The organism is Terrabacter lapilli (genome assembly GCF_039531305.1).
GTDB classification, from domain to species: domain Bacteria; phylum Actinomycetota; class Actinomycetes; order Actinomycetales; family Dermatophilaceae; genus Terrabacter; species Terrabacter lapilli.
This window is the reverse complement of record NZ_BAAAPU010000003.1, coordinates 756,110-810,736: the sequence shown is the minus strand read 5'-3', so window position 1 is coordinate 810,736 and position 54,627 is coordinate 756,110. Positions and strand designations below refer to the sequence as shown.

The following is a 54,627-nucleotide window of genomic DNA, read 5'->3' as shown; positions in this document are numbered from 1 at the left end:
CCGATGGTGGCGAGCCTCTGGCTGTCGTTCACCGACTACTCGCTCGTCGAGCCGGGCCACCCGGTGGGCATGACGAACTACCAGCAGCTGCTCGACGACCCGCGCGTCGGCAAGTCGCTGGCCAACACGTTCACGTATGCCGCCATGTTCGTGCCGCTCGGCACGGTCGTCGCCCTGGGGCTGGCGATGCTGCTCCACCGCGTCGGCCGGGCCGCCGGCTTCTTCCGCACCGTCTTCTACCTGCCCGTCATGACACCGGCCGTCGCGGCCGGCGCCATGTTCCTGCTCCTGCTCAACGGCCAGCGCGGACTGCTCAACCAGGTGCTGGGCTGGTTCGGGGTCACCGGGCCCAACTGGACCACCGACCCGGCGTGGCTCAAGCCCTCGCTGGCCGTCGTGAGCCTCTGGACCGTCGGCGGCAGCATCATCATCTACCTCGCTGCGCTCAACAACGTCCCGCGCCAGCTCTACGAGGCGGCCCTCCTCGACGGCGCCGGTCCCATCCGGCGGTTCTGGAGCATCACCCTGCCGATGATCTCGGGGGCGCTGTTCTTCACGATCATCACGCACACCATCGCGGCCATGCAGATGTTCGACCAGGCGTACACCATGTTCTACGGGCCCCAGCAGAAGGCGACGGCCTCCGACGAGTCCCTCGTCTACATGGTCTACCTGTTCCAGAACGCCTTCGAGTTCTTCAAGATGGGCTTCGCCTCCGCCATGGCGTGGGTGCTCTTCGTGATCATCCTCGTCATCACCGTGGTCCAGGTGCGCCTCGGCAACCGCTTCGTCTACTACGAGGGAGACTCGCCCCGATGAGCGTCGACACCAAGCCGCTGCCTCCCTCGACCGAACCGCCGGCCGAGCCGGACCTGGCCGCACGGCCGCTGCCGACGAGTGGCCCGGCCAGGGACCGGCGGCGCCTCGGGCCCGGCGCGGTGCTGCGCTGGCTGCTCCTGCTGGTCGCGACGATCGCCTTCACCTATCCCCTCATCTGGCTGGTGAGTGCCTCCCTGAAGCCCAAGTCGCAGGTCTTCGACAACCGGCTGGTGCCCGAGACGTTCCAGTGGTCGAACTTCGTCCAGGTGTGGGACGCCGGCCCGGTGCTGCGGTGGCTCTTCAACTCCGGCGTCGTCTCGCTCATGGCGGCGGTGGCGGTGACGTTCTCCAGCGCCTTCGTGGCCTTCGGCTTCGCCTACTTCCGCTTCCGCCTGCGCGGTCCGCTCTTCGGACTCGTGCTCGCGACCATGATGCTGCCGGGGGCCGTGACGATGATCCCGGTCTACCTGATCTGGCACCAGCTCGGCCTCATCGACACCCAGGTGCCGCTGTGGGCGGGCAACCTCTTCGGGTCGGCCTTCTACATCTTCCTGATGCGCCAGTTCTTCCTCGGCATCCCCCGCGAGCTCTTCGAGGCGGCGCGCATCGACGGGTGCAGCCACCTGGGTCTCTTCCGGCGGATCGCGCTGCCGCTGTGCCGTCCCGCCCTGATCATCGTGTTCATCTTCGAGCTCCAGGCGAGCTGGTCCGACCTGCTCAAGCCGCTCATCTACCTCCAGACGGAGGAGTACTTCACGATGCCTCGCGGTCTCAAGCAGATCGTCGACGGCTTCGCGCTCTCGGGCGAGTACCACTGGGAGATCGCGATGGCGGCCACGCTGGTCGCGACGCTGCCGATGATCGTGGTCTTCGCCTTCTGCCAGCGCTACTTCCTCGAGGGGCTCGCCACGACGGCGAGGCAGGGCTGACCCGCCCTCCTCGCGGCCGGCCGACCACCCGCCTCTCGGTGACCGAGCCGAGGCCGACACCACCACGACACAAGAAGGGGACGCACCCAATGGCCGTGTGCGACATGTGTGGGAACGACTACGCCCGCAGCTTCACCATCACCCGCGACGACCGGTCGCGCACCTACGACAGCCTCGAGTGCGCCATCACCGACTGGGCCCCGGCCTGCGGCAACTGCGGGTGCCGGGTCCTGGGCCACGGGGTGGAGGTCGAGGACGCGGTGTTCTGCTGCCAGCACTGCGCGGACGCGGCGGGGCGCGGGCGCTCGCCACACGGCATACGCCCTCGGTCCTGAAGCCGGCCACGGCGCCGACGCGACGAGGCCCCGACCACATGGTCGGGGCCTCGCGCTGTCCTGCCGGGCTGTCGCCGGCAGCACCTGTCGGGATCAGCGCGCGCCGGTGCTCCGGCCGCTGTGCGAGATCGTGGCGTCGTGACCGGTCACCACGTCGTGGCGGCGACGGCCCAGCAGCGCACCGAGGGCGATCATGCCGACGCCCAGGAGGAAGTGCAGCCAGTCGTCGGCCGAGTTGACCGGGACGAAGTTCGCCGCCGACTCCTTGTCGATGAGCAGGCCGTAGAGCCACAGCACGAGGTAGATGGCGCCGCCGCCGATGAGGTAGCCGCGAGCGGCGCTCCACGTGCGGGCCGCCGCGATGCCGGCGATGCCGAAGAGGAGGTGCACGATGTTGTGCAGGACCGAGACCTCGAAGATGCCGAGGAGCTTTGCGTCCGAGTGGTGCCCGGCGAAGGTGAGGTCGCTGTAGTTCGACGTGATGCCGGGGATGAAGCCGGCGACGCCGACGACGAGGAACACGATGCCGACGGCCAGCGCGGCCTTCTGCACAGCCGTGCGCGCCGTCGTCCCGGCGTGGCCTGTCGAGGTGGAACCGTCCATGATGAGCTGCCTTCCCTGTGTGTTGTCGCACCGGCTGGGCCGGCGCGGCGGAGGGCCGGGCACGCTGCCCGCCCCTCCGCTGGTGCTGCCTCCCCGTGTTTGCGGGTCAGCTCTGTGCCTGGTCCTTCACCGTCTGGGCCGAGTCGGTCGCGCTGTCACGCACGTCGCTGACCGCCTGCTGGCCCTCCTGCTTGACGTCCTGGGCGGCCGACTGGGCCGTCTCCTTGACGCTCTGGACCGCCTCCTGCGCGGGCTGCTTCAGGTGGTCGGCCGACTCGCTGGCGACGTCCTTGACGACGCCCTGCGCCTGCTCGACGACCGGCTGCGCCTTCTCCTTGGCGGTCTGCGCGAGCTGGCGCTCCTTCTCCGACGCGGGCAGGAGCGAGCCGATGATCCAGCCGGCACCCAGTGCGATCACGCCCGCCGCGAGGGGGTTGCCCTTCGCCTTGGCCTGCACCGTCTGGCCGGCCTGCGACGCGGCGCCGCCCACCGAGTGGGCGACGTCGGACGTCTTGTCGCCGACGCTGTGCGCCATGTCGGTCGCACTCCCACCGGCGGTGTGCGCGAGGTCGCTCGTCCTGCCACCGGCATCGGACGCGGAGCCCATGACGCGGTCACGTACCGCGGAGACGCGGCCCTTGACCTTCTCGGCCTGCCGGTGCGCCACCTGGCTCGGGCTGACCGACTCGCCGAGGGCGTTGACGTCCCGGCTGAGCTCCTCGCGCGTCCGCTCGATGTCGGCGCGGATCGCGTCGGGGTCGTTCGAGCTGGTCGTCGTGGGGTAGTTCGTGGTCATCGGATCTCCTCGTTTCCCTTGAGCGCATCAGGGACCTTCTTGACGGTCTCCGTGGTGCGCGGCAGTCCTGAAATCTCCTTGGTGAGGCGTCGTCCGCGGGCGGCGAGGACGGCCGCGATGATCGCCCACACCACCATGACGATGACGGCGGCCCAGCCCCTGCTGTCGAGCGCGCTGGAGAGGAACTCCCACACCGCGACCGACAGGAAGAGCAGCGTGAACCAGCCCGCCAGGGCTGCACCGCCGAACATCCCGCCGGCCTTGCTGGCGCGGGTCGCGGACTGCTTCGCCTCGGCCTTCGCCAGCTCCACCTCCTGGCGGATCAGCGTGCTGAAGTCGCGGCTGATGTCGCCGACGAGGTCGCCGATGGAGGCGTTCTGGGCCTTCTCGTGCGAGCTCTCGTAGCCGCCCTCGTAGCCCGTCTCGTAGCCGCTGCTCGAGGCGCCGTATGCCGTGTCACCCACGGTGTGGGCGCCGGCCTGGCTCGTCTGGGCTGCCGGCGATGCCACCATCGGATCGGCGTAGTGGTCGGCGTACGGGTCGGTGGCCGGCGCGACGCCTGACGTGGCCGGGTCGGCCAGGCCGCCCACCGGCTCTGGGCCTGTGCCGGTTCCGCCCTGGGGCCAGGTACTCATCAGCGCACCCCGCCCCGGCCTTCGGGGAAGGCCTCGTCGATCGGGTCGATCTCGTCGATCTCGTCGATCGGGTCGGCGGTCACGCCTCCGGTCATGGAGGTGACCGAGTGCGACTCGCTGTCGCGGACTCCCACGGTGTAGGGCTCGCTGCGCACAGGGGACTCCGACGGCGGGATGGCGCCCGTGGCAGAGGTCTCGGTGGCCACGGTCCCGACCGTGCCGCCGGCCCCACCCGTGCTCGAGTAGCCGGCCGTGCCCGTGTAGGACGCGCCGGTGTGAGCTGCGCCGGACTGGGCGCTGCCGTTGCTGCTCGAGCCGCTGTCCGCCGTGAGGCCGCGCGTCAGCCGGCCGCCCACGACGCCGAGCACGGCGGCGCCGAGAAGGAAGGCTCCCGGGCGACGGCGTGCGAGCGAGCGCAGCTCGTCGAGCATCTCGCCGGGCTGCCGGTTCTCGATCCAGTCCGCCACGGAGTGCGCGCGGTCGGCCACCTGGCCGACCGCCTGGCCGGCGAGGCCCTGCTGCTCCGAGCTCGACGCCATCTGGCGCAGCTCGTCTGCCAGCGAGCGCACCCCCTGGGCGGCGCGCTGGCCCTGCGTGGATGCCTGCTGGTCGAACTCGCCGCGCAGCTGCGCGAAGAGCTGGCGGGCCTGGTCGGACGCCTCGGCTGCGACGTCCTTGGCGCCGGAGGCAGCCGTCTGGGCCACCTGCTGCCCGCTGTCCTTGGCGTCGGAGGCCACGGACTTCGCCTCGGAGGTGGCCTGGTCGGCCACGCCGGAGACCCCACCGCCGGCCGCCCCCTGGGACTGGGACGTCGAACCCGCGGTGTAGCCGCCGTTGGCGACTGTGGGCGAGGTCGTGCCGACGTTGTAGTCGTCGGACACGGTCGTCTCGTACGGTCGTTCGGTCATGGGTCTTGGTTTCCTTCCATGGTCGCTAGTCCGGGCGCGCCCTTTGCTCGAGCGGCCCGTTCGAGCTCGTCTTGCTGCCCTCCGGGTACCCACCGGGGCTCCAGCGCATGCACGATTCCGTCACTGGGAAAAAGTCGGCCACAACGGGTATGTGGTGACCCTTTCCCGCAGGTGGGAGCGCTGTTTCCCGTGGATTGCGCGGTCGAGAGTCGGCGTCTGAGCTCCTCGGCGGAGTGCGCGGCGACGCGCAGGCGACGCCCGTGGTAGTCCACTCCCCCGCGCACCCGGAGGCCCAGGGCCAGCCAGACGCACACCCCCCGTTCGAGGACCCACACTGGGGCCCACAGCGGCACCGACGGCGGGACGTACTCCCTTCCGATGCGACGGCGACCGTGCGCCGCGACGATCATCGCCATCCCCGCCAAGGCGGCGACAAGGCGTGGGCCGCGCCGTGCGGCGAGGAGCACGGACGGGACGATCGCGAGCTCGGCGGCCAGCCGTCCCGGCTGCGCCAGGTCGTCGTACGCCTGGCGCATCCGCTGCGACCAGAAGTGACCGACCGAGGGCGGCTTGCGCCACACCATGACGTCGGTCCTGGCCACGGCTCTCGCGCCCCCAGCCTCGACGGTCCGCCACAGCTCGAGGTTCTCGAAGAGCACGTCAGCGCTCCAGCCCCCGAGCCCCAGCACCGTCGACCGTCGCAGGGCGAAGGTCCCCGGCCAGTCCGAGGCGAGCGCGACGTTGAGCAGCGTTCGTGCCCCGTCCCAGCGGGCCTGCCAGGGCCACGAGTCGAAGACGTTGACCGGCCGGACGAGGTCCGCGTCCCGCAGGGTCTCCACCAGCCGCTGGACGGAGCCGGGCGTGTGCCGGACGTCGTCGTCGGCGAGCACGACGTATTCGGTTCGGGCTGAGTGGATCCCGATGAGGGCGCCGACGACCTTGCCGTTCAGCCCGGCCTTCTCGCCCCGTTCACTCCTCGCGCCGACCACCGGGTCGTCGGGCTCCAGGATCCGCGCGAATGCCTTCCACGCGCGCTCGTGCTCGCTCCGCACGGACGGAGCGCTGCCGTCGACGACGACGACCTCTGCGACCGCGTGACGCAGCCCGTCGAGGTAGCGCGCCATCTCCTCGACGCGGTACACCTCCCCGGTGCCCGTCCACTTGAGCGGGATCACCACCGTCACGTCGATGCGCCCGGGGCGCAGCTCGGCTGTCGTCACGCCGCCCACTTTCGCGGGGCCGGTTCGAGCGAAACAGTCACGCGGTCAGGGGGATCCGCTTCCGTTGCTGCCCAGTTCACGTCAGGCGACGACGCGACACGCTCCCCCCGAGGAGCGACCGCAGCACCCCGTCCCGGACCAGCCGCGGCGGAAGTGCGCTGCTGCCGCCACCGGCTCCGTGCGCCATCCCCTGCACCACCTCGGAGAGCACGTCGTGCGCGTCGTGCCGAGGGGTCCGGCCGAGCAGGTCACGATCCCGGCTGCTGTCGACCCACGGCGCCTGAAGGGCCATGTCGACCCATCCCGGGTCCAGAGGGGCTCAGGTGGGCGCGCCACACCGCTCCCGCCGCGGCCCGCGCGGCCTGCTGCCTCAGGCGAACTGGTCTGGCGTCCAGGGCAGCTGCGATGTCCCACGCCGACAGCACCGGCTCCGAGACGACGTTGGTGGCTCCGGCTGCCCGCCTCTCGAGGATCCGGACGACCACGTCGGCGACGTCGTCGGCGTGGACCATCTGGATGCCGAAGCGCCCGCAGCAGGGCGCTGCCGATGTTGCCCGTCGCTCCCGTCACGACGATCCTCATGCGCACCTCCTGTCCGGTCGTGCCCCGCGATCACCCGATCCGGAGCCGTCGGCCTCTCCCCCTCCTGGACCACTTCGGCCTCCCGCGCGGCCACACGGCATACGGCATCGAATGGCGTCGGGGGCAGGGGAACGGGTAGGGGCGGGGCACATCCCGACGACACACCGACGAAGGAGACCGACCATGAGCGGAACGCTCCCCCGCATCGCCGTCGTGACCGGAGCCGACTCGGGCATCGGCCGCGCGACCGCCCTCCTGCTGGCCGCCGAGGGCTTCGACATCGGCCTGACCGTGCACGAGGACGAGGAGGGCGCCCGCCGCACGGCGGCGGACGTGGAGGAGCGCGGGCAGCGTTGTGCCGTCGAGCGGTTCGAGGCGTCGTCGGCGTCGGCCGGCGAGACCGTCGACCGCCTGGCCGACACGCTGGGCGGCATCGGCGTGCTCGTCAACGTCGCCGGGACCGGCCACTCGACGCCTGCGCTCGAGCTCGAGCTCGCGGACTGGAACGAGGTGCTCGCCACCGACCTGACCGGCCCGTTCCTGTGCGCCCGCCACGCGGCACGGCGGATGGTCGAGCAGGGGCAGGGCGGGCGCATCATCAACGTGACGAGCGTGCACGAGCACGTGCCGAGGCTCGGCTCGGCCGCCTACTGCGCGGCCAAGGCCGGGCTCGGCATGCTCACCAAGGTGCTGGCCCTCGAGCTCGGTGAGCACGGCATCACGGTCAACGCGGTGGCGCCCGGCGAGATCGCGACGGAGATGACCGGGCAGGACGAGGAGGCCGCCTGGCACACCTCACGCCCCGGCAACCCGCTCGGCCGGCCGGGCCACGTCAACGAGGTCGCCTCGGTCGTCGGCTTCCTCGCCTCGCCGCGCGCCACGTACGTGACCGGCTCGTCGTATGCCGTCGACGGTGGCCTCATGCTCATGAGCGCCCACGGGCACGACGACGCCGACCCCAGCTGGCGCGAGCTCTGAGGACTCCCCGGCCACGCCCGGGGGCCAGCCCCCCGAACTCCTAGGAGACCAGCCGCAGCAGGTCGTTGTCCTCGACCGCCTGGACCGACAGGGTCCGGTAACCGACCTCCTCGAACAGGACGGTGAGCCGGTCGTCCTCGACGGCCATGACGACCCCCGGGCCCCACTCCTCGTGGTTCACGGCGGCCTGCAGGGTGAACTGCCCGCGTCGGCGCGGCCGGGCCTGCGCCGTCCCCTCCGCGCACGTGTCGCAGTTCCCGCAGGGCTGCGCCAGGTGCTCGCCGAAGTAGCCGAGGAGGAACTGGCGCCGGCACCCGGTGGTGTCGGCGTAGCCGCCCATCATGGCCACCCGCGACCGGATGAGCTCCTGGTGTGCCTCGGAGAGCCGGATGGCCTCGTCCACCGCCTGGCCGGTGCCCACGTCCGGGTCGTGGACGATGCGCCCGCGGCCGGCCGTGGTGACGGCACCCACCTGCTCGAGCAGGTTGACGGCTCGGGTGCAGCTGGCCCGGGAGGCGTGGAGCGACCGCGTGAGCTCGGTGAGGCGCACGGGTCCGGCCGCCGCGCGCAGGGCCTGGGACACCGCGCGCACGACGTCCTCGGGTGCCCGGACCGCGGTGAGGAAGGTCTGCAGGTGCAGGTCCTCGCCGCGGTGGAAGAGCTCGGTGACGCCCGGTTCCCCGTCGCGGCCGGCGCGTCCGATCTGCTGGTAGTAGGAGTCGAGCGACTCGGGCACGGCGGCATGCAGGACGAAGCGGATGTCCGGCTTGTCGATGCCCATGCCGAAGGCCGAGGTGGCCACGACCACCTCCACGTCGCCCTCACGGAAGGCCTCGTGGACCTGCTCGCGCCGGTCGGCACGCAGGCCGGCGTGGTACGCCATGGCTCGCAGTCCGTGGTCCGCGAGCTCGGTGGCCAGCCGCTCGGTCTCGGCCCGGCTCGCGGTGTAGACGAGCCCGCCTCCCGCGAAGCCCGGCGCACCCACGAGCTCCGCCGCCCGCGCCACGACGGCCTCGCGACGCTCGTCGGCGTCCGTGCACCGCACCACGGCGAGCCGCAGGTTCGGCCGGTCGAAGCTCGTCACCGTCTCCCTGACGTCGCGCAGCCCGAGCCGGGCGACGACGTCGTCGCGGACGGGCGGCGCCGCGGTGGCGGTCAGGGCCACGACCGGAGGGTGTCCGAGGCGTTCGAGCACCGGCCGCATACGCAGGTAGTCCGGCCTGAAGTCGTGGCCCCAGGACGAGACGCAGTGCGCCTCGTCGATGACGAAGAGCGCGACGCCGGCGGCCCTCAGCCGCTCGACGACCTCCTCGTGCGCCAGCTGCTCCGGGGCCAGGAACACGAAGCGTGCCTTGCCGGACTCGACCGCGTCCCAGGCCTCTCGGCGCTCGGCGGCCGACTGCGCGGAGTTGACGACGACGGCCGGCGGAGCCCCGGCCTGCGTGAGCGCCTCGACCTGGTCGTGCTGCAGCGCCAGCAGCGGGGACACGACGAGCGCCGGCCCGTCGACCAGCAGCGCCGGCACCTGGTAGATGGCGGACTTCCCTGCGCCCGTGGGGAGCACGGCGAGGACGTCGTGTCCCTCGAGCACGTGCTCCATGGCCTCGAGCTGGTACGCGTGCAGCTCGTCCCAGCCGAAGGTCTCCGTGGCGGCGCGCTGCAGCCGGGCTCTGTTCGTCGTGGACACGCGCCCCTCCTACCCGTTCGGGCCGCAGCAGCGTCTGGGTACGAGCAAGCCGGTGGCCGCCCGCCGGCCGCCACGATCGCCGCGCACCGACGGAAGGAAAGTCATGTCGAAGGACGCCATCGTCCTGCTCAAGGAGGACCACCAGGAGGTGCGCAAGCAGTTCCGCGCCTTCCGCAAGCAGGACCAGACCCCGGTCCAGAAGCAGGGCATCGTCGACACGATCCTCGAGCTGCTCACCGTGCACACGTACATCGAGAACGAGGTGATGTACCCGCGGGTCCGCCAGCTGCTGCCCGACCTCGAGGACGACGTCCTGGAGTCCTACGAGGAGCACCACGTGGCCGACGTCCTCTGCATGGAGCTGGCCGTCATGGACGCCACGGACGAGCGTTTCGACGCCAAGACGACCGTCCTGATGGAGAACGTCGAGCACCACATGGAGGAGGAGGAGCAGGAGTGGTTCCCGAAGGTCCGCGAGGGCCTGGGCCGCAAGCAGCTCCAGGAGCTCGGTGAGGAGCTGCTCGAGGCGAAGAAGCGCGCCCCGCGCCGCCCCGAGAAGCCCAGTGCAATGAAGAAGGCCATCGACGCCGTCGTGAAATGACGGCCCCTGGCTGAAGCCGGACCGGCGGTGACGGCACGGCTGGGCGGCGTCAGGCGGGCGTGAGCGGGTACCTGTGACCCATGGAAACGAACCCCACCACGTCCGTGGCGCCGCCCAGCGCTGCATCCCGACTCCTCGAGCGCCTCGTCGAGGGCCGTGAGAGCCTCGACGGCGCGGCCGCGACCCTGCAGCCGGCCGCCGAGGTGGCGCGCGGCCGCGGCCTGTGGCGCCGCATCGTCACGGGCGAGGTCCTCGGCCACGCCGCGCACCCCCTGATGACGGACCTGCCGATCGGCTTCTTCTCCTCGGCGGCGCTGCTCGACCTCGCCGGCGGTCCCGCCGCCCGCGGCGCAGCCCGCCGCCTCGTCGGCGCCGGCCTGCTCTCGGCACCGGGCGCCGCCCTGACCGGCCTCGCCGAGTACGCCCCGCTCGGCGCACGGCCCAAGCGCGTGGCAGCCACGCACGCGGTCCTCAACACCGCCTCCCTGGGGCTGTATGCCGTGTCCTGGGCGCTCCGACCGCAGCGCCACCGCGCCGGAGTCGTTTTCGGGATGGCCGGCTTGGCGGTGTCCGGGGTGTCGGCATACCTCGGTGGTCATCTCGCCATCGGCGAGAAGGTCGGCACCACGGCTCCCGCCCCGGAGTCGGGCATCCCCCAGGTCATCGACGCGCTCTGACGTGGACGCCCTCGTGGTGCTGGGCGCGGCGCCCGGCGCAGACGCCGTGCCGGGGCTCGACGCCCGCGCCGGCCGGCCGACGGAGGACGGCTCCCCGGTGGATCCGCGCATCGCGGTGATGGCCGCTGAGATGTGGCGCCACTGCAAGGTGCTCGGCGCCTTCGGGGAGGGGGCCGACGGGCGCGACGCGGCTGGGGCCAGCCTCCCGCTCCACCTGAAGCTGCCTGCGTATGCCGGCCTGGTGCACGAGCGACGCCAGCTCGGCCTCGCCGACCCAGCCGGCCGCGGTGAGCCAGCCGGTGGAGCCGGTCAGCGTCAGCACTCCGATGGCCACGACGTGCCCCTGGTCGGGGCGCGGGCGCGGGTGTCCTCCTCGTCGTCGGGCCAGGCCGTCGGCGAGCGGCTTCGCACTGGGTTCGCAGTGGGACCGACAACGGTCACTGCCGCTCCTTCCCGCGGGCCCGACCTACGACGGGGCTCCCCGGGTGGTGCGAACCCACCCGAGGAGCCGGTTACGAGAACTGGTCGGAAAATCGGATCGGAAGACTGATCGAGAACGCAGAGCTGTCCGGGCACCTCCTCTCAGCTCGTCGGACGGCGTCGGCGCCATCGTGGCGGGGGCGACCGCTCCCGACCGGCGGTCGGCGGCCTGCCCTGCGGCAGCGTGCGATTGGCTCGGGAGCGCTGGGCCACGGGCGTCGCTCGACGACCCCAGTCGTGCGCCCCGGGTGGGACCGGTGGCGTGCGCGGCGGCGGCTCCATGCCGGCGACGATCGCCTCGAACTCGGCGTCGAGCAGCTCGCCGTCCGCGCAGACGAGCTCGAGGAACTCGGCATCGAGGTCGGACGCGAGGAGCCTGTCGGCGTCGTGCACTGCCGTGACCACGGATCGTCCCCCGCTCAGGCAGTGATGGCCTGCCGGTCCTGCCGGTGCTCGACCTGGATCTTGCGGGACTTCGCCTTCTCGGCCACGGGGATCGACAGGGACAGCACGCCGGCGTCGTAGCTCGCCTCGATCCGCTCGGTGTCCAGGCTGTCGCCGAGCACGAGCTGCCGGCTGAAGACTCCTCTCGGACGCTCCGCGGCGATCAGCTCGGCGTCACTGGCGCGGGTGGGCCGTTCGGCCTTGACCGTCACCACGTTGCGCTCGACGTCGAGGTCGATGGACCCGGGGTCGACACCCGGCAGGTCCATCTCGACGTGGAACACGTCGCCGTCGCGCCAGGCGTCCAACGGCATGGCCGAGGGCCGTGCGAGGGTGCCGGTGGCCCCGAGCGCCAGCTGCGCCATCCGGTCCAGCTCACGGAAGGGGTCGGTGCGCATCAGCATCGTCGTCACCTCCATGTCAGTCCACTGATGCTCCTGGTGGCCACGACCGCATCTCACGATCTGTGGCATGCGCTATAGATTTCTTGTAGCACCGATGACATGCTTGTGCAAGAGGCCGGGCAATCCCGGCCGCTGGCCTCTCTCGAGACGAGGAACAGCCCGATGACCAGTCCCGCGCCGTCGTCCGACCAGGGTGTCTACGGCATCACGGTCGCAGCGCAGCTCGTCGGTATGGAGGTCCAGAGCCTGCGCCTCTACGAGTCGCGGGGGCTGCTGAAGCCCGACCGCACCGAGGGCGGCACCCGGCGGTACAGCGAGGACGACCTCACGCGGCTGCGCCGCATCGCAGGCCTGATCGCCGAGGGCGTCAACCTCACCGGGATCCGGATGCTGCTCGAGCTGCAGGACGAGAACCACCGGCTCCGGGGCCAGATCAGGCAGCAGCCGGGCCCTCGTCGACGGCGATGACCACCCCGGACCGGGGCAAGGCGGGTAGGCGGCCCCACGACCAGCCGAGGTCCTGACCCGTACGAGGTGGTCACCGAGCTGCGCCAAGCGGGCGTGGGTGAGGGCCAGGAGTCCGTTGGCCACGAGCTCAGGCACTGGTGGCCCGTCTCCGGCATGGCGCCGTCTCTGCGCATCACCGTCGTGGCCTGCCGCAGCGGGGGCACCGTCTCGGTCATCGGCGTCTACGGCGGCTTCATCGACAAGTTCCCGGTCGGCTCGTGGATGAACCGGTCGATCACCCTGCGCACCGGGCAGGCCCACGTGCACCGCTACCTCGAGCCGCTGCTGCGGCGCATCGAGGCGGGTGAGATTGACCCGACGCGGATCATCACCCACCGGATGTCCCTGGAGGACGCGCCGCGTGGCTACGAGCTGTTCAAGGAGAAGCAGGACCGCTGCGAGAAGGTCGTCCTCACCCCCTGAGGTCGGTACGCAGCACGGAGCCCCCGGTCCTGGTGGACCGGGGGCTCCCCACTGCTCGGACCGCGACGCCGTGTCGCTGACCCGGCCGGCATACCGGGGGTCACTACGCCGGTTACTGGGCCAGTCGGTCGAGCAGCCCTGCAGCGATCGCCTGTCCGAGGTCGGCCGGCCCGTCGAAGACGTCGGCCGCGCCGGCTTCCTGCAGCTCAGCCGCGCTGAACCCACCGGTCCGCAGGCCGATCGACGGCATGTCGGCCGCCTTGGCGGCGCGCGCGTCCCAGATGGAGTCGCCGACCATCACGGCCCTCGTCCCCCCGACGCGCTCGAGAGCGACCTCGAGCAGGTCGGCTGCCGGCTTGCTCTCCTCGACGTCCTCGGAGGTCGTCCAGGCGTCGGCGAGCGACGTGCCGTCGAAGAGGCCGAGGAAGGTCTCGATGTGCTTGGGCTGCCCCGAGCTGGCGAGGACGAGGCGGTGGCCGCGCTGCTTGACCGTCTCGAGCAGCGCACGGGTCCCCTCGAACGCCGTGACCTCGCCGATGATCCGGTCGAACTGCTTGGTCCAGAGCTCGCGCAGCTCGTCGCCGGACTCCTCCTCCGCCCGGTCACCGGCGACGTGGCCGACCAGCTTGTCGCCGCCCATGCCGATGGCCCGGTGCACCCGCCACAGCGGTGGGTGCAGGTCCTTCTCCGCGAAGGCCCGGGCCCAGGCCAGGGTGTGGTGGTAGTTGCTGTCGACGAGGGTGCCGTCCACGTCGAGGATGACGGTATCGATCATGGGGACGACGTACCCACCGGGGTTCAGACGCGGCGCGCGGACCGCAGCTCGGCTCGCTCCCCCGGCGTGACCACCCGGATGTCCGAGTGCCCGGCCTGGCGCGCCCTGACGACGAAGTCGGCCAGCGGAGAACGGAACACGCCGTAGTCGTTGAAGTGCACGGGGACGGTCTGAGCCGGCCTGACCCGACCGAGGAAGTCCACGCCCTGGTCGGCATCCATGGTCACCGTGTGGAACAGCACCCGGGTGCCGCCGAGGTGCACGACCGCGGTGTCGATGTCAGGGAAGCGACGGCGTACGGCATCGAGGTGGTCACCCGTCAGGGTGTCCCCGCTGACGTAGACGCGGTGCTGGACCTCGTCACCGAGGCGGTGCTCGATGACCGAGCCCATGACGGGCGGCAGCAAGGCACCCATGATCCCGCGCGCGTGGATCCCGGGCACGGCCGTCACGACGAGAGACTCGTCGGCGTCGCCCAGGACGAGCTGCTGCCAGTCCGTGAGGGGCTGGGTGTCGAACCCCCACGAGTCGAGCCGTCGCGCTGCCGCCGGCGTCGTCAGGACAGGCGGCCGCCGGTCCAGGTCGCGACGCGCGACGCGGTCGAAGTGGTCGCCGTGCAGGTGGGACAGGATCACCGCGTCGAGCGCGGGCAGCTGCGCTATCTCGAGCGCCGGCTCGGTCAGCCGCCGCGACCAGAGACCCTTGCCGAGGTAGGCGCGCTGGCCCCGGTGGAGGAAGTTCGGGTCGGTGAGGACCGTGAACGAGCCGAGCTCGAGCACGGTGGTGGCCGTCCCGACGAACGTCAACGCGGCCGTCGGCTCCGCGCCGACGCCGTCCTGCCCATGCACGTGACCCACGTCTGCGCCCTTCGGTCCGAGTTGCTCGGATCGTTCCCCCTGCGGGCCGTCGCGAAACGGCCGCGAGCCGCCTAGGTCGACGACGTGGGCAGACGCACGTCCAGGGTGCCGGTCTCGACCACGTCGGAGGCGACGTCGGCCAGCTTGCGGTTGGTGTTCTGGCTGGCGATCCGCAGCAGGTCGAAGGCCTGCTCGTCCGTGACCTTGTGCGTCGTCATGAGCACCCCGACGGCGACCCCGATGCGGCGGTTGGTGTGCAGCGCCTTCTCGAGGTGCTCGACGTGCCGCCCGTAGTGCACCACCGCAGCCGCCTGCGCGCCGTGCGTCGCGAGAAGCAGGCCGACCAGGGCGTCGCGGTCGTTGAACGCGTCGGTGACGTCGGCGTAGAGGTTGAGTCCGGCGACCGCGTCGTCGACCGGCATGACCATCCGGTACGAGAGCATGCTGCGGAAGCCGAGCTCCTCCTCGACGCGGCGGCCGTACGCCGGCCAGCGGTCGTCGTGCCGCAGGTCGCTGGGCCGGTACATCGTGTCCTCGACGATCGCGTCGAGGCACGGTCCTGAGCCCAGCTCGTACTGGATGTGGTCTGCGCGACGGGTCCGGTCGTCGGTGGACGCCACGGTGACGAACCGCTCCTCGCGCAACCTCGTGATGCTGGCGCCCGCGGTGGCAGGGATCTGGTCGCGGGCCACGGTGGTGATGGCCTGGAAGGGGTCGTTGCCGGCGTGCTCCAGCCGGGCGCCCAGCTCCGCGAACGCCTCGGCAACCGTGCGGAGGTCATCGAGCTCGACCGGGACCTGTGCCGTGGAGTCCCCGGTCCGCTTGGTCGTCCGCTTCACCTCGTCGGCCTCCTTCTCGGTCTGGCCCCCTCCGGTGCGGTGCCTTCCCCGCGCACCGCCTGCAAACGATACGCGACTCCCAGCAGACACGCCGGACCCGTCCAGCGTCGCCCGTCGAGCGTCAGTGCTCCCCCGTGAACGCGGCGAGCAGCGCACGAGCGACCACGGGAACAGCCACGCCTGCCCGCGCCGCCGCGTTGTGCAGCCGCTGCTCCGCCGCGTCGGGCTCCAGTCCCCGCGCGCTGACCAGCAGCCCGATGGCCTGGTCGACACAGGCCTGCTCCCGCAGGTGCTCCGGACCCCTGACCGCCTCCAGGCGCGACGCGAAGGAGAGATCCGCGTTGGCCACGGCCCCGGGGGCCCACGCGCCGAACAGCCGGGCGAGCGCCTCGGCCCGGCCACGGAAGGTGTCCGCGCGGGCACCGTACAGGTTGACCCCGCCCGTCACCACGCCCTCGCGGCGGATGGGCATCGAGAGCGTGCTGCGGATGCCGGCGGCCGCAGTCGCCTGGGCGAAGAGCTGCCAGCGGGACTCGTCGAGCACGGCCTCGACATCGGTCGTGAAGAAGCGGTCCCGCTCGACCGCGTCGACACACGGCCCGCCGTCGACGTACTGCACCGCGTCCAGCGCCGCGGTCCGGTGGTCGCTGGCCACGTAGGTGAGGACCAACCCCTCGGTGAGAAGCGCCAGGCTGACGCCCACCAGGCCCGGAACCTGCTCCTCGGCCGACGAGACGAGGCTCTCGAGGTCCTGGCGCAGCTCCAGGTCGCCGTAGCGTTCGAGCTCCGCCAAGGCAGCGTCGGTCTCGGGTATCGGCTCCATCGGCTTCGCTCCTCGCCCACGTCGACATCCGGTCGCCTCGGCAGGCGCCCACGACCACAACATCCCCGACACCACCGTCCTGAAACAGGCGGCCGGCACGGGGCACCATCCGGGACGTCGGCGACACCGAACCGGCTGCGCTGGGACGTCGGTGGATGACGGGCGGCTGGGTATGGCCCAGATGAGTCGGCTCCAGCCGGCTGAAGCAATGGTCAGGCGCCTCGACCCGGAGGCGCCGTCCCTGCCCACCTTCCCCGCCTGCTCTCCGGGGGGGGCTGAGACCGACGGGAGCCCGCGGCGATGAACGACAAGACCACGGACGGCGACGTGCCGGACCACCTGCGGCAGGTGGCTGAGGACTACGAGCGCCTGGGCGAGCAGATCGCCGGGTCCACCGAACGCAACGCCTTCGAGGCCGTCACGCAGCTGGCCGTCGAGCGGGTGCCCAGCGCGCGGGCGGCCAGCATCACGACGATCAGCCACGACCGCTTCACGACGGCCGCCGCCACCGACGAGGTGGCGCGGCGGGCCGACGCCATCCAGTACGAGGTGGGATCCGGTCCCTGCATCGACGCGATCGTCGACCAGACCGTCTACCAGCCCAAGGACCTGGCCGAGGACGACCGGTGGCCGGAGTACGGCAGGCGCGTCGTCCAGGAGCTCGGACTGCACAGCATGCTCTCCTTCCGCATGAAGCTCGAGGCGGCAGGAGTCATCGCCGGCCTCAACTTCTACGGCCAGGAGCCCGACGCCTTCGACGACCACGACCTCGCCGAAGGGCTCCTGCTGACCACCCATGCCGCGCAGGCGGTCAGCGCTGCGCACCTGCGGGACCGGGTCGAGAACCTCGAACGCGCCCTGTCCTCCAACCGCGACATCGGGACCGCGGTCGGGGTCCTGATCGCCCAGCACAAGCTCACGCGCGAGCAGGCCTTCGACCTGCTGCGCATCGCCAGCCAGAACACGAACCGCAAGCTGCACGAGGTCGCGCTGGACGTCATCGACACCGGCGCCGTGGACGTGACCCCGCAGAGCCGGCCGTAGCCCGCTCGTCGCGCACCGAACCCATCGACACCCATCGACCCCGCCGAGATCGAGGAGGATCCACCATGTCCGACCAGAAGAGGTCCGACCAGCACACGCCGCAGGACCCCAGCAGCCAGTACGACCAGCCCGAGACCGACGGGGAGACCATCCCGCACCCGGGGCTCACCGAGGACATGCCCGAGAAGCCGGACCACGGCGAGCAGTCGTACCAGGGGTCCGGTCGCCTGACGGGCAAGAAGGCTGTCATCACCGGGGGCGACTCCGGCATCGGGCGTGCCGTCGCCATCGCCTTCGCCCGGGAGGGCGCCGACGTCCTCGTCGCCTGCCTGGCCGAGGAGGAGGCGGACGCCAAGGAGACCTGTCGCCTCGTCGAGGATGCCGGTCGGCGCGGCGTCGTGTGCCTCACCGACCTCACCCAGGAGTCGGAGTGCAACCGGGTCATTGACGAGGCCGTCGAGCACCTCGGCGGCATCGACATCCTCGTCAACAACGCGGCATACCAGATGGCACAGCCCGGCGGCCTCGAGGACATCACGACCGAGCAGCTGGACCGGGTCATGAAGACCAACCTCTACGCGATGTTCTGGCTCAGCCGCCGCGCCCTGCCGCACCTCGGCACGGGCGCCACGATCATCAACACCTCGTCCATCCAGTCGCGACAGCCCTCCCCGGAGCTGCTCGACTACGCCACCACCAAGGCGGGCATCGTCGCCTTCACCCAGGGCCTCGCCCAGTCCCTCGCCGAGCGGGGCATCCGGGTCAACGCGGTGGCCCCCGGCCCGATCTGGACCCCGCTGATCCCGGCGACCATGCCCAGCGGCAACGTGGAGGGCTTCGGCGAGCAGACCCCGCTGGGCCGCGCCGGGCAGCCGGCCGAGCTTGCGCCGGCCTACGTGTTCCTGGCCTCGCAGGAGTCGAGCTACGTGACCGGTGAGGTCATCGGCGTCACCGGGGGCCAGCCGCTCACCTGACCGACGACCTCGCTCCCCTGTCGACAGCAGACTGCGCCCCCGAGCGGTCCGAGGACCACCCGGGGGCGCAGTCGTGTCGTGACGTATGCGGCTCAGGCGCGGTCGTCGGTGACGCCAGGACCCTCGGCCTCGATGCGCTCCTGGCGCACCTGCTCCGAGACGGTCTCCTGCTCCGTGACCTGCTCCTTGCCCAGACGTACCCGCTCGACCGGCACCGCCTGCTTGTCCACCACCGGCTGCTCCTCGTGCAGCACGACCTCGTGCTCCTCCTCCGAGATCGCCGGACCGTCCATCGCCTCCCCGACGTTCGCGTCGGTGATCGGCTCCCGCTCGATCCTCACCTCTTCCCGGGTGACCGGAACCTGCACGGTCTGCTGCTCGGTCACCACGTACTTGCGCAGCCGGGCCCGACCCGACTCACGCGACTCGGTGCCCACCTGCAGCTGCTCCTCCGAGCGGGTCATCGCCTCATCGGTCGTCGGACCCGACGTGTCATGCCCCACCGTGGCGGCCTCGTCCTCGCTCGAGAACCCCGCACCGTCCGTGGCGTGGCCGACGCCGCCGCCGCCGCCGCTGACCGTGCCCGTCTGCCCGTCGCCGCCGGAGCCCGCGCCGCCCAGCTCGTAGTGCGCGAAGAGCCGCTGCTCCTCCGACTCGTCCAGATGCCCGTTCTCCGGGTCGACGTTCGGCGCGTCCTTGACGTGGTCCTTCGTGAACGGGACCGTCAGCCCGTCACCGGAGAGCTGCGCGCCCTGCAGCGGCACGAACGTCTCCTTCGTCCCGAACAGGCCCGTGTTCACCGTCACCCACTCCGGCTGCCCGCTCTGGTCATCGACGTAGGCCTGACCGGCCCGGCCGATCTTCTCCCCGTCACTGCCGTAGACGGTCGTGCCGGGCAGGGTGCTGAGCTCGTTGGTGCTGATCATCTGCTTCTCCTTCACGGTGCAGGCCCCCACCGACACAAGGCGTCGGCGCAGGACCCACGTGGGGTTGGATCTGCTGGTCTCTTCGGTGCCTGTGCGCGGGCGTGGCCGGCTCAGGCGTGTCCGTCGTAGCCGCCGTCGACCACACGGGTGGCGCCGGCTGCGGGGCGGTCGTGGTAGAAGTCGTCGGCCGCCTGGGCCTCGAGGTCCTCCTGGCCCGACTGGTCGTAGCGCGCCTTGGCCGCACGGGCCTGCTCGCCGACGCTCGGGGCCTGCTGGACCTGCTCGCGGATGCGGCCGCTCTCGTGCGACATCGTCTGCAGGTAGCCCTCCCACCGCGACTGCATGGGCCGGACGAGCCCACCGCCGACGCCGACGATGAGGATGCCGGCGACGGTCGCGAGGACGGCGATCAGCACCGGCATGGTGACGGTGGTGGCGATGCCGACCTGGTTGAGGGCCGCGATGATGCCCAGGCCGAGGATGAAGACGCTGGCGATGTTGGCGAGGACCTTGCCGTACGACAGGCCGCCGAGCGTGTTGGCGATCAGCTCACGGACGGCAGCCGCGATGGCGGAGGCCACCACGACGATGATGATGGCCACGATCGCCTTGGGCAGGAAGGCGATGACGCCGGTGATGAGGTCGCTGATCGGGTTCGGGCCGAACACGCCGAAGGCGAGCTGCAGCACGAAGAGGAGCAGCGCGTAGTAGACGAGCTTGCCCACGATGCCCGAGGCGTCGTACTGGCTCTTGGCGAGCGCCTTCTTGACGCCGCCTCGCTCGACGGCACGGTCGAACCCGACCCTCTCGAGGATCTTGTCGACGGCCTTGCCGATCGCCTTCGCGATGAACCAGCCGATCAGCAGGATCAGCAGGAAGGCCACGAGCTTCGGGACGAAGACCGCGACCGTCCTCCAGAGGTCAGTCGCTGCCGCGCTGAGGTTGTCTGTCATGGTGCCTGGCTCCCTTACGTTGTAAACCGGTCATTTCCCCCTTACCCGGCCCACCCCGCGGACCAACACGACTGCGGGAACCGCATGGACCTGCCGTGGCAGCGATCTCGTGTCCATGGTCTGTCCATACCTGTCGAGTGTTTGTCGAGACCCGAGTACCCGCGCGGCAGCACCCCAAACGCCGCCGGCCGGCGGCCCCTGCAGCCGGTGCTCGACCCATGCGGTAGACAGGTGGTCGAGCGAAAGGAGAACCCATGACTCCGCTGGGCCCGACCGACCCCGCCTCCGACGCTCAGGGCGGCGCCACAGGCACACCGCAGGAGCCCGAGGGTGAACGCCTGGCCCACCGGCCACCAGCCGGCCGCCCGGGGCCCGGGCTCAGCCGCGAGCGCATCGTCACCGCCGCCGTCCAGCTCATCGACGCCGAAGGGGTCTCCGCGCTGACCATGCGCCGGCTCGGCTCGACCCTCGACGTCGAGGCCATGTCGCTCTACCGCTACGTCAACGGCCGGGAGGACCTCCTGGAGGCCGTCGTCGACGCGCTCGTCGAGACGATCGAGGTCCCGGCTCCCGGTCACCTGAAGCCCGTCGACGGCTGGCAGGGCTTCCTGCAGGTGCTCGCCCACGACGTGCGCCGGCTCGCCCTCGAGCACCCCGCGGCGTTCCCCCTGATCGCCACCCGGCACCCGGCGGCGCCCTGGCTGCGCCCGCTGCTGCGCAGCCTGCGCATCGTCGAGGCATTCCTCGACGGCCTGCGAGCCCGCGGCTTCACCGACGAGCACGCCGTGACGACATACCGGACGTTCACGAGCTTCCTGCTCGGGCACCTGCTGCTCGAGTCCGCGATGCAGGGGGCCGAGATGTCCCCGGCCGAGGAGCCGCTCGACGAGGGCGACGCTGAGCTGCCCAATCGCGACGAGGGCCTCGACCTCGCCGACTTCCCGACCTTGGCGCGACTGCGGTCCCAGCTCACCGAGGACCACGCCGAGGAGGAGTTCGAGGCTGCACTCGAGCACCTTCTCGTCCGGCTCGACCTCGAGCTCGCGCAGTAGCGACCGGGCCACGTGGGGGTCCGTACCGAGCCGGACCAGTCCGCGGCCATGGCCCGAAACGGGTCGAAGGGTACGTTCCGGTCGTGAGCGTGACTGAGCGCGCCGGGGAGAACCCCGAGCAGAGCGCCGACGGAGTCGCGGACCTGGTGCCCATGGTCCGGCGCATCGTCCACGCCCGGGTCGGCTCGCACCCGGCTGCCGAGGACCTCGTCCAGGAGACGCTCACCCGCGTCCTCGCGGCCATGCCGACCATCGAGGACGGCATGCTGGAGCCGTACGCCATCGTGACGGCCCGCAACGTCGTGGCCTCCATGTGGCGCGACGACGACCGCAAGCGCCGCAACCAGCACCGTGCCCTGGACCTCAGCGCACCGGAGCCTCCGGACGCGCGCGTCGTGATCGACGAGGAGCAGTCCGCCATGGCGACGGCCCTGGCCCGCTTGGGCGAGCGCGAGCGGCGCACGCTGCTCGCGCACGAGGTGACCGGCACCGACACGCGGACCCTGGCCGAACGTGAGGGAAGCACCGCCGGAGCCGTCGCCGCCTCGCTCAACCGGACGCGGGCGCGGCTGAGGGTTGAGTACCTCCTGGCCCTCGAACAGGCCGAGCCGCCGACCGACCGCTGTCGTCCGGTCATGGTCGCCCTCAGCAGCGGGGACCAGCGACGCCAGCGGGAGGTGCAGGCGGCCCAGCACCTGCTCGAGTGCGACCTCTGCGCGCGCCTGAGCGAGCCGCTGCTCGAACGGGGCCAGCAGCGCGACGGCAGCCTGCGCGTGGCGATCGCCGCCGACCCCGACATCGTCGCCGCCCGTGGAGCCGCCCGCGAGCTCGCCGCGCGCCTCGCCTTCGGTCCGACCGAGCTGACGGTGATCGCGACCGCGGTGTCGGAGGTGTGCCGCAACATCGTCCGTTTCGCCGGTTCCGGTGAGGTCGTCGTCGAGCTGCTCGACGGCCCTCGGCGGGGCATCCAGATCGTCGCCCGGGACGGCGGACCCGGCATCCCGGACGTCGGCCGGGCGCTGACGGACGGTTTCAGCTCGTACGGCGGCCTCGGCCTGGGACTCCCAGGCGTGCGCCGGCTCATGGACGAGTTCGCCATCGCCAGCGAACCCGGCCACGGGACGACAGTGACCATCACGAAATGGGAGAGCGACCATGGATGATCGGCCCCAGCAGACCGACGAGGAGCGCGAGCTCGCGCAGGAGAGCGCCCTGCACCCGCTCGCGAGCGGCGGCGAGCACCTGCTGTCCCAGCTCGTGGCGCACCTGCGGGAGCACCGCACCCGTCTGCGCCAGGAGTGGTCCGAGCGCATCCAGCAGGCGCATCTGCTGACCGCCATGACGCCGCAGGAGATGGCTGCCGAGACGACCTCGGTCTACGACAACTACGTCGAGGTCCTCGAGACCGGCAGCGTCGAGGCGCTCCAGCACTACGCGCGCGACCTCTCCGAGCGGATCATCCCGCGAGGGGTCGAGACCCACGAGGTCGTGGGGATCGTACTGCTGCTCCGCGACGTGCTGGCGCGGTCGCTCTTCGAGAAGTACCAGCGGGACTTCTCCCTGCTCAACGAGGTGCTCGACGCCTACGAGCCGGCCGCCAACCGGATCGCCAACACGGTCGCCGTCAGCTTCGTCGACGAACGCGAGAGGGTCATCCGCCAGCAGCAGGACGCGATCCGCGAGCTCTCGACGCCGGTCCTGCCCGTGCGCGAGCGGCTGCTCATCCTGCCGATCATCGGCGTGCTCGACAGTGAGCGCGCCCGGCAGCTCACCGAGCAGCTGCTGGCGGGCATCCGCACGCACCGGGCCAAGGTCGTCGTCATCGACATCACCGGGTCGCCCGACGTCGACGAGGCGGTCGCGAACCACTTGGTCCAGACCGTCGACGCGTCACGCCTGATGGGTGCGAGCGTCATCATCACCGGGCTGTCGCCGAAGATCGCCCAGACCCTCGTCACGATCGGCGTGGACCTGAGCAAGATGAACACCATCGGTGACCTGCAGGGCGGCCTCGAAGAGGCCGAGCGGCTGCTCGGCTTCACCGTCACCCGGAAGGAGGGCGGCACCAGCTCGTGAACGGCGGACCGGCCCTGGTGTCGATCATGCGACAGGGACAGACCCTCGTCGCATCGGTCCACACTGCGCTCGACGACTCCGAGCTGGCGAGGTTCGAGCACGACCTGATCGAGCAGATCGGCCGGCACCGGTCCCGTGGGGTCGTGATCGACGTGGCTGCCCTCGACGTGATCGACTCCTTCGCCGCGCACACCCTGAGGAGGGTCGCCGAGATGGCCCGCCTGCGCGGGGCACGCACCGTCATCGTCGGGATCCAGCCCGAGGTGGCCTTCACCATGGTCCGCCTCGGCATGGGCACGGGCGACGTCCCGACAGCGCTCGACCTCGAGGAGGGCCTGGCCATGCTGGCCGGCGCCGGGTCGAGCGACAGCTGGGGCTCAGGGAGCACCCGGCCGTGAGCGAGGCCCGCACCGTCCTCGACGACCTCACTCAGGACTACCGGACGACCCTGCTGCGCTTCCTGCCACGCCAGGACGAGGCGGTTCGGGAGGCCGCCTACGGCCTCGGTCGCCGCGCCGTCGTCTCCGGTGTCAACCTGCTGGACATGTGCCGCGTGCACCACGAGGTGTTCCTGGAGGTGCTGCGCGACACCCGGCCCAACGCCCGCCTCGGCGTCGCCGAGGCGGCCTCCGAGCTGCTCCTGGAGGTGCTCGCGGCCTACGACATGACGCATCGCGGCGTGCTCGACCGCTAGGCCACCGGGCCCGGACGCCTTGGCCCGCGCTGCATGACGCGGGCCTTCCCGACCTTTCCGGCGCACGTGGTCCCACAGTGGGGGCCGAGCCGTGCTCAGCGGCGTCGGTCACGCCCCGATCCGGCCTGGATGCGCGTCGTGCAACGCGTCATCCGCTACGTCCCGAGGACTCTTCGTTGGTGACCGCCGGCCCACGAGGCCGTCAGCACCGATCAAGGAGTCCCCTCGATGAACCTCAAGACGAAGCTGGGCGCAGCCGGAGCAACCCTCGTCACCACCGCCGCCCTGGGCCTCGTGCCCGCGGCCGCCGCGTCGGCCGCCCCCGCCACGGCCGCGCCCACCGCTGCCCAGGCAGCGACCACGCCCAAGGCCAGCCTCGCGCCGGCCACGCTGACCAAGGACCTCGGTGCACTGGGCACCTTCAACGGCCTCTTCACGCCCACCGGGTTCACGAACCAGAACGGCCAGCTCGCCGTCACGGGTGTCGTCACCGGCACGGTCACCTCGCTGACGGGCGCGGTGACACAGCTGCCCGCCCAGACGACCACCACGGCCGTGACGAGCGCTGCCGCCGCCAACAGCTGCGACATCCTCAACCTCGTCCTCGGCCCGCTGCACCTGAACCTGCTCGGCCTCAACGTCGACCTCAACCAGGTGGTGCTGAACATCACCGGTCAGACGGGTGCCGGCAACCTGCTCGGCAACCTGCTCTGCGCGGTTGCGGGGCTGCTCGACGGGAACGGGCTCACCGGCCTGGCCGGCCTGCTCAACCGGCTGCTCGGTCTCTGACCGAAGGAGCCCCCGCTGCCCCCGGGGCAGCCTCTCCGCCCCGGGCCCGGACGGCGTCGGCCCTCACGGGTCGGCGCCGTTCGCCGTCTCAGGGCGCCATAGCCGCATAGCCGCCTGCGTCGTGGATGGCCAGGCCGGCATACGTTCCGTATGCCGCCGCACCCGAGTCGACGAGCGACAGCTGGGTCTCCATGTCGGTCCGCGTCCACCCGAAGAAGGTCTGCTTCTGCTCGGACGCCGTGTCGCCGAGGTAGGTCGTCTCCTGGCCCAGGCGCACGGGCTTGCCGAGGGACGCACCGGCCGCGAGTGCCGCGGACGCGATGTCGAGCGTGCCGTCGGGGCCGGTGGCCGTGTTGCGGTAGCTCATCACGGTGACGCCGGCGGTGCGCTTCATGATCTCGCGGTCGAGGGTCGAGGAGCCGCCCGTGCTCGACCTGGCCGCGATGGTGCCGAACCAGAACGGGATGTCGGCCTCGAGCGGCTTGGTGCCGGCGTTGGCCTTCAGCTTGTCGAGCAGCGTGAGGTAGCCGGCCACCACCGTGGACTGCTGGGTCGTCCAGGCGGGCAGGGAGTACGGCTCGACGTCGGTGTGGATGCCGGTGAACAGGCCCGAGCTCTTCGCCGGCTTGAGCCAGTAGGTCACCACCCAGCTCGCATTGTCGACCCAGGTCGGGTCACCGCCGAGGGCGTCCACGCGGATGCCGGCAGCCCGGGCACGCTGGCTCAGGGCCGTGATGTCGGGCAGCTGGCTCGAGGTCGAGAGGTTGGGCGGGACCGCCACGAAGAGCTGGCCGATGCCGCTGCTGACGGCCAGGTCGACCGTCGCCTGGGGTGTGCTGGTGTCCCAGACCCACATCGCGCGGGTGCGGTTCACGGAGGGCACCGCCGACGCCGCGCTCGCCGCAGGGGCTGCCACGAGCGCCGAGACGGCCACCACGAGCAGGGCGGTGAGGGAGCGAAGGGCGGCTGACATGGGGGACTCCGGAGGACGACGAGAGGGTTACCACCCGAATTGTCGTTTTCGGCGCTCGTCGCTGCTGGGCTTTTGCAAGAACTGCGCAAGACGGGCACCCGCCGCCGTGGGTCCGACCGCTCGGCGTCGGGTCGGGAACGCGTCAGGTGACTCACAGTCCCGGACCCTAGCCTCCGCTGCGTGACCCGTCTCCGCCCCCGGTGGTCCCCAGTCGTGCTGCTCGTGGCGGCCGCGCTGGCCCAGGCCGGGTGCACCACCTCCCCGAGCACCGGGCCGGCCCCGCCGACCCGTCCGACGGATAGACCCCCCGGCACGGCGTCCGCCACGCACCCGACGTCCCGCGCCCGGCTCGTGCTGGACCCGCGCTGGGGCCTCACGCGCCAGGCGCCCGACGGCGCCCTCGACGGGTGGACCGACCGGGCCGGTGTGCTGCCCGGCCAGCCGGTGGGGCTGCACGTCTCGACATCAGCCCCCACCTGGACCGCGACGGCCTACCGGATGGGCTGGTACGGCGCGGTCGGCGGGGCGAAGGTGTGGCAGTCGGCACCGGTCAAGGGAACCGTCCAGGCGCCGGCGACCCTCGTGGCCGCCACCCGGACCGTCCAGACGTCGTGGCCGACCTCGCTGCAGCTGCAGACGCGCACCTGGCCGCCGGGCGCCTACCTGATCCGGCTCGACTCGAAGGTGGGGCAGCGGTTCATCCCGTTCACGGTGCGCTCCCCCGTGACCCGGGGTCGCGTCGTGCTCGTCAACGAGGTGACGACGTGGCAGGCGTACAACGACTGGGGCGGCTACAACCTCTACCACGGCAGGCGGGACTACTCCGACCGGTCCGTGGTCGTCTCGTTCGACCGGCCGTACTCGGTGAAGCGGTCCGACGAGATGCTCGCCGATGACCTCCCCACGATCGCCCGCGCAGAGCGCATCGGCATCCCGGCCGCGTACGCCACCGACGTGGACGTCCATGCCGACCCTCACCTGCTCGACGGGGCGGCTGCGGTGGTCTTCCTGTCCCACGACGAGTACTGGTCCCTGGCGATGCGCCAGTCCGTGACCAGAGCGCGCGATGCGGGCGTGAACGTCGCCTTCCTGGGCGCCAACAACGTCTTCCGCCACATCCGCCTCGAGGCGGGCCCCACGGGTCCCGACCGGCTCGAGGTCAACTTCAAGGGCAGTCCCGACCCGCTCCTCGGCCACGCCGACGCGGACGTCACGGTCGACTGGCGCGAGCCGCCGGTCCCCCGGCCCGAGAGCGACCTCACCGGGGTCCTCTACGCCTGCAACCCGGTCGAGACGGACATGGTCGTGACCGACCCGTCCAACTGGCTGTACGCCGGCACGCCGGCTCGCACCGGCCTGCACCTGACGCACATCGTGGGCTACGAGTACGACCGGGTGAACCTCAAGGCGCCGCGGCCGGCCCGCATGGAGATCCTCCCCCACTCCCCCGTGCGGTGCGAAGGCAGGTCGAGCTTCTCGGACAGCGTCTGGTACACCGTGCCGAGCGGCGCCGGGGTCTTCGCGTCCGGGAGCATCTGGTTCACCCAGGGACTGCCCGAGGCCGGGGCCAAGGGCGTGACGGCGGGAGTGGTGGCCGGGATGGTGGACAACCTGCTGCGCGCCTTCGCCGCAGGGCCTGCAGGGCGCGCGCACCCGGCGGTGCCCAACGTCGGGGCCTTCTACCACTAGGGCCTCGGGGCAGCGGCGGCCCGTGCGGCCTCGGTCTCCGGGTGCCCCGCCAGCACGCGGGCGGCACGACGTCGGACCGTCCACCTCCACAGCTCGTCGGCGCCCCAGACGAGCACGGGGAAGGGCACGATCAGGAGGACCTGCCACGCTTCGGGCGTGGCGGTGCCGAAGACCTCCTGCAGCGGCGGCACGGTCACGAGCGCAGCGGCGAAGACGACCTCGTAGGCGAACCCCCACAGCAGCAGCCGATTGCTGAACACCCCGACCTGCCGCAGTGACGCGTGCTGGGTGCGTGCCGCCACGGCGGTGCCGATCTGGCAGGCCACGATCCCGAGGAAGCTCATCGTCGTGGCCTGCTGCCAGACGTGGTGCAGCGGTCCGGAGTCCACGTCGTCCCCGAGCTGCCAGCCTCCCTGCACCAGCGTCACCAGGAAGACCGCCATGACGAGCACGGCCGAGATGCCGCCGAGCAGCCCCCACGCGCGCGCCAGCATCGGTGCGTCGATGACGTTCTGGGTGCGCTCGCGCGGCGGCCGCGACATCAGTCCCGGCTCGGCACGTTCACGCCCCAGCGCCAGGGCGGGAAGGGTCTCGGTGCCGAGGTCGATCGCGAGGATCTGCATCACCGTCAGCGGCAGCGGGATCCGCCCGCCAGACAGGGCGTAGGCCAGGAACGGGACGACCTCGGGGGTGGCGTGGGCGAAGATGTAGACGATGAACTTCCGGACGTTGTCGTAGACCCGGCGGCCCGCCTCGACGGCCGCCACGATCGAGGCGAAGTTGTCGTCGGTCAGCACCATGGTGGCCGCCTCGCGCGCCACGTCGGTGCCGGAGCGGCCCATGGCCACGCCGATGTCGGCGCGGCGCAGGGCAGGGGCGTCGTTGACCCCGTCACCGGTCATGGCCACCACGTGGCCCTGGTCCTGCAGGGCGTCGGCGATGCGCATCTTGTCCTCGGGCGAGCTGCGGGCGAAGATCAGCTCCTCCCCGGTGGCGAGCAGCTCGTCCAGCTCCGCCTCCGGGAGGTCGTCGAGCTCGGCGCCCGTGACGACGCGCAGGCCGTCCCGACCGATCCCCACCTCCTCCGCGATCCCCCGAGCGGTCAGCCCGTGGTCGCCGGTGACGACGAGCAGCCGTATGCCGGCCGAGTGGCAGCGCGCGACCGCACCGGCCACCTCGGGCCGGGGTGGGTCGGTCATCCCGACGACGCCGAGCAGGGTGAGGTCCCGCTCGGCCCGCTCCCGGGTGAGCCCGGGCAGCTCGCTCTCGTCGATGTGCCGCTCGGCGACCGCGAGCAGCCGCAGGCCGTCACGCGCCCATCGGGTGACGACCTGACCGACCGCGTCACGCTCCTCGACCCGCAGCGCCCGGTCGCCGTCCGGCCCGGCCACCCGGCCACACAGGCGCAGCACCTCCTCGGGGGCGCCCTTGGCGTGCACCCTGACGCCGTCGGGTCCCCGGTCGACCGTCGACATGCGCCGCAGCTCGGGGTCGAAGTGGAACTGCGCCGCCCGCTCCGTGCCGCTGCGGCTGTGCGGGAGCCCTAGCGCCACCGCCAGGTGCAGCAGGGCCAGCTCGGTCGGGTCACCCCGCTCGTCGCTCGGCGGCACGAGATCGAGCTCGGCGTTGTTGCAGGCGACGACCGCCCTCACCAACCGGGCGGTGGCCGAAGGGGCGTCCACCTCGGGCGGTGGGCCTGTCAGGTCGAGGACCTGCGGCAGCGTCCAGACCCGCGTGACACGCATCCGGTTGAGGGTGAGGGTGCCGGTCTTGTCGGTGCAGATGACGCTGGTCGAGCCCAGGGTCTCCACGGCGGAGATGCGCTTCACGAGCACGCCCCGACGGGCCAGGATGCGGACCGCGACGGCGAGGGCGAGCGTGATGGTCGGGAGCAGCCCCTCGGGGACGTTGGCGACGAGCAGCCCGATGGCGAAGTTCACGGCGTCACCGAGCGACAGGCCCGCAGCCAGGGTGCCGATCGGGATGAACGCCACGCCCATCCCGACGGCGACCAGGGCGATGAGGCGGGCGACGTGCTTGACCTGCTTCTCGAGCGGGCTGTCCTCGTGACCGACGCGCTGCGACAGGGCCGCGATCCGACCGAGCTCGGTGTGCATCCCGGTGTTGAAGACCACCGCGGTGGCCTCGCCCTCGGTGCAGCTCGTCCCGCTGAAGACGAGGTCGCGGGCCTCGAGGACCGGGCCCCTGGTGTCGAACGGCTCGGCCTCGCGCAGCAGGGGCAGCGACTCCCCGGTGAGCGTGGACAGGTCCACCTCGACGGCGCCCGTCAGCAGCCGTGCGTCCGCGGAGATCCGCTCGCCCTCCTCGATGACGATGACGTCACCCGGGACGAGCTCGCGCGCCTCCACCGGCCTCGGGATGCCGTCGCGCACGACGCGAACCGTGACCGGCAGGTAGGCCGCGAGCGCCTCCACCGCCTGCTCGGCGTGCCGCTCCTGGGCGAAGGCGAAGAGCGCGTTGAGCAGGATCACCACGACGATGGCGACGGCGAGGGCGCCGGCCCCGCTGACCTGCGCGAGCAGAGCCGCCACCCATAGCAGCAGCGCCAGCGGGTGCACGAGCTGGCGGACCAGGTCGCGCGGCCACGTGCGGCCACCGCGCCGGGTGAGCTCGTTGGGCCCGAACACGACCAGCCGGCGAGCGGCCTCGCGGTCGGTCAGGCCGGTGCGGCGGGTGCGCAGGTCGCGCAGCAGGCGGTCGATGGACTCCTGCGGGTTGACGGCGGAGACGCTGTCCCAGCCGGACTCGGCCGAGCCCGCCACCGGCTGGGACATGGGGCCTCCCGCGACGCTCTCCTGCTCCCTCCATTACAGCGAGGGGCAGCAGCGCTGTCCGCGGTTCGGCCCGGGCCGGGCAGGTTCGCTGGGTTCGACACCGCCGGTCCCCGACGCCCGCCGCCCCCGCTGAGGGCCTGCCGGCGTCGAGGACCCGCAGGCGCTCAGGCCTGCGCCACCTCGGCCTCCGCGCCCCTGCTCGCCCCTGCGCCCGCTCCCGCCTCGGCTCGGTGCTTGGCCAGGGCCGTCCACGTCTCCACGACGGTGTCGGGGTTGAGCGACATCGACTCGATGCCCTGGTCGAGCAGCCACTCGGCGAGGTCGGGGTGGTCGGACGGGCCCTGCCCGCAGATCCCGACGTACTTGCCGCGCTCGCGGCAGGCCGTGATGGCCATCGCCAGCATCTTCTTGACGGCGGGGTCGCGCTCGTCGAAGGAGCCGGCGACGAGCGAGGAGTCGCGGTCCACGCCCAGCGTCAGCTGCGTCATGTCGTTGGAGCCGATGGAGAAGCCGTCGAAGTGGTCGAGGAACTCGTCGGCGTTGACGGCGTTGCTCGGGATCTCGCACATCATGACGACCTGCAGGTCGTTCTCGCCACGGACGAGGCCGTGCGAGGCGAGCAGGTCGATGACGCCCTTGCCCTCGGCGACCGTGCGCACGAACGGGATCATGATCTTGACGTTCGTCAGGCCCATGTCGTCGCGCACGTGCTTGAGCGCCTCGCACTCCATGGCGAAGCACTCGGCGAAGTCGGCGGAGAGGTAGCGCGCGGCGCCGCGGTAGCCGAGCATCGGGTTCTCCTCGTGCGGCTCGTAGCGCTCCCCGCCCAGCAGGCCGGCATACTCGTTGCTCTTGAAGTCCGACATGCGCACGATGACCGGCTCGGGCGCGAAGGCGGCGGCGATCGTCGCGACGCCCTCGGCGACGCGCTGCACGAAGAAGTCGCGCGGGCTCGGGTAGGCCGTGATGAGCGACTCGATCTCAGCCTTGACCGCGGGCTCCTGGCTGTCGAGCTCGAGCAGGGCCTTGGGGTGGATGCCGATCTGGCGGTTGATGATGAACTCGAGCCGGGCCAGGCCCACGCCCCTGTTGGGCAGGCGGGAGAACTCGAACGCCTGCTCCGGGGTGCCGACGTTCATCATGATCTTGACCGGCACCTCGGGCATGTCGTCGAGGGTCGTCTCGGTGACGGTGAACTCGCGCTTGCCCTCGTAGACGAAGCCGGTGTCGCCCTCGGCGCAGGAGACGGTGACCTCCTGCCCGTCGGAGAGCGTCGAGGTCGCCGTGCCGGTGCCGACGACCGCCGGGATGCCGAGCTCGCGGGCGATGATCGCGGCGTGGCAGGTGCGCCCGCCGCGGTTCGTGACGATGGCGCTCGCGCGCTTCATGATCGGCTCCCAGTCGGGGTCGGTCATGTCGGCGACGAGCACCTCACCGGGCTGGAAGTCGTGCATCGAGTCGATCGAGGAGAGCACGCGTACGCCGCCTGCTCCGATCTTCTGACCGATGGCGCGGCCCTCGACGACGACCGGCCCGCGCTCGTCCATCCGGTAGCGGCGCATGACGCCGGCGGCCTGCCGGGACTGCACCGTCTCGGGGCGCGCCTGGAGGATGTAGAGCCTGCCGTCGACGCCGTCCTTGCCCCACTCGATGTCCATCGGGCGGCCGTAGTGCTCCTCGATGCGCAGAGCGTGGTGGGCCAGCTCGGTGACGTCGTCGTCGGTGATCGACAGCTTCGGCCGGTCGGCCTCGGGCACCGGCACGAACTCGATGGTGCGGCCGACGCTGGCGTCGCCGGTGTAGACCATCTTGGTCGCCTTCGCACCGACGCCGCGCTTGAGGATCGCCGGCCGGCCCGCGCGCAGGGCCGGCTTGTAGACGTAGAACTCGTCGGGGTTGACGGCGCCCTGCACGACCGCTTCGCCGAGGCCGTAGCTGCTCGTGATGAAGACGGCGTCGCGGAAGCCGGACTCGGTGTCCATGGTGAACATGACGCCGGAGGCGCCGACGTCGGAGCGGACCATCCGCTGCACGCCTGCCGAGAGCGCGACGACGGAGTGGTCGAAGTCGCTGTGGACGCGGTAGGCGATGGCGCGGTCGTTGTAGAGGGAGGCGAAGACGAGCTTCACCGCGTGCAGGACGTTGTCGATGCCGCGCACGTTGAGGAAGGTCTCCTGCTGCCCGGCGAAGGAGGCGTCGGGAAGGTCCTCGGCCGTCGCGCTCGAGCGCACCGCGAAGCTCACCTCGGCGCCGTCGCCGCCCTCGTGCTCCCCCACCAGCCGGTCGTACGCGTCCCGGATGTCGCGCTCGAGGTCGGCCGGGAACGTCTGCTCCTCGACCTCGCGACGGATGTCGGCACCGACCTGCGCGAGCTTGCGGGTGTCGTCGACGTCGAGGTCGGCCAGCAGCGCGTTGATGCGGTCGGCGAGTCCGTTCTCGGCGAGGAAGCGACGGTAGGCGTCCGCCGTGGTCGCGAAGCCGTCCGGCACCGAGACGCCGGCTGCAGCCAGGTGCTGCACCATCTCCCCGAGCGAGGCGTTCTTGCCGCCGACGATCTCGACGTCGGAGAGGCCGAGGTCGGCGAACCTCATCACGTTCTCGGTCACTGCTGGTCCTTCCATCGGTGGTGGGGTGGTTGCGCTCCGGCGACGGTGCCGACGGCCGATCCGGCCGGTGGCCCGTCAGCCGACGTCGTTGAGGCGTCGGCTGTGCATGATGACGGCCGCGATCTCCTCGACGGACATCGCGGACGAGTTGACGACGGGTATGCCGTGGGCGCGGTACATCGCCTCGGCGCGGCGCAGCTCGTAGCTGCACTGCGCGAGAGTGGCGTAGCGCGAGCCGGGCCGGCGCTCGCCGCGCACCTGCGCCAGGCGCGCGGCGGTCGAGAGCAGCCCGAAGCACTTGGCGGCATACGGCCGCACGGGGCGCGGGAGCTCGCTGGACTGGAAGTCCTCGTCGACGAGCGGGTAGTTCGCCACACGCACCCCGTGCTGCAGGGCCAGGTAGATCGACGTCGGCGTCTTGCCGCACCGCGAGGGGGCGATGAGGATGAGCTGGGCCTGCTCGAGGTTGCGCATGCTCTGCCCGTCGTCGTGCTCCATCGCGTACTCGACCGCGCGCATGCGGGCCTCGTAGCGGCCGACGTCGCCGACCCCGTGCAGCGCCTGGACCCGGTGCACGGCGTTGACGTGCAGCACGTGCTCGACGGTGGCCAGGTGGGAGCCGAAGAGGTCGATGAAGGCGCACTTCGTGCGCTGCAGCTCGGCCCGGACCTCCTCGTCGGAGACGGTCGAGAAGACGAGCGGCGTCACGTCGTCGGTCATCGCCGCGTCGAGCTGGGTGACGACCTCACGCGCCTGCTCCACCGTGGTGATGAAGGGGATCTTGCGCCGGCTGAAGGTCACGGACGGGAACTGTTGCAGCATCATGTTGCCGAGCGTCTCCGCGGAGATGCCGGTGCCGCCGGCCAGGAAGAAGGCGGGCGTGATCGGAGGCGTCGACGATGAGGCCATGGGATGCACTGTGGCACACCGTCGCTCGCTCATCGTCCGAGCGACGCCTCCCGTGTGACCCACGCCTCAGTGCAGGCCCACTCCGCGGACGTCGAGCGGGGCGTCGGCCTGACACCCGGCTCGTCAACCGTGCGCCTCGGTGAGGAGGCGGGCGAGGACCGCGGCGTGGCTGATCGCCGGTTCCCTGGTCGCCGTCAGCAGGGTCACCGCACCCGCTGCAGCCAGCTCGCGCAGGGCCCTGAACGCCTCCGCCTGGGCGGGTCCGTCCAGCTCGGCGGCGTAGCGCCCGGCGAACTCCCCGAAACGCGACGGCTCGTGGCCGTACCACCGCCGCAGCTCGGTGGACGGTGCGACGTCACGCAGCCACTGGTCGATGCGGGGATCGTCCTTGCGCACCCCCCGCGGCCAGAGGCGGTCGACGAGCACCCGCCGCCCGTCGTCAGGCGACGGCGCGTCGTAGACCCGCCCCACGCGTACGCCGTCGTCACGACCCGATAGCTGCACGTCTCCCGGGCTCTGCACTGCGGCTCACGGCTCCCCCGGCATCGACGTGTCCGTGACCTGCCCGTCGACCCTGACGACGGCGGGGCGCCAGAAGCAGACGAGGTCCAGGACCTGCAGGGCGTCGTGCAGCGGGTCGGGGTAGGACCACGCCACGTCCGGGGCCCCCTCGGCGCTGAGGTAGGACGCCACGCCCTTGTAGGCGCAGACCGTGTGGGTCTGCGACGGAGTCAGCAGGTCCATCCGCACGTCGTCACGCGGCAGGTACCAGCGGACCGGGATGCCGGTCTCCACGAGCATCGTGGGTCGCGTCGACTCGGCGAGCACCACGTCGCCGAGCTCGACCCGGACGTGGCGGTCGCTGCGGAGGACGTCGATCCGCTTGAAGGGGTCGTGCGGGTGCCCCATCACCGGCTCGTCCTCCTCCAGCCACTCGAACGGCTCCCAGTGCAGGACGACCCGGCCGCCGAGCACTGGGTCGTCGGGTCGGAACGCGACCTCCCCGTGGCCGTCGAGGTGCAGGGAGCGCCCGGGCACGGTGTGCCACTCCGCGTGACGGGGCGGCAGCACGGGCGCGCGCAGCTCCGGCACCGGGGCCGGGTCCTGCTCGGTGAGCTCCAGGTGCAGGTCGGCCGCCGGCACGGCGTACCAGGGGACGACGCGTCGCGGCTCGTAGACGAGCAGCGCATCGCGGGTGTCCAGGACGACGCGACCGCCGAGGAGCGCCCGCAGTCGTTTGGGGGTCGCGACGTAGCGCAACTCGGCGAGGTCTCGGAACCACTGCTGGGTCAGGTCGATGGCCATGCTTCGAGCATGAGCACCGGCCCGTCGACCGGCAAGAGGCCGGGACCCCACCGACACGACAGGAGGCGACAGCAGGCGACAGGCGACGGGAGGCGACGGGCGCGGGACCTAAGCCTCTGTCCGCAGTGACGCCGGCGGCGGAGTCTGGCCGTGTGTGAACGTCACACGCCGAGCAGCCCCGAGCGTCACGTCCTCACCCGCCCGCTGCTCGGGCACCGAGAGACAGGCAACTCCATGACAGACGTAGCAACGAACCAGCAGCGCCCTCTCCTCGACGCGATCCTGGACATGACCAGCGCTTCCGTCTCCCGGGCCGGGCTCGGCGACCGTGAGCTCATGATGGTGCGGTTCGCCGCCCTGGCGGCGGTGGGCGCCCCGCCGTCGTCGTACCTGCTCAACATCGCAGCCGCAGCGGAGGCCACCGACCTGACGCTGGAGGACGCCCGCGGCGTGCTCATCGCGGTGGCGCCCATCATCGGCACCCCGAAGGTCGTCGCTGCAGCCGGCACCATCGCCGAGGCGCTGGGCATCGCGCTCGCGCTCGAGGACGCCCTCGCCGAGGAGGACTCCTCGTCCTGACCCGGAGGTCGTGGACCCGGGAGCCGGATCGGCGTCAGCGGCGCAGGGCCGCGGCGAGCGCCTCCGGGTCCACCACCGTCACCGTCGCCGCAGGGTGGCGCAGCACGCCCGTGGGCTCGATGGCGTGGACCGGCTCGACGAACGAGACGCACAGCCCGCGCCGCGAGCTCGTCGCGAAGGTCACGCCACGGTCGGAGAGGGACAGGTGGGCCGGACCGGCGGTGCGGTGGAACGCATACCCCGACGTCACCGTCGTGCCCGCGACGTTGGCCAGCGGCGTGCGCAGCCGCCAGGGGCCGAACCGCACGAGGAGCTCGTCGTCGGTGACGCGCACGCGCGCAGTGGCCGGCGTGATCCCGAACACCAGAGCGGGTAGGCGGTAACGGTTCTCGAAGGCGAACCCGAACTCCTCCGTCATCCCCGGCGCCTCAAGCGGGACACGAGCCTCGACGGCGGGTCGAGCAGTCCGGCGACGCCGCGCTGCTGCTCGCCGAGGTAGGCGTCGAGCACCAGCAGCCCGGCGGTGGCCGCGGGCGTGGCCCACTGCAGCCGGCTCATCCGCTGGGTGAGCCGGCGCGCCTTGCTCCGAGCCGACGGGTCGCTCTCGGCGCGCTCGAGCGCGTCACCGAGCTCGGCCCCGGACCGGTACGCCTCCGCGCTGACCAGGACGGCCGCGCCGGTGAGCGCCGTCTTGAGGACGACGGCAGCCGCGGTCGGGCGGTGCTCGAGGACCCGACGACGGTTGTCGGCGAGGATGGCGATGCCGCTCAGCAGGTGCAGGCCGATCGAGGCGCCCTGCAGCGGCCCCCAGCGCCGCCAGCCCTCGTCGGCGATCTGGGCCCGCTCGCGCGCGTCGTCACCCTTGCTCGCGGCCGGGTTGAGCGCCGCCGCGCCGGCCAGGGAGCCGCCGAACCAGGCCGCGTTGGTGAGCACGTGCGTGGCACGGACGAGGGTGCTGTAAGCCGTCATGGGAGTCCTGAGGGGTGGGGCGCCGGCGTGCGTGGCGCGGTGGCGGGTGTGAACTGTGCCGTACCCGGTTCCCGGGCGCGGACACCCCTTCGCGGCCGTATGCCGTGTCGCGACCGAGCGTGTCACCTGCTCTTGGGCGGGAGCGAGCGCGCATACGCGAGCCCGCGTGAGACCCACACCTCGAGGTCGGTCTCGTCGAGGTCGCCGCTGACGCGCAGCCACCCGCGCATCTCCCGCCCGCGCATCACCATCGGCGTCACACGCGGGTCGTCGGCCCAGGGCTCGGGCCCGCCCGGGTCGACCCGGACCAGCAGTCCGCCCTCACCGCTTGCTGCGACGGCCATGTTGCCGTTGGCGAGGAACGCCAGGCCGCCGAACATCCCGTGCTCGAGGACGTCGTCCGAGCCGGCGACCTGCCGACGGATGCGCTCTGCCAGGTCACGGTCGTAGGCCATGCCTCGCATTATCGCGGGAGGTGCCACGCCTGACCGTCCAACGGAGCCACGAGGTGGGCGCCCGGTGGGCGCCCGGTGGGCGCCCGGTGGGCGAGAGGCCCTGACCGACGATCGTCGGTCAGGGCCTCTTGGCGACACCCGTTGGAGGGTGGGTGCGGCGTACCGGTCCGGGTGGGTCAGTGACCGCGGGGCTGGGCGAGCACGTCGGACGCGCCGGCGACCTCGTGGGCCCGGGCCCTGTCCGTCTCCGCCTCGCGGGTGAGCTGGGTGCGGGGCATGAGGAGCAGGGCGCCGAAGGCGAGGACGCAGCAGCCGACGATGTACCAGCTGATGCCGGTGCTCGAGTGCGTCTTGGCAAGGATCGCGGCCGCGATGAGCGGTGCCGGACCACCGGCGATGACCGAGGCGAGCTGGTAGCCCACGCCGGCGCCGCTGTAGCGCAGGTTCGTCCCGAAGCTCTCGGCGATGAGGGCGGCCTGGGGGCCGTACTGCATGTCGTGGAAGATCAGCGACAGGACGATGGCCAGCAGCACCAGGCCGGAGGACTTGGTGTCGAGCAGGCCGAAGTAGGGAAAGGCGTAGAGCGCGGTGCAGACGATGCCGATGCCGTAGATCAGTCGCCGGCCGAACAGGTCGGACAGGTGACCGAAGAGCGGCACGCTGATGAGGCCGAGACCCGCCGCGATCAGGGTGTAGTTGAGCAGCTCGCTCTTCTTCAGGCCCAGGTGCTCGGTGCCGTAGGTGAGCACGAAGGTGATGAAGAGGTAGAAGGGCGCCTGCTCGGAGAGCCGGACGAAGGCGGAGGTGAGGATCTCCAGCGGGTGCTCCTTGAAGACCTGCAGCAGCGGCTGACGGACGACCGCGTCGGACGCCTTCACCTCGGCGAACTGTGGGCTCTCGACCACCCGGAGGCGGACGTAGAGGCCGACGAGGACCAGCGCGAAGCTGACCAGGAAGGGCACTCGCCAGCCCCAGGCGGCGAAGGACGCCTCGTCAGTGACCCCGCTCATCAGCTTGATCATCGCCGTGGAGAGCAGCAGCCCGATCGGCACGCCGAGCTGGGGCCAGCTGGCCATCAGGCCACGGCGCTTGCGGCTGCCCCACTCCATGCTCATGAGGACCGAGCCTCCCCACTCACCGCCGACGCCGATGCCCTGGGCGAGGCGCAGCAGCGTGAGGATGATGGGCGCGGCGACCCCGATGGTCGAGGCCGTCGGCAGCACCCCGATCAGGAACGTGGCGGCCCCCATCAGCAGGAGGGTCGTGACGAGGGTGGCCTTGCGACCGACGCGGTCTCCCATGTGGCCGAAGATCGCCGCGCCGATGGGACGGGCGGCGAACCCGACGAACAGGGTGCTGAACGACAGCAGCGTCCCGCTGAGCTGAGAGCTGCTGGGGAAGAAGAGGTGCGGGAAGACCAGGGCAGCCGCCGTGCCGTAGAGGAAGAAGTCGTACCACTCGATGGTCGTGCCCACCGTGCTGGCCACCACGGCCCGACGGCGTTGGGTCGCGGCGGACTCGCCTGCGACAGCTGTTGCGCTCATGCCTTGCTCCTCGTTGAGTAATTGGCTAGGCCACTAGGCCGCTCGCCGTTGAGGCGAGATGCTCGTCCTCTCGAGGAACCCCTGTCAAGACTTGTACCGCAATATCCTCCGGATCCGCGCCGGAGAGCTGGCGACCGCACGACTCCGCCACCACGACGCCACCACGACGCCACCACGACGCCACCACACGGCATACGAGGCGTGCGGGGTGACGACCGCGACGGGCGGGGCGATGGAACGGTCGACGACGCCGCCCCTGGGGGGCCGCTGGGGGAAGGCGGGAAGGGCGGCGCCGCCATCACCACCGTAGTCACGAAGGCTCTGGACCGGAGCGGCTTCCCGGTCACCGCGGCGGCGAACTCCCTTCTGCCGTCTCGGTGTCCGGCGCGTCGCTCGTCGTGTAGGCGGCAGCCCGGACGGCGGCGTCCGTCTCCAACCCCGCGCCCAGCGCCCCACCGGTCGTCGCCAGACAGGCGGTGACCCACGCGATGCGGACGTATGCCGCGGCCCCCGGCTGGTGCCCGAGCACCTGACGCAGCACGGAGGAGTCGACGAGCAGCAGGGCGCCGAGCCAGGACACGACGAGCAGCGCCAGGAACAGGGCGGCCACGCCGAGGACCACCGTGGCGAGGGTGGCAGCGTTGAAGAGGGACACCTGGCGGCGCTGCCGCCTGGTCCGGGGCCTCTCCCACAGACCGGCGCCGAGCACCAGGGTCAGCGTGACGGCCAGGATCGAGCCGGCGCCCAGGAGGGCGAAGCGGGCGATGCCGTAGGCGTCGGCCAGCAGCCAGAGGTCGGTCGTCACCAGGGTGAGGATGGCGGTGGCTCCGGCCACCGAGAGCGCCCGGCTCAGGCCGATGGCGAGCCGCCACGGCCGGTTGGCGCGGACCATGGCGAGGAGCAGTCCGACGTTCCCGCCGATGACGCGTGCGGCATACCGGACCGCCGACTCGCCCTCCCCCTCCGGGGTGTCGCCGGCCAGCTGCCGCAGGGAGTCCCTGTCGTCGGTGCCGACCAGGGTCATCGCGACCTGCGCGAGCAACGTGGTCGTCCTGGCGCGGGTGTGCACGGTCCCGAGCGCCGGAAAGGAGACCACCCCGACCCCGTGGACGGGACTGCACGTGCTGACCACCGCGCGTCGGCCCTCGGTCAGGGGCAGGTCCGTGACGACGAGGACGAGGTCCCAGTCCCGTTCCAGCAGCACGTGCCTGGCCGCATCCATGACCTCGACCGACTCCGAGGGACCGGCGGTGACCGCCTCGCTCAGCACGGTCACCCTCCAGGCGACGTCCCCCACCCGCTCCCGGAGCGCCGCCTCCAGTCCCGTCTCGACCTCGGACCGGACGCCCGCGGGCAGCCGCGGTGCCACCAGTACGCCGACGTGCACGGCGTCGGACACGGCGATCGGCACGGTCGGGGCGATCGGGACGGTCGGGACGGTCGGGACGGGCGAGCTCGAGGGCGGCGTTTCGTCGCTGGGCATGGCGTTCAGTATCGGCAACCCGGAGGAACGCCCCAAACCGATGGCACGGCGCCGATCCTCATCCCCGGGGGCTGAAGCGCGGCACGCCGGGGTGGGCGACGGTGAGGTGACAGCCAGCAGTCCGGCAAGGAAGCCCACCATGCCCACGAGCCAGGAACGGCAAGCCGTCGTCGACGACGTCCCGGACGGCGAGTTCGAGCTGAAGAAGCTGCACCGGATGGGCGAGCACCCGGCCGTGGTCACCCTGACCCCCGACGACGGTGAGCCGGTCCGCGTGGCCGTCGAAGCCGCGCACCGGGCAGCACTGCTGGGCCCGTACGCCAGCCCGGTCGCCGCAGGCTGACGCAGCAAGGCACTGAACGAAGGAACTGAACGCAGGCGGTACGACGGAGGGGGCGAGTCGAGTGGAGGTCGGAGCAGTCCTGCTGGTCATGGTGGCGATCTTCGGGTGGGGCCTGCTGTCCGCACGGCTCGAGAGAGCAGACCTCTCGGCACCGATCGTGTTCACGCTGTTGGGTGCCCTGCTGTCAGTCCTCGGCCTCGTCGACGCGCCGGCCGTGCCGCAGACCCTCAAGCCGCTGGTCGAGCTCACCCTCGTGTGGGTGCTGTTCTGCGACGCGGCGCGGATCCGGGTCCAGGACCTTCGCCGGGACACCGGACAGTACGTCCGGCTGCTCGGCGTCGGCCTGCCCCTGACCATCCTGGCCGGCTGGCTGCTGGCGGTGTGGCTCTTCCCCGGTCTCGGGGTCTGGCTGGCCCTGCTCGTCGGGGCCGCGCTGGCTCCCACCGACGCGGCGCTGGGCATCCCCGTGGTGACCAACGCAGCGGTGCCCTCGCGGATCCGACGGCTCATCACCGTCGAGAGCGGCCTCAACGACGGCATCGCCACCCCGGTGGTCATGGTCGCGATCGCCGGCGCCGCGTCGGCGGAGGAGCTCGCCGGGGCCGAGAATCTCGTCGGCGCGTTGCTCGAGCTCGCCATCGGCGCAGCCATCGGTGTCGCCATCGGGCTCGCGGGTGGCTGGCTGCTGCGCCGTGCCCGCCGCGCCCGGTGGGCGGCCGAGGACTTCACCGGCATCGCCGTCCTCGCCCTCGCCGTGATCACGTATGCCGCGGCCGTGAGCCTGCACGGCAACGGGTTCGTGGCGGCCTTCTGCGGAGGGGTCGCGTTCGGGGCCGTCGCCGGTCGACGCGGCTCCGCGGAGCTGGTCTTCCTCGAGCAGGCGAGCGGCCTCGTCTCTCTCCTGGTGTGGACCGCCTTCGGCGCGGTCGTGCTGCGCATCATCGTCGACGGCATCAGCCTCACCATCGTGCTGTATGCCGTGCTCAGCCTCACGCTCGTCCGCATGGTCCCGGTGGCGCTGGCCTCTATCGGCGCAGGCCTGGACCGAGACACGGTCCTGTTCGTGGGCTGGTTCGGTCCCCGTGGCCTGGCGTCCCTGGTCTTCACCCTCATCGCCCTGGAGGAGCTCGGGGCGGGCGCGCACGAGGCGGTCACCGTCATCGGGACGGCGGTGCTGCTGAGCGTCCTGGCGCACGGCATCACGGCCGCACCGCTGGCCACACGGTACGGGCGCGCCGCCGGTCGGCGAGACTCGGGCGGCAGAACGGCTGCCGATCTCCCGGTCCGTGGGCTGCCACGACGAGCGCCCGGCACCAGCCCGCAGGAGGCACCCCTCGACGTTCCGGACGACAGCCCGGACGACAGCCCGGACGACAGCCCGGACGACAGCCCGGACGACAGCCCGGACGACAGCCCGGACGACACCCCGCCGAGGCGGGGTGAGCAACCGAGGGCCCGCGCGGCCCGATCGGAGGAGACCTGACATGACCCGGTCCAGCGGCGGCGACGTCGACGCGCAGGAGCGCCGCCTCAGAACCCTCACCACTCCCCGTTCGGCCGCCCTGGCGGGCGTCGCCTTCGCCGTCCTCTTCGGCGTCAGCATGGTCCTGCTCCGCCTGTCGATCCCGGACGACCCGCTGGCGGGGACGGCGTTGTCCGACTCGGCCCGGACGCGCCTCGGGGCGGCGCTCGGACTGATGCCGATCGCAGGCATCGCCTTCCTGTGGTTCGTCGGCGTGGTCCGCGACCGGGTCGGCGAGCTGGAGGACCGTTTCTTCTCGACGGTCTACCTCGGCAGCGGGCTGCTGTTCCTGGCCATGCTCTTCGTGTCCATGGCCCTGGTCGGCGGCATCCTGGCGACGATGGGGTCGGAGGTGGGCCAGACGAGCCAGCGGGAGATCGCCGCCTTCGCGCGTGCGGTGATGCTGCAGGTGACCAACGTGTACGCGCTGCGGATGGCGGCGGTCTTCATGATCTCGCTCGGCACCACGTGGTACCGGTCCGGGACGGCGCCACGCTGGCTGGTGGTGGCGACGTATGTGGTCGCGCTGTGCCTCCTCGTGGTCACCAACCTCAGCGTCTGGGTCGCGCTCGTCTTCCCCGGGTGGGTCCTGCTGGTCAGCGTCTACGTCCTCGTGACGGTGCGCCGTTCCGCGCGCCAGCCGCTCTGACGCTGAATGCTGTTCATGGGGCTGGTGGTTCATCTGTCCCGGGCCGGCCTAGTCGTCGACGTCGGAGAACTCGTCGCTCCCCCGCCGCGAGGCATCAGACGACGGTGGCGATCCGCCGCCCGGCGACTCTACGCCGTTCGCGACGCTGGGTTCGAACACGCGTTCGACCATGCGGCACACTGAGAGGATGGCTGGCGGATCAGGTCGGGGGCACGAGCACCGCGTGCCTCCCGTGCCGCCGAGCCGGAGGCACGTCTGGGTCCGGGGACCCCGTGAGGCACCCGGACCGCACCCGGGGGTCCTGCTGGGCTGGGAGCAGCGGGACGGACAGTGGTTCGCGCTCGTGAGCTACTACCTCGAAGGCGACGGCGTGCTCGCCCAGCAGTGGCTTGCGGCCGAGCTCGTGACCCGCGTCGGACAGGTGCCCTGACCTCGGGCGTCTGCTGCACTGCGCCGCCTGGAGTGCCCGGGCACACGCGATGATGGACCGGTTCCGACGCGATACGAGCTCGTGGACGGTGGTCTGGCCGGCGCCGACTGGGACAGCGTTCTGGTGCCCAGACTGGGGCTGGACCGAACATCCTGATCTCACGGGTTCTGGCCGGGTGCTAGATCGTGCTGGGATGCCAGACCCCGGTGGGGATCCGGACGCGAGCGTGCAGGTGATGGTGGCGATCGAGACCCGGCGATCTGCGTCACAGACGTTCGGGCCGACTGGTGCGAGGGACGTCAGAGGGCTTCGAGCACGCTGACGTAGTTGGCCACGGCCAAGCCGCCCATGTTGTGGACGGCCGCCCGGCGCGCCCCGGTCAGCTGCATGTCCCCAGCCGTACCCGAGAGCTGCATCGCGGCGAGGACGTGCTGCGAGACGCCGGTGGCGCCGACGGGGTGGCCCTTGGCCTTGAGCCCGCCGGACAGGTTGACCGGCAGCCGGCCCCCTGACTCGACCCAGCCTTCCTCGATGGCCCGTCGGCCCTCGCCGCGCGGCGTCAGGCCCATGACCTCGTAGAGGACCAGTTCGGCGATGGTGAAGCAGTCGTGCACCTCGGCCAGGTCGAGGTCGTCGAGGCCTGCCCCTGCCATGGACAGGGCCCGGTTCCACGCGGCCACGCTGCCGGCGAACTCGAGCGGGTCTCGCTTGGCGGCCGGGAGGAAGTCGTTGGCGTGCCCGAATCCGGCGAGCCGCACCGGAGCGGTGGCTGCGCCGGAGGTCGGCTGCGTGGTGAGCACGACCGCTGCAGCACCGTCGGAGACCGGTGAGCAGTCCGTGCGCCGCAGCGGCTCCGCGACGACCGGGTTCTTGTCGGACACCGTCTGGCAGAACTCGACGCCGAGGTCCTTGCGCAGCTGGGCGTAGGGGTTGAGCACGCCGTTGCGGTGGTTCTTGGCGGCGATGAGGCCGAGCGTGTCGCCCACCGGGCCGTACCGCTTCTCGTAGTGCTGGGCGACGTGGGCGAAGATCCCGGCGAACCCGGTGCTCGATTCGCTGCCGGCGAGCTCGTAGTCGGCTCCGAGGAGCGCCGCGCCCACGACGTCTGCCGGGGCGTGGGTCATCTTCTCGGCGCCCACGACGAGCACCGTGCGAGCGGTCCCGGCCAGCAGTGCCTTCACCCCCTGCTGGAAGGCCGCCGAGCCGGAGGCGCACGCGTTCTCCACCCGGGTGGCGGGCGTGTTGGCCAGCGAGTCCGAGACCTGCAGGACCAGCGACGAGGCGAAGCCGAGCGGCGCCATCCCGGAGTTGAACTGGCCGAGATAGATCTCGTCGACCTGGCCCGGCTCGAGCCCGGCGTTCGCGATCGCCTCGGTCGCCACGGAGACCACGAGGGACTCCAGCGTCTCCTCGCTCAGCTTCCCGAACCGGGAATGACCCCACCCGGTCAGCAGCACGTCCGTGCCGAACGTCTCACGCACACCCATGAGCCAGCTCCCTCGTCCCACGGACCCGCACGCGCGGGCCGACACCAGGAGGCTAACCACCCACGGCTTCGCAGCCATGGCCCCTCGCCACGCACCTCGGAGGACGACTGTGGGCGGACGGCACACGGCATACCCCGTCCTTGGCGTGGTTGTGTGGCGCGGTGTACGAGCACCTCCACGACCACCACCGCTGGATCCTGCCCGAGGTCCTCGAGGCGCAGGCACGCCGGCGCGGGGACTCCACGTTCCTCACCGTCATCGGGGAGGGATCACTGTCGTATGCCGCCGCCGCCCGGCAGGCGCGCCAAGTGGCCTCCCACTGTGTGACAGCGGGCATCAGGCCCGGCGACCGGGTGGCGGTGCTGCTGCCCAACGGACTCGACTTCGTCCGGCTCTGGCTCGGACTCGGGCGACTGGGGGCGGTCATCGTCCCGGTCAACACCGGCCTGACCGGGGACTTCCTCGCACACCAGCTGCGCGACAGCGGTGCGCGTGCGGTCGTCTCGGCAGGGCCCGCAGCGGAGGCGGTCGCCGACGTCATCGGCGGGGTCGACGGACTGCAGATGCTGGACCTCGACGGCTGGCAGCACGCACCGCAGTACGACGGCCACCTGCCGCGCGCCTCGGACACCGCCTGCCTGATGTACACCTCCGGCACGACGGGCCCGTCCAAGGGTGTGCTCATGCCGCACGCGCACTGCTACCTCTTCGGGCTGGGCAGCATCGAGGGCCTGGGCATCACCGAGGCCGACCGCTACTACGTCTCCATGCCGCTGTTCCACGCCAACGGCCTGTTCATGCAGCTCTACGCCACCCTGATCGCCGGCGCGTCTGCCGTGCTGCGTGCTCGGTTCAGCGCCACCTCGTGGCTGTCGGACATCCGCGAGCACCGCTGCACGGTCACCAACCTGCTCGGGGCCATGTCGCAGTTCGTCATCGCCCAACCGTCATCGTCGGACGACACGGACCACGGCCTGCGCGTCATCTGCCCCGTCCCCAACCCCGCACCCCACGAACGCGCCTGGCGCGAGCGCTTCGCCATCCCCGAAGTGGTCACGGCCTACGGGATGACGGAGGTGAACATCCCGCTCTACGGGCGGCTCGGCACCGCCCGCCCCGGCACCGCGGGCCGAGCCCTGGAGCGCTGGTTCGAGGTGGAGGTGCGCGGCCCCGACACCGATGACCGACTCCCCGCCGGACAGATCGGCGAGATCATGGTCCGCCCTCGCGTCCCGTTCGGCTTCATGTCCGGGTATGCCGGGCTGCCCGAGGCCACCGTCGCGGCGTGGCGCAACTTCTGGTTCCACACCGGGGACTCGGGAGTCATGGACGAGGACGGCTGGATCACCTTCGTCGACCGCACCAAGGACTGCATCCGGCGGCGCGGGGAGAACATCTCCTCCTACGAGGTGGAGAACGCCGTCGCCAGCCTGGAGGGTGTGGCCGAGGTGGCGGCGTATGCCGTCCCAGCAGGTGCCGAGGGCACCGAGGACGAGGTGATGCTCGCGGTGGTCCTCCGTGATGACGTCTCGATGGATGCCGGCGCCGTGGCCGCCCATGCCGACATGGTCCTGCCCCGCTTCGCCCGGCCCCGCTACATCGAGATCATCGAGGCCCTGCCGAAGACGCCGACGCAGAAGGTCCGCAAGCAGGAGCTGCGCACGCGTGCGATCACCTCGTCGACGTGGGACCGGGAACGGCACTAGCCCCCGAGGCGGTCGAGGCCGCGTCGCTCCCGGGCGTCGCGCTCGGGCCTCGCGCTCGAGCGTCGCGCTCGGGCGTCGCGCTCGGACGAGGGCGACACGTCAGGCCGCGGGCCCACCCGTGGCGTGCAGTCCCACGAGCTCGGCCGAGACCTGCCACAGCCGACCGGCGGCCTCGACGTCGTACGACGCCCGCGACGAGGGCTTGGCCCGGCCGTCGGCGAAGTACTTCCCGGAGACCTCGTCGAGCTCGGGCGAGGACGCAAGGTGGATGGAGGTCCTCGCGCCCTGCTCCGGGCTCTTCATGAACGGGCGCACGAGGGGCAGCATCAGGCGCATCCACCAGGCCGAGTCCTCCTGCCCGAAGGAGGTCCGGACCACTCCCGGATGCAGCACGTTGGCCGTGACGCCCGTGCCCTCGAGCCGTCGGGCCAGCTCGTAGGTGAACATCACGTTGGCAAGCTTCGACTGGTTGTACGCGCGCTGGCCGCGGTAGCTCCGCAGGCCCTGCAGGTCATCGAAGTCGAGGCGCCCCATGGCCTGCGCCCCCGACGAGACGGTGACCACGCGCGCCGGCGCGCTGGCCGTGAGCCGGTCGAGCAGCAGGTTGGTCAGCAGGAACGGGGCGAGGTGGTTGACGGCGAAGGTGCGCTCCAGCCCGTCCTCGGTGGTGTGCCGGGTGGCCCAGTAGCCGCCGACGTTGTTCACGAGGACGTCCAGACGCGGGTATGCCGTGAGCACCTGCTCCGCGACCGCGCGCACCTCCCGCTGCGCCGAGAGGTCAGCCGCGAAGGCGCGGACGTCGGGGGCGCCGGCCGCACGGATGCGGTCGGCGGCCGCGGCGGCCCGCGCAGGGTCGCGCCCGATGATGCCGACCGTGGCGCCGAGGCGGCCGAGCCCGGTGGCGGTAGCCAGGCCGATCCCGCCGGTCCCACCCGTGACGAGCACGGTCTTGCCGGCCATGGTCGTCATCGCGTCCATGTCAGCGCACGATGCTGAAGTTGAAGTTCGCGGTCCCGAGGGTGCCCATGAGCCGCAGCCACACCGGAAGCAGCATCTCGGTGCCACGCGCGCCGGTGATGTCCCCGAGGTCGATGACGTCGGAGTGTCCGAAGCTCTGCAGCAGCTCGGTCACGCTCGCCTTGGCCGCGGCATCGTTGCCGGCGATGAAGATCGTCGACGCCGCGCCGAGCTCCTTCGGGTTGACCATGAGGTTGGCGGTCAGGGTGTTGAGGGCCTTCACGACGCGAGCCTCGGGGAAGGCGCGCTGGATCTGCTCGCCGAGCGAGTCCGTGTCCTTGACGAAGAGACTGGGAGGGAAGCCGTTGCTGAAGTCGAGCGGGTTGGAGATGTCGATCAGCACCTTGCCGGCGAGGTTGTCGGCCCCCGCCTGCTCGAGGGCGGGCATGGCGCCGAACCCGCTGGTGGCGTTGATGACGAGCTCCGCGGAGGCTGCAGCATCAGCGAACGTGGCCAGCTGAACATCCGGGTGCTCCGCGGCCCACGCGGAGTAGGGCGGGTTGCCCATGCCGTCGGGCTCGGTCCGGGCGAGCGTCGCCTGAGGGTCGCGGGTGCCGACGGTGACGGTGTGGGCGAGACCGGACAGACGGGTTGCGAGGGCCTGGCCGACCATGCCGGTGCCGAGAACTGCGATCTTCACGGGTGCTCCTTGATGCGTGGACGATGTCGGCAGACAGACCTGTCTACCGATAGCGGGACCGTAGCAGACGGATCTGTCTACCTGCAAGGTATGCTGGGGCGGCACCCGTAGCGTCAGCCGAGGAGATCGATGTCCACCACCGCGCCCGTCCGTCCGAGTGCCGCCCGCGAGCGGATCCTGGAGACGGCATTCGCGTTGTTCTACGCCTACGGCATACGGGCGGTGGGCGTGGACCGGATCATCGCGGAGTCGGGTGTCGCGAAAGCCACCTTCTACAAGCACTTTCCGTCCAAGGACGACCTCGTCGTGGCCTATCTCGACAAGGTCGACGGCATCTGGACCGGCCAGCTGCACGAGGCCGCCGCCGCCGCCGGTCCCGACCCCGCCGACCAGCTCGTCGGCATCTTCGATGCCCTGCGGAGCTCGTGCCGTCGCGAGGGCTACCGGGGCTGCGCGTTCATCAACGCCGCTGCCGAGTCGCAGCCCGGCACCGCCGTGCACGACCGCACCGTGGCTCACAAGACGGCCGTCCTGTCGTGGGTGCACGAGCTGGCCGAGCATGCGGGAGCGCGCGAGCCGGGCGCACTGGCCCGGGCGCTGACGTTGCTGCTCGACGGGGGCCTGGCCAGCGGCTCGCTCGACGCCAGCCCGGAGGCTCCCGACGCCGCGAAGGCGTCGGCGCGCGCCCTAGTCGACGTCGCGACCCGGACCGACATCGCCAACTGAGCTCCAGGCTCCACCGCGCAGTTCAGAGGTCCAAATCGGCACGTGCGTGGTCGAATGAGGGGACGACACCTGGGCCAGCGCCCGACACGACAACGGGAGGGCCCGATGAGCGGAAACGCGACGTACCGTCACACCCAGGCTGCCGTGCTGTCCATCTGTGCGGTTGACGCCCCCGTGGTGGTGACCTCGCACGAGATGGACCAGCGGCTGTCGACCACCTACGAGCGCGTCGGCCTCAAGCCGGGCATGCTGGCGCGGCTCGCCGGGATCCACGAGCGCCGCTGGTGGCCCGAGGGTGTCAGCTTCACGGAGGGCGCGGCGACCGCCGGGGGCAAGGCCCTCGCGGAGGCGGGGATCGACGCCTCGCGGGTCGGCCTCATGGTCAACACGAGTGTCTCGCGTGAGCACCTCGAGCCGTCCATGGCGGTCCAGATCCACCACGCGCTCGGCATGCCGACGTCGTGCCTCAACTTCGACCTCGCCAACGCGTGCCTCGGCTTCGTCAACGGGATGCAGCTGGCCGCCACGATGATCGACTCGGGGCAGATCGACTACGCCCTCGTCGTCAACGGCGAGAGCTCGCGGCACACCCAGGAGGTCACCCTCGATCGCCTCTCGAGGCCGGACGCCACGGCCGACGACGTGCTGTCGCAGTTCGCGACCCTGACCCTCGGCTCGGGCGCTGCGGCGATGGTGCTCGGCCGGGCCGACCTGCACCCGCAGGGCCACCGCATCGTCGGTGGGATCGCCCGCGCCGGCACGGAGCACCATGACCTCTGCGTCGGCGACCTGGAGTGGATGCGGACCGACACTCGGGGCCTGCTCGAGGCGGGCATCGCACTGTCCCGGGTCGCGTGGCAGGACGCCCGCGCCGAGTTCGACTGGTCCGACATGGACCGCTACATCGCGCACCAGATCTCGCAGGTCCACGTCCGCGCCATGTGCGACGCGCTCGACATCCCGGCGGAGCGGCTGCCCCTGACGTTCCCGACCCGCGGCAACATGGGACCGGCCGCCGTGGCCTTCACGCTGGCGATGGAGGCGGAGTCGCTCGTCGCCGGTGACCGCGTGCTCATGATGGGGGTCGGCTCAGGGCTCAACGTGTCGTGCCTCGAGATCGCCTGGTGAGCCGCCCCGTCGCGCCACCTGCACCGTCGTGGCCCGGGATCGACCCGGCGTGGTCGCGTCGGGTCGTCGCACCCGACGCTGGCGGCACCCCGCGAACCTGGCACCTGCTCGACAACGGCGCCGACCCCGGGCACGGCACCCTGCTCTGCGTACACGGCAACCCCACGTGGAGCTACCTGTGGCGGCGCGTCATCGCCGCCGCCCCGCCCGGCTGGCGTGTCGTCGCGGTGGACCAGCTCGGCATGGGCCTGTCCGAGCGCACCGACCCTCGCACGCTGGCCGAGCGGGTTGACGACCTCACCAACCTCACGCAGCTGCTCGGCATCACGGGCCCCGTCGTCACCCTCGCCCACGACTGGGGCGGCCCGGTGTCACTGGGGTGGGCGCTCGCGCACCGGGAGCAGCTCGAGGCGGTCGTGCTGACCAACACCGCCGTGCACCAGCCCTCGACGGCTGCAGCGCCGTGGCTCATCCGGATGGCCCGGACCGAGGGGGTGAGGCAGGCCGTCTGCGTCGCGACCCCGACCTTCGTCCGCGCCACCACCGCCCTGTCCCGGCCGGCGCTCCCCCGCGCGGTGCGTGATGCGCTCGCCGCGCCGTACGCCTCCCCTGCCAACCGGCGTGCCATCGGTGACTTCGTGGCCGACATCCCGCTCGACCCGTCACACCCGACGGCCGCGACGCTCGACGCGATCGCGGAGGGCGTCACCTCGCTCGGCGTGCCGGCGCTGCTGCTCTGGGGTCCCCGGGACCCCGTGTTCTCCGACGTCCATCTTCGTGACCTCCGAGCCCGTATGCCGCACGCCGACGTCCACCGGTACCAGAACGCCTCGCACCTGGTGATGGAGGACGCTCCCCGACTCGCGGACGACGTCTGGCGGTGGCTCGAAGACGCTGTGCCACAGACGGATTCGTTGGCCGGGACCGCGTCGTCGCTGCCGAGCCGGGCCCGGAAGCGACCGGGTCACGGTGACGAGCCCGGCGTCGCAGCGCCGCTCTGGGCCGCGTTGTCGGCCCGCGCCGGAGACGATGCCCCGGCGGTCGTCGAGCTGGGAGGCCACCGACGCCGGGTGTCCTTCGACCGCCTCGAGCGGACAGTGCGTGACCTCGCCGGTGGCCTGGTGGCGACGGGGCTGCGCCCGGGTGACCGGGTCGCCCTCCTCGTACCGCCGGGCGCTGACCTCACCGCTGCGGTGTACGCGTGCTGGCGGGCCGGCGCGTCCGTGGTCGTCGCCGACGCGGGCCTGGGGGTCGCCCGGATGGGTCGTGCCCTGCGCGGCGCCGCACCGGACCACGTCATCGGCATCGCCAGAGGGCTGCTCCTCGCCCGGGCCATGCGCGTGCCGGGGCGCCTCATCAGCGCAGGCCCGCTCGACCGCGCCACCAGGCGAACCCTCGGGGCTCCCCTCGGCCTCGCAGACCTCGCACGCCTCGGCCGAGGGCGGCCCCTCCCCCCGACCCCTGCCGACGACGCCGAGTGCGCCGTGCTCTTCACGTCCGGCGCGACCGGGCCGCCGAAAGGTGTCGTCTATCGATACCGGCAGGTGCGGGCGCAGCTCGACGCGCTGCGCACGGCCTACGGGCTCACCGCCGACGACCGCCTCGTCGCGGCGTTCGCGCCCTTCGCGCTCTACGGCCCGGCGCTCGGGCTCGCGTCGTCGGTGCCCGACATGGACGTCACGGCGCCCGGCACCCTCACAGCAGTCGCCCTCGCTGACGCCGTGTCGGCCGTCCGAGGCACCGTCGTCTTCGCCTCCCCGGCAGCGCTGCGCAACGTCGTCGCCTCCGCGAACGAACTGACACCGCGACATCACGCGGCCCTGGACGGCATACGGCTGCTCATCTCCGCCGGTGCACCCGTCCCGCTCGGGTTGCTCCGCGACGTGCAGGCGCTCGTGCCGCGGGCCGAGCTCCACACGCCCTACGGCATGACCGAGGCGCTGCCGGTGACCGACATCTCCCGGGCCGAGCTCGAGGCGGTCGGGCCGGGCGAGGGTGTCTGCGTCGGTCGGCCGTTGCCCGGTGTCGTCCTCGGCATCAGCGCGTTCGACAGCACCGGGGGTGTCGATGCCGAGCCGAGCACCGACCCCGCGGTGAGCGGTGAGGTGCTCGTGCGCGCCCCTCACGTCAAGGACCACTACGACCAGCTGTGGGCCACCGAGCGTGAGAGCAGCCGCACGACGGGCTGGCACCGCACGGGCGACGTCGGTCACCTCGACGACGACGGACGCCTCTGGGTGGAGGGCAGGCTCGCGCACGTCGTGCGCACGGCATCCGGGCCCGTCACCCCCGTCGGGGCCGAGCAGCGGATCGAGCGTCTCGACGAGGTCTCGATGGCTGCCATCGTCGGCGTCGGGCCGGTCGGTACGCAGCAGGTCGTCGCCGTCGTCGTGGTGTCCACCGGCGCCCGCGTCGGACTCGCGGGGCCGGACCTGGCGTCGGCAGTCCGCTCGGCGGCCGGGGTGCCGGTGGCTGCCGTCCTCGTCGCGACCGACCTGCCGGTCGACATCCGCCACGCGTCGAAGATCGACCGGACCCGACTGGCTCGGTGGGCTGCTCGGGTGCTCGAAGGTGGTCGGGTAGGCCGCCCGTGAAGGTCCTCCTCACCGGAGCGAGCGGGATGCTCGGGCGGCAGACGGCCGAGGCCCTCGCCGGCCGCGGTGACGAGGTGACCGTGCTGCAGCGCCGCCCTTCGGGGCTGCGCCTGCCCGAGGTGCTCGCTGACGTGACGGACGCCTCCTCCGTGCTCGAGGCCGTGCGCGGCCACGACGCGGTCGTGCACCTCGCGGCGAAGGTCGACGTCGTCGGCCGGTGGCGGGACTACGAGCGCGCCAACGTGCAGGGAACGGCGAATGTCGTCGAGGCCTGTCGGGCCGTCGGTGTCCGCCGGCTCGTCCACGTCTCGTCTCCGTCGGTTGCCCACGCCGGGACAGGCCTCGTCGGCGCCGGCGCCGAGCCCGCCGACCCGCGGCGGGCCCGCGGCCACTACGCGCGCAGCAAGGCCCTGGCCGAGCAGGTGGCCCTCGCCGCAGACCGCGGCCCACTGGCGGTCCTGGCCGTGCGCCCGCACCTCGTCTGGGGCCCGGGTGACACGCAGCTCATCGGTCGGATCGTGGAGCGGGCCCGCGCCGGGAGGCTGCCCATCATCGGCTCCGGCGCCGCCCTCGTCGACAGCACCTACGTCAGCAACGCCGTCGACGCCCTCGTCGCCGCGCTCGACCGGTGCGAGTCGGCACGGGGCGAGGCATACGTCGTGAGCAACGGCGAGCCGCGCCCCGTGGCGGAGCTCATCGGGGACATCTGCCTCGCCTCAGGGGTCGCCGCGCCCACGCGCCATGTCCCGTTCCCCGTCGCCGCGCTCGCGGGCGTCGCGGTCGACGCCATCTGGGCTGTTCGGCTGGCGCTTCCCGGTCTGCGCACGCCGGGTGACCCACCGCTCACCCGTTTCCTCGCCGAGCAGCTGGCGACTGCGCACTGGTTCGACCAGCGCCGCACCAGGGCCGCTCTGGGGTGGACGCCACGGGTGTCGCTCGCCGAGGGCCTCACCGAGCTCGGTCGTGCACCATGCCGCTCCGGTCCTCCGGAGTGACCCCGGAGTGGACCCCGGAGACCAGGACCACGGGACTGAGCCACGCGCAGAGCCTCCGGCGACCTTCGCCGGTGGCGTCTGCACGGGCGCGTCGAGGAATCGAGCCTGCACACGACACGCAACCGGGTTTCCCCGCGGTCACTCGTGGCTGGACGAACCCGGGGGAAGGTAGTGGTGCGCGAACGGCTCGGCCTCGGCCGGAGCCGGACCGAGGTAGACCACCACGCGGCAGCCCGGGTCACCCACGGCTATCCGTTCCTCCAACAGCACCGAGGCGCCGAACTCGGTGTTCCGTGCGGCGATCCCGCCGAAGACGCTCGAGGTCATCCGGCACAGTGCGGGCGCACGACGGACGACCTCGCCGAAGGGACACCGCGTGTTCTCCAGGACGATCCGCTCGGCGTTTGCCTCGACGACCCGGAAGTCACCGTCGATCGCCTGCTTCAGCCGCACATAGCAACGGCCCATATCCTCCGGTGACAAGCGACCCGTGATCTCCTCGGCGAGCCGGAACTCCGCCTCCATCTGACCACCCACGTCGGTGCCGACCTGGGCGACCGCGACCTCGGCGGCGTCCGGGCCGTGCTGCTCCTCGACGGCGCGCGACATCTGCACGACCAGAGCCCGCAGGAACGACTCCTTCCCGAAGCCGCCCTCCAGTCGCGCCTCCCCGAGGGTCGGCAGCACGCCGCTGTGGCGGCGAGGCGGGTCGAGGCTCACCGTCCGCCGACGCGGCACCGGCAGCCGAACGGTGACCACCATGCCGGCGTGCTTCCTGAGCGAGACCTCCACGTCAGGTGCCAGCACCTGCATGATGAGCAACCCGCGACCCGACTCCGCCTCCAGCTGGGCGTTGGCCACGAGTCCGTTCGACTCCCCCAGCACGTCGCCCGCGTGCCCCCGGCCGGGGGCTGTAGCGTCCTCGCCGCGTTCGAGGCTTCCCAGGTCGAAGCCGGGCCCGATGTCGAAGACCTGCAGCACCGGGAGCTCTGACGTCCACGTCAACGAGACCCACACGGGTCCACCCGTGTGGCGGACGGCGTTACCGACCGCCTCGGAGGCGACCAACCTGGCATCGGCGATGGCGTCGTCACTACCCGGGGCAGCATGTCGTGTCAGGTGCCGGACGAGTTCACGTCTGAAGTCGCCAACCTGGTCGGCGCCCCCGAGGAACCAGTCCATGGGCAGAGTCTCCACAGTGATCGTGTCGGTTGCAAGGTTCGCGGCATTTTGTCCACCCCCAACCCTGCGGC

Annotated in this window: 58 protein-coding genes (1 of these 58 running past the window's edge); 27 read left to right on the top strand and 31 right to left on the bottom strand. The window is 71.7% G+C overall.

Annotated features, from left to right (window positions below; translation table 11 throughout):
• The 3 genes from ABD241_RS05175 to ABD241_RS05165 all read left to right on the top strand — a co-directional run.
• A protein-coding gene (locus ABD241_RS05175; protein ID WP_344059100.1) for a carbohydrate ABC transporter permease crosses the window boundary here: on the top strand, positions 1-819 show its 3' portion. The gene continues 105 nt to the left of window position 1, outside the view; 819 of the gene's 924 nt are visible here — the last part of the coding sequence; its start codon lies beyond the left edge, outside the window; its stop codon occupies positions 817-819.
• Entirely contained in the window at positions 816-1,748 is a 933-nt protein-coding gene (locus tag ABD241_RS05170; protein ID WP_344059098.1) for a carbohydrate ABC transporter permease, read from the top strand. Before ABD241_RS05175 ends, ABD241_RS05170 begins: the two co-directional genes overlap by 4 nt.
• A 104-nt stretch (positions 1,749-1,852) precedes the next feature.
• Entirely contained in the window at positions 1,853-2,083 is a 231-nt protein-coding gene (locus ABD241_RS05165; RefSeq protein WP_344059096.1) for a hypothetical protein, read from the top strand.
• 93 nt (positions 2,084-2,176) lie between these two features.
• On the opposite strand, the gene ABD241_RS05160 is transcribed toward ABD241_RS05165, so the two are convergent.
• The 6 genes from ABD241_RS05160 to ABD241_RS05135 all read right to left on the bottom strand — a co-directional run bounded on the left by ABD241_RS05160 (position 2,177) and on the right by ABD241_RS05135 (position 6,537).
• Complete coding sequence (locus ABD241_RS05160; RefSeq protein WP_344059094.1) at positions 2,177-2,686, bottom strand: DUF4383 domain-containing protein; 510 nt, start codon at positions 2,684-2,686, stop codon at positions 2,177-2,179.
• A gap of 106 nt (positions 2,687-2,792) precedes the next feature.
• A complete protein-coding gene (locus tag ABD241_RS05155) occupies positions 2,793-3,482 on the bottom strand; it encodes a DUF3618 domain-containing protein (RefSeq protein ID WP_344059092.1) in 690 nt (229 codons plus the stop codon).
• Positions 3,479-4,117 carry a phage holin family protein gene (locus ABD241_RS20670; protein ID WP_425580691.1) on the bottom strand — a complete coding sequence of 213 codons (639 nt, stop codon included), beginning with the start codon at positions 4,115-4,117 and terminating at the stop codon, positions 3,479-3,481. The genes ABD241_RS05155 and ABD241_RS20670 overlap by 4 nt, the downstream gene beginning before the upstream one ends.
• Complete coding sequence (locus tag ABD241_RS05145; protein ID WP_344059090.1) at positions 4,117-5,025, bottom strand: hypothetical protein; 909 nt, start codon at positions 5,023-5,025, stop codon at positions 4,117-4,119. Before ABD241_RS05145 ends, ABD241_RS20670 begins: the two co-directional genes overlap by 1 nt.
• A complete protein-coding gene (locus ABD241_RS05140; protein WP_344059088.1) occupies positions 5,022-6,245 on the bottom strand; it encodes a glycosyltransferase family 2 protein in 1,224 nt (407 codons plus the stop codon). The genes ABD241_RS05145 and ABD241_RS05140 overlap by 4 nt, the downstream gene beginning before the upstream one ends.
• 76 nt (positions 6,246-6,321) lie before the next feature.
• The gene (locus tag ABD241_RS05135) at positions 6,322-6,537 is read right to left on the bottom strand and encodes a hypothetical protein (RefSeq protein ID WP_344059086.1); all 216 of its coding nucleotides are present in this window, start codon (positions 6,535-6,537) and stop codon (positions 6,322-6,324) included.
• A gap of 473 nt (positions 6,538-7,010) precedes the next feature.
• On the opposite strand from ABD241_RS05135, the gene ABD241_RS05130 reads away from it, so the two are divergent.
• Positions 7,011-7,805: an SDR family oxidoreductase gene (locus ABD241_RS05130; protein ID WP_344059084.1), complete on the top strand. Its 795-nt coding sequence runs from the start codon at positions 7,011-7,013 to the stop codon at positions 7,803-7,805.
• Between the two features lie 40 nt (positions 7,806-7,845).
• Here ABD241_RS05130 and ABD241_RS05125 read toward each other — a convergent pair whose 3' ends face one another.
• On the bottom strand, positions 7,846-9,492 hold the full coding sequence (locus ABD241_RS05125) for a RecQ family ATP-dependent DNA helicase (RefSeq protein ID WP_344059082.1): 1,647 nt from the start codon (positions 9,490-9,492) through the stop codon (positions 7,846-7,848).
• Positions 9,493-9,595: 103 nt separating this feature from the next.
• On the opposite strand from ABD241_RS05125, the gene ABD241_RS05120 reads away from it, so the two are divergent.
• Positions 9,596-10,093, top strand: coding sequence for a hemerythrin domain-containing protein (locus ABD241_RS05120; RefSeq protein WP_344059080.1), 498 nt, complete (start codon positions 9,596-9,598; stop codon positions 10,091-10,093).
• Positions 10,094-10,173: 80 nt separating this feature from the next.
• The gene (locus ABD241_RS05115) at positions 10,174-10,770 is read left to right on the top strand and encodes a DUF2231 domain-containing protein (RefSeq protein WP_344059078.1); all 597 of its coding nucleotides are present in this window, start codon (positions 10,174-10,176) and stop codon (positions 10,768-10,770) included.
• On the opposite strand, the gene ABD241_RS05110 is transcribed toward ABD241_RS05115, so the two are convergent.
• From ABD241_RS05110 to ABD241_RS05100, 3 genes are all read right to left on the bottom strand, one after another.
• Complete coding sequence (locus ABD241_RS05110) at positions 10,754-11,104, bottom strand: hypothetical protein (RefSeq protein ID WP_344059076.1); 351 nt, start codon at positions 11,102-11,104, stop codon at positions 10,754-10,756. The genes ABD241_RS05115 and ABD241_RS05110 overlap by 17 nt on opposite strands.
• 248 nt (positions 11,105-11,352) lie before the next feature.
• Positions 11,353-11,655, bottom strand: a complete 303-nt coding sequence (locus tag ABD241_RS05105) for a hypothetical protein (protein WP_344059074.1) — start codon at positions 11,653-11,655, stop codon at positions 11,353-11,355.
• A gap of 14 nt (positions 11,656-11,669) precedes the next feature.
• Entirely contained in the window at positions 11,670-12,098 is a 429-nt protein-coding gene (locus tag ABD241_RS05100; RefSeq protein ID WP_142187025.1) for an Hsp20 family protein, read from the bottom strand.
• 162 nt (positions 12,099-12,260) lie between these two features.
• On the opposite strand from ABD241_RS05100, the gene ABD241_RS05095 reads away from it, so the two are divergent.
• The gene (locus ABD241_RS05095; RefSeq protein WP_344059070.1) at positions 12,261-12,566 is read left to right on the top strand and encodes a MerR family transcriptional regulator; all 306 of its coding nucleotides are present in this window, start codon (positions 12,261-12,263) and stop codon (positions 12,564-12,566) included.
• A 153-nt stretch (positions 12,567-12,719) separates the two neighbouring features.
• Entirely contained in the window at positions 12,720-13,028 is a 309-nt protein-coding gene (locus tag ABD241_RS05090) for an MDR/zinc-dependent alcohol dehydrogenase-like family protein (protein WP_344059068.1), read from the top strand.
• Between the two features lie 112 nt (positions 13,029-13,140).
• On the opposite strand, the gene ABD241_RS05085 is transcribed toward ABD241_RS05090, so the two are convergent.
• The 4 genes from ABD241_RS05085 to ABD241_RS05070 form a co-directional block, all read right to left on the bottom strand.
• Entirely contained in the window at positions 13,141-13,803 is a 663-nt protein-coding gene (locus tag ABD241_RS05085; RefSeq protein ID WP_344059066.1) for an HAD family hydrolase, read from the bottom strand.
• A 23-nt stretch (positions 13,804-13,826) separates the two neighbouring features.
• Positions 13,827-14,660 carry an MBL fold metallo-hydrolase gene (locus ABD241_RS05080; protein ID WP_344059064.1) on the bottom strand — a complete coding sequence of 278 codons (834 nt, stop codon included), beginning with the start codon at positions 14,658-14,660 and terminating at the stop codon, positions 13,827-13,829.
• Positions 14,661-14,731: 71 nt separating this feature from the next.
• Entirely contained in the window at positions 14,732-15,499 is a 768-nt protein-coding gene (locus ABD241_RS05075; protein WP_344059062.1) for an ANTAR domain-containing protein, read from the bottom strand.
• A gap of 121 nt (positions 15,500-15,620) precedes the next feature.
• On the bottom strand, positions 15,621-16,322 hold the full coding sequence (locus tag ABD241_RS05070) for a GAF and ANTAR domain-containing protein (protein WP_344059060.1): 702 nt from the start codon (positions 16,320-16,322) through the stop codon (positions 15,621-15,623).
• A 300-nt stretch (positions 16,323-16,622) separates the two neighbouring features.
• Here ABD241_RS05070 and ABD241_RS05065 point away from each other — a divergent pair, with 300 nt between their 5' ends.
• Positions 16,623-17,366: an ANTAR domain-containing protein gene (locus ABD241_RS05065; protein ID WP_344059058.1), complete on the top strand. Its 744-nt coding sequence runs from the start codon at positions 16,623-16,625 to the stop codon at positions 17,364-17,366.
• 65 nt (positions 17,367-17,431) lie between these two features.
• A complete protein-coding gene (locus ABD241_RS05060; protein WP_344059056.1) occupies positions 17,432-18,340 on the top strand; it encodes an SDR family oxidoreductase in 909 nt (302 codons plus the stop codon).
• 92 nt (positions 18,341-18,432) lie between these two features.
• Here the strand turns inward: ABD241_RS05060 and ABD241_RS05055 are convergent, their stop codons facing one another.
• Positions 18,433-19,266: a DUF2382 domain-containing protein gene (locus ABD241_RS05055; protein ID WP_344059054.1), complete on the bottom strand. Its 834-nt coding sequence runs from the start codon at positions 19,264-19,266 to the stop codon at positions 18,433-18,435.
• A 110-nt stretch (positions 19,267-19,376) separates the two neighbouring features.
• The gene (locus ABD241_RS05050; RefSeq protein WP_344059052.1) at positions 19,377-20,219 is read right to left on the bottom strand and encodes a mechanosensitive ion channel family protein; all 843 of its coding nucleotides are present in this window, start codon (positions 20,217-20,219) and stop codon (positions 19,377-19,379) included.
• A 254-nt stretch (positions 20,220-20,473) separates the two neighbouring features.
• Here ABD241_RS05050 and ABD241_RS05045 point away from each other — a divergent pair, with 254 nt between their 5' ends.
• From ABD241_RS05045 to ABD241_RS05020, 6 genes are all read left to right on the top strand, one after another.
• Entirely contained in the window at positions 20,474-21,271 is a 798-nt protein-coding gene (locus ABD241_RS05045; protein WP_344059050.1) for a TetR/AcrR family transcriptional regulator, read from the top strand.
• An 83-nt stretch (positions 21,272-21,354) separates the two neighbouring features.
• A complete protein-coding gene (locus tag ABD241_RS05040) occupies positions 21,355-22,434 on the top strand; it encodes a sigma-70 family RNA polymerase sigma factor (protein WP_344059048.1) in 1,080 nt (359 codons plus the stop codon).
• Positions 22,427-23,347 carry an STAS domain-containing protein gene (locus ABD241_RS05035; protein ID WP_344059046.1) on the top strand — a complete coding sequence of 307 codons (921 nt, stop codon included), beginning with the start codon at positions 22,427-22,429 and terminating at the stop codon, positions 23,345-23,347. Before ABD241_RS05040 ends, ABD241_RS05035 begins: the two co-directional genes overlap by 8 nt.
• Positions 23,344-23,745: an STAS domain-containing protein gene (locus ABD241_RS05030; RefSeq protein WP_344059044.1), complete on the top strand. Its 402-nt coding sequence runs from the start codon at positions 23,344-23,346 to the stop codon at positions 23,743-23,745. Before ABD241_RS05035 ends, ABD241_RS05030 begins: the two co-directional genes overlap by 4 nt.
• Positions 23,742-24,041, top strand: a complete 300-nt coding sequence (locus ABD241_RS05025; protein WP_344059042.1) for a phosphatase RsbU N-terminal domain-containing protein — start codon at positions 23,742-23,744, stop codon at positions 24,039-24,041. Before ABD241_RS05030 ends, ABD241_RS05025 begins: the two co-directional genes overlap by 4 nt.
• Positions 24,042-24,269: 228 nt before the next feature.
• On the top strand, positions 24,270-24,830 hold the full coding sequence (locus tag ABD241_RS05020) for an ABC transporter substrate-binding protein (protein WP_344059040.1): 561 nt from the start codon (positions 24,270-24,272) through the stop codon (positions 24,828-24,830).
• 88 nt (positions 24,831-24,918) lie between these two features.
• Here ABD241_RS05020 and ABD241_RS05015 read toward each other — a convergent pair whose 3' ends face one another.
• The gene (locus ABD241_RS05015) at positions 24,919-25,803 is read right to left on the bottom strand and encodes a hypothetical protein (RefSeq protein WP_344059038.1); all 885 of its coding nucleotides are present in this window, start codon (positions 25,801-25,803) and stop codon (positions 24,919-24,921) included.
• Between the two features lie 180 nt (positions 25,804-25,983).
• Between ABD241_RS05015 and ABD241_RS05010 the strand changes: the two genes are divergently transcribed.
• On the top strand, positions 25,984-27,492 hold the full coding sequence (locus ABD241_RS05010) for a N,N-dimethylformamidase beta subunit family domain-containing protein (protein WP_344059036.1): 1,509 nt from the start codon (positions 25,984-25,986) through the stop codon (positions 27,490-27,492).
• Here the strand turns inward: ABD241_RS05010 and ABD241_RS05005 are convergent.
• The 5 genes from ABD241_RS05005 to ABD241_RS04985 all read right to left on the bottom strand — a co-directional run bounded on the left by ABD241_RS05005 (position 27,489) and on the right by ABD241_RS04985 (position 35,107).
• Positions 27,489-30,287: a cation-translocating P-type ATPase gene (locus tag ABD241_RS05005; RefSeq protein ID WP_344059034.1), complete on the bottom strand. Its 2,799-nt coding sequence runs from the start codon at positions 30,285-30,287 to the stop codon at positions 27,489-27,491. The genes ABD241_RS05010 and ABD241_RS05005 overlap by 4 nt on opposite strands.
• A gap of 164 nt (positions 30,288-30,451) precedes the next feature.
• Entirely contained in the window at positions 30,452-32,908 is a 2,457-nt protein-coding gene (gene ppsA / locus ABD241_RS05000; RefSeq protein WP_425580689.1) for a phosphoenolpyruvate synthase, read from the bottom strand.
• A gap of 60 nt (positions 32,909-32,968) precedes the next feature.
• Entirely contained in the window at positions 32,969-33,802 is an 834-nt protein-coding gene (locus ABD241_RS04995) for a pyruvate, water dikinase regulatory protein (protein ID WP_344059030.1), read from the bottom strand.
• A gap of 123 nt (positions 33,803-33,925) precedes the next feature.
• Positions 33,926-34,306 carry a DUF488 domain-containing protein gene (locus ABD241_RS04990; protein ID WP_344059028.1) on the bottom strand — a complete coding sequence of 127 codons (381 nt, stop codon included), beginning with the start codon at positions 34,304-34,306 and terminating at the stop codon, positions 33,926-33,928.
• 24 nt (positions 34,307-34,330) lie between these two features.
• Positions 34,331-35,107 (bottom strand): DUF427 domain-containing protein, encoded by a 777-nt coding sequence (locus ABD241_RS04985; protein WP_344059026.1) that lies wholly within the window; start codon positions 35,105-35,107, stop codon positions 34,331-34,333.
• A gap of 234 nt (positions 35,108-35,341) precedes the next feature.
• Between ABD241_RS04985 and ABD241_RS04980 the strand changes: the two genes are divergently transcribed.
• Positions 35,342-35,686 (top strand): carboxymuconolactone decarboxylase, encoded by a 345-nt coding sequence (locus ABD241_RS04980; RefSeq protein WP_344059024.1) that lies wholly within the window; start codon positions 35,342-35,344, stop codon positions 35,684-35,686.
• Positions 35,687-35,720: 34 nt separating this feature from the next.
• On the opposite strand, the gene ABD241_RS04975 is transcribed toward ABD241_RS04980, so the two are convergent.
• The 5 genes from ABD241_RS04975 to ABD241_RS04955 all read right to left on the bottom strand — a co-directional run bounded on the left by ABD241_RS04975 (position 35,721) and on the right by ABD241_RS04955 (position 40,137).
• Complete coding sequence (locus ABD241_RS04975) at positions 35,721-36,104, bottom strand: hypothetical protein (RefSeq protein ID WP_344059022.1); 384 nt, start codon at positions 36,102-36,104, stop codon at positions 35,721-35,723.
• Positions 36,101-36,655 (bottom strand): hypothetical protein, encoded by a 555-nt coding sequence (locus ABD241_RS04970; protein ID WP_344059020.1) that lies wholly within the window; start codon positions 36,653-36,655, stop codon positions 36,101-36,103. Before ABD241_RS04970 ends, ABD241_RS04975 begins: the two co-directional genes overlap by 4 nt.
• 122 nt (positions 36,656-36,777) lie before the next feature.
• Positions 36,778-37,110 (bottom strand): TfoX/Sxy family protein, encoded by a 333-nt coding sequence (locus tag ABD241_RS04965; RefSeq protein ID WP_344059018.1) that lies wholly within the window; start codon positions 37,108-37,110, stop codon positions 36,778-36,780.
• Positions 37,111-37,286: 176 nt separating this feature from the next.
• Positions 37,287-38,654, bottom strand: coding sequence for an MFS transporter (locus tag ABD241_RS04960; RefSeq protein ID WP_344059016.1), 1,368 nt, complete (start codon positions 38,652-38,654; stop codon positions 37,287-37,289).
• 343 nt (positions 38,655-38,997) lie between these two features.
• The gene (locus ABD241_RS04955; protein ID WP_344059014.1) at positions 38,998-40,137 is read right to left on the bottom strand and encodes a hypothetical protein; all 1,140 of its coding nucleotides are present in this window, start codon (positions 40,135-40,137) and stop codon (positions 38,998-39,000) included.
• A gap of 139 nt (positions 40,138-40,276) precedes the next feature.
• On the opposite strand from ABD241_RS04955, the gene ABD241_RS04950 reads away from it, so the two are divergent.
• The 4 genes from ABD241_RS04950 to ABD241_RS04935 all read left to right on the top strand — a co-directional run bounded on the left by ABD241_RS04950 (position 40,277) and on the right by ABD241_RS04935 (position 43,081).
• The gene (locus ABD241_RS04950) at positions 40,277-40,480 is read left to right on the top strand and encodes a hypothetical protein (RefSeq protein ID WP_344059012.1); all 204 of its coding nucleotides are present in this window, start codon (positions 40,277-40,279) and stop codon (positions 40,478-40,480) included.
• Between the two features lie 61 nt (positions 40,481-40,541).
• Positions 40,542-41,963, top strand: a complete 1,422-nt coding sequence (locus ABD241_RS04945; RefSeq protein WP_344059010.1) for a cation:proton antiporter — start codon at positions 40,542-40,544, stop codon at positions 41,961-41,963.
• Between the two features lies 1 nt (position 41,964).
• Positions 41,965-42,651: a hypothetical protein gene (locus tag ABD241_RS04940; RefSeq protein WP_344059008.1), complete on the top strand. Its 687-nt coding sequence runs from the start codon at positions 41,965-41,967 to the stop codon at positions 42,649-42,651.
• A gap of 187 nt (positions 42,652-42,838) precedes the next feature.
• A complete protein-coding gene (locus ABD241_RS04935; protein WP_344059006.1) occupies positions 42,839-43,081 on the top strand; it encodes a hypothetical protein in 243 nt (80 codons plus the stop codon).
• Positions 43,082-43,380: 299 nt separating this feature from the next.
• Here ABD241_RS04935 and ABD241_RS04930 read toward each other — a convergent pair whose 3' ends face one another.
• Entirely contained in the window at positions 43,381-44,568 is a 1,188-nt protein-coding gene (locus ABD241_RS04930) for an acetyl-CoA acetyltransferase (RefSeq protein ID WP_344059004.1), read from the bottom strand.
• A gap of 161 nt (positions 44,569-44,729) precedes the next feature.
• Between ABD241_RS04930 and ABD241_RS04925 the strand changes: the two genes are divergently transcribed.
• Entirely contained in the window at positions 44,730-46,274 is a 1,545-nt protein-coding gene (locus ABD241_RS04925; RefSeq protein ID WP_344059002.1) for an AMP-binding protein, read from the top strand.
• A 99-nt stretch (positions 46,275-46,373) separates the two neighbouring features.
• Here ABD241_RS04925 and ABD241_RS04920 read toward each other — a convergent pair whose 3' ends face one another.
• Positions 46,374-47,252 carry an SDR family oxidoreductase gene (locus ABD241_RS04920; RefSeq protein ID WP_344058999.1) on the bottom strand — a complete coding sequence of 293 codons (879 nt, stop codon included), beginning with the start codon at positions 47,250-47,252 and terminating at the stop codon, positions 46,374-46,376.
• A gap of 1 nt (position 47,253) precedes the next feature.
• Positions 47,254-47,931 (bottom strand): NADPH-dependent F420 reductase, encoded by a 678-nt coding sequence (locus ABD241_RS04915; protein WP_344058997.1) that lies wholly within the window; start codon positions 47,929-47,931, stop codon positions 47,254-47,256.
• A 129-nt stretch (positions 47,932-48,060) separates the two neighbouring features.
• On the opposite strand from ABD241_RS04915, the gene ABD241_RS04910 reads away from it, so the two are divergent.
• From ABD241_RS04910 to ABD241_RS04895, 4 genes are all read left to right on the top strand, one after another.
• On the top strand, positions 48,061-48,657 hold the full coding sequence (locus tag ABD241_RS04910) for a TetR/AcrR family transcriptional regulator (protein WP_344058995.1): 597 nt from the start codon (positions 48,061-48,063) through the stop codon (positions 48,655-48,657).
• 105 nt (positions 48,658-48,762) lie between these two features.
• Positions 48,763-49,785, top strand: coding sequence for a 3-oxoacyl-ACP synthase III (locus ABD241_RS04905; protein ID WP_344058993.1), 1,023 nt, complete (start codon positions 48,763-48,765; stop codon positions 49,783-49,785).
• Positions 49,782-52,379: an alpha/beta fold hydrolase gene (locus ABD241_RS04900; protein WP_344058990.1), complete on the top strand. Its 2,598-nt coding sequence runs from the start codon at positions 49,782-49,784 to the stop codon at positions 52,377-52,379. Before ABD241_RS04905 ends, ABD241_RS04900 begins: the two co-directional genes overlap by 4 nt.
• Positions 52,376-53,374 carry an NAD-dependent epimerase/dehydratase family protein gene (locus ABD241_RS04895; protein ID WP_344058987.1) on the top strand — a complete coding sequence of 333 codons (999 nt, stop codon included), beginning with the start codon at positions 52,376-52,378 and terminating at the stop codon, positions 53,372-53,374. Before ABD241_RS04900 ends, ABD241_RS04895 begins: the two co-directional genes overlap by 4 nt.
• A gap of 138 nt (positions 53,375-53,512) precedes the next feature.
• On the opposite strand, the gene ABD241_RS04890 is transcribed toward ABD241_RS04895, so the two are convergent.
• Complete coding sequence (locus ABD241_RS04890; RefSeq protein WP_344058985.1) at positions 53,513-54,556, bottom strand: methanogen output domain 1-containing protein; 1,044 nt, start codon at positions 54,554-54,556, stop codon at positions 53,513-53,515.
• Between the last annotated feature and the right edge of the window lie 71 nt (positions 54,557-54,627).

Bases quoted from the DNA above. Each gene is read 5' to 3' on its own strand.
- ABD241_RS05115 (WP_344059078.1), top strand. From the start codon at position 10,174: ATGGAAACGAACCCCACCACGTCCGTGGCGCCGCCCAGCGCTGCATCC.
- ABD241_RS04890 (WP_344058985.1), bottom strand. From the start codon at position 54,556: ATGGACTGGTTCCTCGGGGGCGCCGACCAGGTTGGCGACTTCAGACGT.
- ABD241_RS05015 (WP_344059038.1), bottom strand. From the start codon at position 25,803: ATGTCAGCCGCCCTTCGCTCCCTCACCGCCCTGCTCGTGGTGGCCGTC.
- ABD241_RS04960 (WP_344059016.1), bottom strand. From the start codon at position 38,654: ATGAGCGCAACAGCTGTCGCAGGCGAGTCCGCCGCGACCCAACGCCGT.
- ABD241_RS05135 (WP_344059086.1), bottom strand. From the start codon at position 6,537: ATGGCCCTTCAGGCGCCGTGGGTCGACAGCAGCCGGGATCGTGACCTG.
- ABD241_RS05085 (WP_344059066.1), bottom strand. From the start codon at position 13,803: ATGATCGATACCGTCATCCTCGACGTGGACGGCACCCTCGTCGACAGC.
- ABD241_RS05160 (WP_344059094.1), bottom strand. From the start codon at position 2,686: ATGGACGGTTCCACCTCGACAGGCCACGCCGGGACGACGGCGCGCACG.
- ABD241_RS04920 (WP_344058999.1), bottom strand. From the start codon at position 47,252: ATGGACGCGATGACGACCATGGCCGGCAAGACCGTGCTCGTCACGGGT.
- ABD241_RS05005 (WP_344059034.1), bottom strand. From the start codon at position 30,287: ATGTCCCAGCCGGTGGCGGGCTCGGCCGAGTCCGGCTGGGACAGCGTC.
- ABD241_RS05050 (WP_344059052.1), bottom strand. From the start codon at position 20,219: ATGACAGACAACCTCAGCGCGGCAGCGACTGACCTCTGGAGGACGGTC.
- ABD241_RS05145 (WP_344059090.1), bottom strand. From the start codon at position 5,025: ATGACCGAACGACCGTACGAGACGACCGTGTCCGACGACTACAACGTC.
- ABD241_RS04905 (WP_344058993.1), top strand. From the start codon at position 48,763: ATGAGCGGAAACGCGACGTACCGTCACACCCAGGCTGCCGTGCTGTCC.
- ABD241_RS05070 (WP_344059060.1), bottom strand. From the start codon at position 16,322: ATGGAGCCGATACCCGAGACCGACGCTGCCTTGGCGGAGCTCGAACGC.
- ABD241_RS05165 (WP_344059096.1), top strand. From the start codon at position 1,853: ATGTGTGGGAACGACTACGCCCGCAGCTTCACCATCACCCGCGACGAC.
- ABD241_RS05120 (WP_344059080.1), top strand. From the start codon at position 9,596: ATGTCGAAGGACGCCATCGTCCTGCTCAAGGAGGACCACCAGGAGGTG.
- ABD241_RS04985 (WP_344059026.1), bottom strand. From the start codon at position 35,107: ATGGCCATCGACCTGACCCAGCAGTGGTTCCGAGACCTCGCCGAGTTG.
- ABD241_RS04970 (WP_344059020.1), bottom strand. From the start codon at position 36,655: ATGACGGCTTACAGCACCCTCGTCCGTGCCACGCACGTGCTCACCAAC.
- ABD241_RS05095 (WP_344059070.1), top strand. From the start codon at position 12,261: ATGACCAGTCCCGCGCCGTCGTCCGACCAGGGTGTCTACGGCATCACG.
- ABD241_RS05090 (WP_344059068.1), top strand. From the start codon at position 12,720: ATGGCGCCGTCTCTGCGCATCACCGTCGTGGCCTGCCGCAGCGGGGGC.
- ABD241_RS04940 (WP_344059008.1), top strand. From the start codon at position 41,965: ATGACCCGGTCCAGCGGCGGCGACGTCGACGCGCAGGAGCGCCGCCTC.
- ABD241_RS04980 (WP_344059024.1), top strand. From the start codon at position 35,342: ATGACAGACGTAGCAACGAACCAGCAGCGCCCTCTCCTCGACGCGATC.
- ABD241_RS04910 (WP_344058995.1), top strand. From the start codon at position 48,061: ATGTCCACCACCGCGCCCGTCCGTCCGAGTGCCGCCCGCGAGCGGATC.
- ABD241_RS04965 (WP_344059018.1), bottom strand. From the start codon at position 37,110: ATGGCCTACGACCGTGACCTGGCAGAGCGCATCCGTCGGCAGGTCGCC.
- ABD241_RS05155 (WP_344059092.1), bottom strand. From the start codon at position 3,482: ATGACCACGAACTACCCCACGACGACCAGCTCGAACGACCCCGACGCG.
- ABD241_RS05065 (WP_344059058.1), top strand. From the start codon at position 16,623: ATGAACGACAAGACCACGGACGGCGACGTGCCGGACCACCTGCGGCAG.
- ppsA (WP_425580689.1), bottom strand. From the start codon at position 32,908: ATGGAAGGACCAGCAGTGACCGAGAACGTGATGAGGTTCGCCGACCTC.
- ABD241_RS04935 (WP_344059006.1), top strand. From the start codon at position 42,839: ATGGCTGGCGGATCAGGTCGGGGGCACGAGCACCGCGTGCCTCCCGTG.
- ABD241_RS05045 (WP_344059050.1), top strand. From the start codon at position 20,474: ATGACTCCGCTGGGCCCGACCGACCCCGCCTCCGACGCTCAGGGCGGC.
- ABD241_RS05100 (WP_142187025.1), bottom strand. From the start codon at position 12,098: ATGCTGATGCGCACCGACCCCTTCCGTGAGCTGGACCGGATGGCGCAG.
- ABD241_RS05020 (WP_344059040.1), top strand. From the start codon at position 24,270: ATGAACCTCAAGACGAAGCTGGGCGCAGCCGGAGCAACCCTCGTCACC.
- ABD241_RS05035 (WP_344059046.1), top strand. From the start codon at position 22,427: ATGGATGATCGGCCCCAGCAGACCGACGAGGAGCGCGAGCTCGCGCAG.
- ABD241_RS05130 (WP_344059084.1), top strand. From the start codon at position 7,011: ATGAGCGGAACGCTCCCCCGCATCGCCGTCGTGACCGGAGCCGACTCG.
- ABD241_RS20670 (WP_425580691.1), bottom strand. From the start codon at position 4,117: ATGAGTACCTGGCCCCAGGGCGGAACCGGCACAGGCCCAGAGCCGGTG.
- ABD241_RS04995 (WP_344059030.1), bottom strand. From the start codon at position 33,802: ATGGCCTCATCGTCGACGCCTCCGATCACGCCCGCCTTCTTCCTGGCC.
- ABD241_RS05055 (WP_344059054.1), bottom strand. From the start codon at position 19,266: ATGATCAGCACCAACGAGCTCAGCACCCTGCCCGGCACGACCGTCTAC.
- ABD241_RS05060 (WP_344059056.1), top strand. From the start codon at position 17,432: ATGTCCGACCAGAAGAGGTCCGACCAGCACACGCCGCAGGACCCCAGC.
- ABD241_RS04955 (WP_344059014.1), bottom strand. From the start codon at position 40,137: ATGCCCAGCGACGAAACGCCGCCCTCGAGCTCGCCCGTCCCGACCGTC.
- ABD241_RS05170 (WP_344059098.1), top strand. From the start codon at position 816: ATGAGCGTCGACACCAAGCCGCTGCCTCCCTCGACCGAACCGCCGGCC.
- ABD241_RS04930 (WP_344059004.1), bottom strand. From the start codon at position 44,568: ATGGGTGTGCGTGAGACGTTCGGCACGGACGTGCTGCTGACCGGGTGG.
- ABD241_RS04975 (WP_344059022.1), bottom strand. From the start codon at position 36,104: ATGACGGAGGAGTTCGGGTTCGCCTTCGAGAACCGTTACCGCCTACCC.
- ABD241_RS04950 (WP_344059012.1), top strand. From the start codon at position 40,277: ATGCCCACGAGCCAGGAACGGCAAGCCGTCGTCGACGACGTCCCGGAC.